The organism is Phenylobacterium sp. (genome assembly GCF_013822795.1).
Classification (GTDB): Bacteria; Pseudomonadota; Alphaproteobacteria; order Caulobacterales; family Caulobacteraceae; genus Phenylobacterium.
In genome coordinates this window covers 1-57233 of record NZ_PNLB01000024.1, presented here as the reverse complement: position 1 = coordinate 57233, position 57233 = coordinate 1, and the positions used below count along the sequence as shown (strand labels likewise).

At 68.6% G+C, this 57233-nt stretch carries 51 protein-coding genes (1 of these 51 running past the window's edge); 18 read left to right on the top strand and 33 right to left on the bottom strand.

Going from position 1 to position 57233, the window contains the following annotated elements; translation table 11 throughout:
- A protein-coding gene (ettA, locus tag C0481_RS19380) for an energy-dependent translational throttle protein EttA (protein WP_293406894.1) crosses the window boundary here: on the bottom strand, positions 1–73 show its beginning. 1595 nt of this gene lie to the left of the window's left edge; 73 of the gene's 1668 nt are visible here — the first part of the coding sequence; the start codon lies at positions 71–73; the stop codon falls past the left edge of the window.
- Between the two features lie 163 nt (positions 74–236).
- Positions 237–590, bottom strand: a complete 354-nt coding sequence (locus C0481_RS19375) for a hypothetical protein (protein ID WP_293406892.1) — start codon at positions 588–590, stop codon at positions 237–239.
- A gap of 93 nt (positions 591–683) precedes the next feature.
- On the opposite strand from C0481_RS19375, the gene C0481_RS19370 reads away from it, so the two are divergent.
- Complete coding sequence (locus tag C0481_RS19370) at positions 684–1271, top strand: TetR/AcrR family transcriptional regulator (RefSeq protein ID WP_293406889.1); 588 nt, start codon at positions 684–686, stop codon at positions 1269–1271.
- A 60-nt stretch (positions 1272–1331) separates the two neighbouring features.
- Positions 1332–1514: a CsbD family protein gene (locus tag C0481_RS19365; RefSeq protein ID WP_293406887.1), complete on the top strand. Its 183-nt coding sequence runs from the start codon at positions 1332–1334 to the stop codon at positions 1512–1514.
- A gap of 71 nt (positions 1515–1585) precedes the next feature.
- Here the strand turns inward: C0481_RS19365 and C0481_RS19360 are convergent, their stop codons facing one another.
- Entirely contained in the window at positions 1586–3754 is a 2169-nt protein-coding gene (locus C0481_RS19360) for a TonB-dependent receptor (protein WP_293406885.1), read from the bottom strand.
- 218 nt (positions 3755–3972) lie between these two features.
- Here C0481_RS19360 and C0481_RS19355 point away from each other — a divergent pair, with 218 nt between their 5' ends.
- Together C0481_RS19355 and C0481_RS19350 are read left to right on the top strand one after the other, a co-directional pair.
- Positions 3973–5763 carry a VWA domain-containing protein gene (locus tag C0481_RS19355; RefSeq protein WP_293406883.1) on the top strand — a complete coding sequence of 597 codons (1791 nt, stop codon included), beginning with the start codon at positions 3973–3975 and terminating at the stop codon, positions 5761–5763.
- Positions 5764–5976: 213 nt separating this feature from the next.
- The gene (locus tag C0481_RS19350) at positions 5977–7113 is read left to right on the top strand and encodes a glycosyltransferase (RefSeq protein ID WP_293406881.1); all 1137 of its coding nucleotides are present in this window, start codon (positions 5977–5979) and stop codon (positions 7111–7113) included.
- Between the two features lie 80 nt (positions 7114–7193).
- On the opposite strand, the gene C0481_RS19345 is transcribed toward C0481_RS19350, so the two are convergent.
- On the bottom strand, positions 7194–8423 hold the full coding sequence (locus C0481_RS19345; protein ID WP_293406879.1) for an acyl-CoA dehydrogenase family protein: 1230 nt from the start codon (positions 8421–8423) through the stop codon (positions 7194–7196).
- A gap of 14 nt (positions 8424–8437) precedes the next feature.
- The gene (locus C0481_RS19340; RefSeq protein WP_293406877.1) at positions 8438–9559 is read right to left on the bottom strand and encodes an acyl-CoA dehydrogenase family protein; all 1122 of its coding nucleotides are present in this window, start codon (positions 9557–9559) and stop codon (positions 8438–8440) included.
- A 143-nt stretch (positions 9560–9702) separates the two neighbouring features.
- Between C0481_RS19340 and C0481_RS19335 the strand changes: the two genes are divergently transcribed.
- Positions 9703–10272, top strand: a complete 570-nt coding sequence (locus C0481_RS19335; RefSeq protein WP_293406875.1) for a hypothetical protein — start codon at positions 9703–9705, stop codon at positions 10270–10272.
- 332 nt (positions 10273–10604) lie between these two features.
- Here the strand turns inward: C0481_RS19335 and C0481_RS19330 are convergent, their stop codons facing one another.
- Positions 10605–11252: an OmpW family outer membrane protein gene (locus C0481_RS19330; protein WP_293406873.1), complete on the bottom strand. Its 648-nt coding sequence runs from the start codon at positions 11250–11252 to the stop codon at positions 10605–10607.
- A 124-nt stretch (positions 11253–11376) separates the two neighbouring features.
- Between C0481_RS19330 and pepN the strand changes: the two genes are divergently transcribed.
- From pepN to C0481_RS19315, 3 genes are all read left to right on the top strand, one after another.
- Complete coding sequence (pepN, locus tag C0481_RS19325; RefSeq protein WP_293406871.1) at positions 11377–13995, top strand: aminopeptidase N; 2619 nt, start codon at positions 11377–11379, stop codon at positions 13993–13995.
- A gap of 83 nt (positions 13996–14078) precedes the next feature.
- The gene (locus C0481_RS19320; RefSeq protein ID WP_293406869.1) at positions 14079–14579 is read left to right on the top strand and encodes a response regulator; all 501 of its coding nucleotides are present in this window, start codon (positions 14079–14081) and stop codon (positions 14577–14579) included.
- Between the two features lie 89 nt (positions 14580–14668).
- Positions 14669–17203, top strand: coding sequence for an ATP-binding protein (locus tag C0481_RS19315; protein WP_363223819.1), 2535 nt, complete (start codon positions 14669–14671; stop codon positions 17201–17203).
- On the opposite strand, the gene C0481_RS19310 is transcribed toward C0481_RS19315, so the two are convergent.
- From C0481_RS19310 to C0481_RS19230, 17 genes are all read right to left on the bottom strand, one after another.
- On the bottom strand, positions 17200–17679 hold the full coding sequence (locus C0481_RS19310; protein ID WP_293406866.1) for a periplasmic heavy metal sensor: 480 nt from the start codon (positions 17677–17679) through the stop codon (positions 17200–17202). The two genes, C0481_RS19315 and C0481_RS19310, sit on opposite strands and share 4 nt — an antisense overlap.
- Positions 17680–18105 carry a hypothetical protein gene (locus C0481_RS19305; protein ID WP_293406864.1) on the bottom strand — a complete coding sequence of 142 codons (426 nt, stop codon included), beginning with the start codon at positions 18103–18105 and terminating at the stop codon, positions 17680–17682.
- Positions 18106–18109: 4 nt separating this feature from the next.
- Positions 18110–18652, bottom strand: coding sequence for an RNA polymerase sigma factor (locus tag C0481_RS19300; RefSeq protein ID WP_293406862.1), 543 nt, complete (start codon positions 18650–18652; stop codon positions 18110–18112).
- Between the two features lie 129 nt (positions 18653–18781).
- Positions 18782–21673 (bottom strand): bifunctional [glutamine synthetase] adenylyltransferase/[glutamine synthetase]-adenylyl-L-tyrosine phosphorylase, encoded by a 2892-nt coding sequence (locus C0481_RS19295; protein ID WP_293406860.1) that lies wholly within the window; start codon positions 21671–21673, stop codon positions 18782–18784.
- A 64-nt stretch (positions 21674–21737) separates the two neighbouring features.
- Entirely contained in the window at positions 21738–23150 is a 1413-nt protein-coding gene (locus C0481_RS19290) for a HAMP domain-containing sensor histidine kinase (protein WP_293406858.1), read from the bottom strand.
- A 15-nt stretch (positions 23151–23165) separates the two neighbouring features.
- Positions 23166–23837, bottom strand: coding sequence for a response regulator transcription factor (locus C0481_RS19285; RefSeq protein WP_293406856.1), 672 nt, complete (start codon positions 23835–23837; stop codon positions 23166–23168).
- Between the two features lie 27 nt (positions 23838–23864).
- Positions 23865–25472 (bottom strand): Do family serine endopeptidase, encoded by a 1608-nt coding sequence (locus C0481_RS19280; protein WP_293406854.1) that lies wholly within the window; start codon positions 25470–25472, stop codon positions 23865–23867.
- A gap of 160 nt (positions 25473–25632) precedes the next feature.
- The gene (locus C0481_RS19275) at positions 25633–26070 is read right to left on the bottom strand and encodes a cytochrome c-type biogenesis protein (RefSeq protein WP_293406853.1); all 438 of its coding nucleotides are present in this window, start codon (positions 26068–26070) and stop codon (positions 25633–25635) included.
- A complete protein-coding gene (locus C0481_RS19270) occupies positions 26067–28043 on the bottom strand; it encodes a heme lyase CcmF/NrfE family subunit (RefSeq protein ID WP_293406918.1) in 1977 nt (658 codons plus the stop codon). Before C0481_RS19270 ends, C0481_RS19275 begins: the two co-directional genes overlap by 4 nt.
- Positions 28040–28537 (bottom strand): cytochrome c maturation protein CcmE, encoded by a 498-nt coding sequence (gene ccmE / locus C0481_RS19265; RefSeq protein WP_293406851.1) that lies wholly within the window; start codon positions 28535–28537, stop codon positions 28040–28042. The genes C0481_RS19270 and ccmE overlap by 4 nt, the downstream gene beginning before the upstream one ends.
- Complete coding sequence (gene ccmI / locus C0481_RS19260; protein WP_293406849.1) at positions 28534–29610, bottom strand: c-type cytochrome biogenesis protein CcmI; 1077 nt, start codon at positions 29608–29610, stop codon at positions 28534–28536. Before ccmI ends, ccmE begins: the two co-directional genes overlap by 4 nt.
- 60 nt (positions 29611–29670) lie before the next feature.
- Entirely contained in the window at positions 29671–31065 is a 1395-nt protein-coding gene (locus C0481_RS19255; protein WP_293406847.1) for a hypothetical protein, read from the bottom strand.
- Between the two features lie 91 nt (positions 31066–31156).
- Complete coding sequence (locus C0481_RS19250; RefSeq protein WP_293406916.1) at positions 31157–32539, bottom strand: sensor histidine kinase; 1383 nt, start codon at positions 32537–32539, stop codon at positions 31157–31159.
- 2 nt (positions 32540–32541) lie between these two features.
- A complete protein-coding gene (locus tag C0481_RS19245) occupies positions 32542–33234 on the bottom strand; it encodes a response regulator transcription factor (RefSeq protein WP_056015905.1) in 693 nt (230 codons plus the stop codon).
- An 8-nt stretch (positions 33235–33242) separates the two neighbouring features.
- Positions 33243–33572: a PepSY domain-containing protein gene (locus tag C0481_RS19240; protein ID WP_293406844.1), complete on the bottom strand. Its 330-nt coding sequence runs from the start codon at positions 33570–33572 to the stop codon at positions 33243–33245.
- 92 nt (positions 33573–33664) lie between these two features.
- Positions 33665–34576 carry a J domain-containing protein gene (locus C0481_RS19235; RefSeq protein ID WP_293406843.1) on the bottom strand — a complete coding sequence of 304 codons (912 nt, stop codon included), beginning with the start codon at positions 34574–34576 and terminating at the stop codon, positions 33665–33667.
- 114 nt (positions 34577–34690) lie between these two features.
- Positions 34691–35155 carry a YcgN family cysteine cluster protein gene (locus C0481_RS19230; protein ID WP_293406842.1) on the bottom strand — a complete coding sequence of 155 codons (465 nt, stop codon included), beginning with the start codon at positions 35153–35155 and terminating at the stop codon, positions 34691–34693.
- Between the two features lie 47 nt (positions 35156–35202).
- On the opposite strand from C0481_RS19230, the gene C0481_RS19225 reads away from it, so the two are divergent.
- Together C0481_RS19225 and C0481_RS19220 are read left to right on the top strand one after the other, a co-directional pair.
- Complete coding sequence (locus C0481_RS19225; RefSeq protein WP_293406841.1) at positions 35203–37305, top strand: PBP1A family penicillin-binding protein; 2103 nt, start codon at positions 35203–35205, stop codon at positions 37303–37305.
- A 30-nt stretch (positions 37306–37335) separates the two neighbouring features.
- Positions 37336–39150 (top strand): ABC-F family ATP-binding cassette domain-containing protein, encoded by a 1815-nt coding sequence (locus C0481_RS19220; RefSeq protein ID WP_293406839.1) that lies wholly within the window; start codon positions 37336–37338, stop codon positions 39148–39150.
- On the opposite strand, the gene C0481_RS19215 is transcribed toward C0481_RS19220, so the two are convergent.
- Entirely contained in the window at positions 39147–40202 is a 1056-nt protein-coding gene (locus C0481_RS19215) for an SPOR domain-containing protein (protein ID WP_293406837.1), read from the bottom strand. The genes C0481_RS19220 and C0481_RS19215 overlap by 4 nt on opposite strands.
- Before the next feature lie 593 nt (positions 40203–40795).
- Between C0481_RS19215 and C0481_RS19210 the strand changes: the two genes are divergently transcribed.
- The 5 genes from C0481_RS19210 (at position 40796) to C0481_RS19190 (ending at position 46594) form a co-directional block, all read left to right on the top strand.
- Complete coding sequence (locus tag C0481_RS19210) at positions 40796–42865, top strand: ATP-binding protein (protein WP_293406835.1); 2070 nt, start codon at positions 40796–40798, stop codon at positions 42863–42865.
- Between the two features lie 73 nt (positions 42866–42938).
- Positions 42939–43949, top strand: coding sequence for an ABC transporter substrate-binding protein (locus C0481_RS19205; protein WP_293406833.1), 1011 nt, complete (start codon positions 42939–42941; stop codon positions 43947–43949).
- Entirely contained in the window at positions 43946–44692 is a 747-nt protein-coding gene (locus tag C0481_RS19200) for an ABC transporter ATP-binding protein (protein WP_293406830.1), read from the top strand. Before C0481_RS19205 ends, C0481_RS19200 begins: the two co-directional genes overlap by 4 nt.
- The gene (locus tag C0481_RS19195; RefSeq protein ID WP_293406828.1) at positions 44689–45447 is read left to right on the top strand and encodes an ABC transporter permease; all 759 of its coding nucleotides are present in this window, start codon (positions 44689–44691) and stop codon (positions 45445–45447) included. The genes C0481_RS19200 and C0481_RS19195 overlap by 4 nt, the downstream gene beginning before the upstream one ends.
- Before the next feature lie 49 nt (positions 45448–45496).
- Complete coding sequence (locus C0481_RS19190; RefSeq protein WP_293406825.1) at positions 45497–46594, top strand: DUF2336 domain-containing protein; 1098 nt, start codon at positions 45497–45499, stop codon at positions 46592–46594.
- Here the strand turns inward: C0481_RS19190 and C0481_RS19185 are convergent.
- The 5 genes from C0481_RS19185 to C0481_RS19165 form a co-directional block, all read right to left on the bottom strand.
- Complete coding sequence (locus tag C0481_RS19185) at positions 46591–47613, bottom strand: energy transducer TonB (protein ID WP_293406823.1); 1023 nt, start codon at positions 47611–47613, stop codon at positions 46591–46593. The two genes, C0481_RS19190 and C0481_RS19185, sit on opposite strands and share 4 nt — an antisense overlap.
- Positions 47614–47659: 46 nt before the next feature.
- Positions 47660–49039: a hypothetical protein gene (locus C0481_RS19180; RefSeq protein ID WP_293406821.1), complete on the bottom strand. Its 1380-nt coding sequence runs from the start codon at positions 49037–49039 to the stop codon at positions 47660–47662.
- 185 nt (positions 49040–49224) lie between these two features.
- On the bottom strand, positions 49225–50823 hold the full coding sequence (locus tag C0481_RS19175; RefSeq protein ID WP_293406819.1) for a peptide chain release factor 3: 1599 nt from the start codon (positions 50821–50823) through the stop codon (positions 49225–49227).
- 42 nt (positions 50824–50865) lie between these two features.
- Positions 50866–51162, bottom strand: coding sequence for a hypothetical protein (locus C0481_RS19170; protein ID WP_363223812.1), 297 nt, complete (start codon positions 51160–51162; stop codon positions 50866–50868).
- Between the two features lie 183 nt (positions 51163–51345).
- On the bottom strand, positions 51346–51678 hold the full coding sequence (locus C0481_RS19165; protein ID WP_293406817.1) for a DUF1491 family protein: 333 nt from the start codon (positions 51676–51678) through the stop codon (positions 51346–51348).
- A 138-nt stretch (positions 51679–51816) separates the two neighbouring features.
- On the opposite strand from C0481_RS19165, the gene C0481_RS19160 reads away from it, so the two are divergent.
- Positions 51817–52686 (top strand): hypothetical protein, encoded by an 870-nt coding sequence (locus C0481_RS19160; protein WP_293406815.1) that lies wholly within the window; start codon positions 51817–51819, stop codon positions 52684–52686.
- Positions 52687–52693: 7 nt separating this feature from the next.
- Here C0481_RS19160 and C0481_RS19155 read toward each other — a convergent pair whose 3' ends face one another.
- Complete coding sequence (locus C0481_RS19155; protein WP_293406813.1) at positions 52694–54169, bottom strand: HAMP domain-containing sensor histidine kinase; 1476 nt, start codon at positions 54167–54169, stop codon at positions 52694–52696.
- A gap of 222 nt (positions 54170–54391) precedes the next feature.
- On the opposite strand from C0481_RS19155, the gene C0481_RS19150 reads away from it, so the two are divergent.
- Positions 54392–55180 carry a HAMP domain-containing sensor histidine kinase gene (locus C0481_RS19150; RefSeq protein WP_293406811.1) on the top strand — a complete coding sequence of 263 codons (789 nt, stop codon included), beginning with the start codon at positions 54392–54394 and terminating at the stop codon, positions 55178–55180.
- 58 nt (positions 55181–55238) lie between these two features.
- The gene (locus tag C0481_RS19145; RefSeq protein WP_293406809.1) at positions 55239–55664 is read left to right on the top strand and encodes a SufE family protein; all 426 of its coding nucleotides are present in this window, start codon (positions 55239–55241) and stop codon (positions 55662–55664) included.
- 4 nt (positions 55665–55668) lie between these two features.
- Here C0481_RS19145 and C0481_RS19140 read toward each other — a convergent pair whose 3' ends face one another.
- The 3 genes from C0481_RS19140 to C0481_RS19130 form a co-directional block, all read right to left on the bottom strand.
- Positions 55669–56160, bottom strand: coding sequence for a PAS domain-containing protein (locus C0481_RS19140; protein ID WP_293406807.1), 492 nt, complete (start codon positions 56158–56160; stop codon positions 55669–55671).
- A 136-nt stretch (positions 56161–56296) separates the two neighbouring features.
- Positions 56297–56629 carry a hypothetical protein gene (locus C0481_RS19135; RefSeq protein WP_293406805.1) on the bottom strand — a complete coding sequence of 111 codons (333 nt, stop codon included), beginning with the start codon at positions 56627–56629 and terminating at the stop codon, positions 56297–56299.
- A gap of 99 nt (positions 56630–56728) precedes the next feature.
- On the bottom strand, positions 56729–57151 hold the full coding sequence (locus tag C0481_RS19130; protein WP_056015959.1) for a MucR family transcriptional regulator: 423 nt from the start codon (positions 57149–57151) through the stop codon (positions 56729–56731).
- Between the last annotated feature and the right edge of the window lie 82 nt (positions 57152–57233).

Genomic DNA, 57233 nt, shown 5'->3' with positions numbered 1-57233 from the left:
TCTCGAACACCTTCTTGCCGCCGGGATAGGCCTTGGTCAGGCCCTGCATCTGGAAAATATATTGCTGCGCCATGAGGCGTCCGCGCTCGCTCTGCCGAAAAGATCAGGGAATTCGGTGAGGGAGATAGCCGCCGCGGGCGCTAGGCGCAATGAGCGGGACTCTCGCCGCACTCGAGCGCCGTGAGAAATACGCCGCCCGCCCCGAGCAGGAAAAGAGGCGGGCGGCGGAGCCGCGGCTATTTCGCGGCGAGTTCTCCGTCGGCCCGGCTGTCGTCAGCCAGGCGATTGCAGGCGGCGACGTTGCGCTCGGTCATCACGCGGCCGCGGCTGTTGTAGGCGGCCAGCGGACCGATGGCGGTGGAAACCTTGCGGCACTCCTTCATCAGCGAATCGAGGCCGGCGCGGCGTTCGGAAACGCCCTTGCAGGTGTCGCCTTCGCAGGTCCACTCGATGTCGCCGACCACGGTCTTGGTCGGGGTCGAGACCGGGCTCTGGAGCTTGGCGTTGGCCGCGTAGCCGGCGGCGGAGGCCGGGGCGGCGATCAGCAGGGCCGCTGCGGCGGCCAGGATGGGGAGGGCTTGAAATTGCATGTTGCGTCCTGACGACGTAGAAAAGGCACGATCGGTCACTAACGCCAAAAGAGCACGATCGGTCACTTTTTGTCAAGCGGCGGGAGGCCGGACTTGCGCAAGGGCGACGCCACACGGGCGAGGATCCTGGATGAGACGGCGCGCCAGGCTGCGCTCAAAGGCTTTGGCGCGGTCAGCCTGAACGACGTGGCCGAGGCCGTCGGCCTTTCGAAGAGCGGCCTCTTCAAGCATTTCGAATCCAAGGAGGCGATGGAGCTGGTCGCCCTGGAGCAGGAGTTCGACCGCTTCGTCGAGTTCGTCTGGACACCGGCCGAGGCGCTGCCGCCGGGTCGAGCCCGGCTAGAGAAGATCTTCGAGGGCTGGCTGGACTGGTCCGAGGTGGAGCGCGCGGCCGGCGGTTGCCTGATCATGGCCGCCAGCATCGAGCTCGACGACCAGCCCGGGCCGCTGCGCGACCTGCTGCAGAAGCGGGTCCGGCAATGGCGGCGCACCCTGGCCCGCGAGATGCAGGCGTTACGCGACCCTCCCCTGCCCGACGACGAGGTCGCCATGGCCGTGTTCCAGATGAAGAGTTACGTGCTCGGCCACAACGACGCGCGGCGGATGCTGGAAGACGCCAGCGCTCGCAAGGCCGCGCGGGCGGCTTTCGGCGCCCTCCTCGACCGCCTCGGCCACGGCTAAGGTCGGGAACCCTCGCGGCCGCCCCGCGTAGTCCTTCGCACGCGTTGTAAGGAGTACGTGATGCACAAGGACCAGATCAAAGGCTCCGCCAAGGAAGCCGCCGGCTCCATCAAGCAGGCCGCCGGCAAGGCGACCGGGAACCGCAAACTCGAGGCCGAGGGCGCCGTTGAGAAGACTGAAGGCAAGATTCAGAAGGGTGTCGGCGACATCAAGGACGCCGCGCGCGACGCGCTGAAGCACTAGCAGCGCCCGACAACGAAAGGAGGCCGCGCCCGACGGGCGCGGCCTTTCTCATGCGTGGCGGGAGCGTCTGGCTAGAAGTCGACCTTCACCGACAGCCACAGGCGCCGTGGCTCCTGGTTGTTGGTGTACTCGGCGCCATAGGCGACCGGCGAGCCATAGGGCAGCAGGCGCACGAAGTCCTTGTCGAGCAGGTTGTAGATCGTGGCGTTAACCGTCACGCGCTCGGTCACCTGGAACGATCCGCCGACGTGGAACAGGCTGTAGGCCTTGAAGTCGCCGAGCGCGGCTCGCGCCGGGGCGTCGCTGCGGAACCGCTCGCTGCGGTACTCGCCGCGCAGCCAGGCGGTCAGCCGGCCGGTAGCGTTCCAGCGCAGGTCGGCGTTGGCCATGTGCTCGGGCGTGTCGGTCAGCTTCTGGCCGGCCGAGGCCCCGCTTTTCTGCTCGCTGTCGGTGTAGGTGTAGTTGGCGTTGAGGGTCCAGGCGTCCAGGAACCGCAGACGCATGGCGGTCTCGACGCCGCGGGTGATCGCCTCGTCGATGTTCACGCTCTGACCGAAGGTCGGATAGCCGGGGAAGAAGCCGACATCGACGCAGCCCGCCGGGCGACCCGCTCCCGAATTGTACTGGGCCTGGGTCATCCCAGCACTGCAGTTGCTGACCGGGACGCCGGTGGCGATCTTGTCCTTGAACTGGTTGTCGAAGACCGTGAGGTTCGCCGAGAAGCCCTGCAGATTGTCGTAGTAGACGCCGATCTCGCTGCTGGTGCTGGTCTCCGGCGTCAGGGTCGGGGTGCCCAGCAGCGGCAGACGACCCTGTGCGCCGAAGCCGTTAATGCCGCTGGCCAACTGCTCGAGGCGCGGGGTCTTGAAGCCCTGGCTGACGCCGCCCTTCAGCGTCCAGTGCTCATTGGGGTTCCAGACCAGATAGGCGCGCGGACTGAAGTGCCCGCCGAACTTGCTGTGGTCGTCATGTCGCGCGCCGACGGTCAGGGCGAGGGTCTCGGTGAAGCGCCACTCGTCTTCCGCGTAGATCGCCCATTGCTGGTGCTCGAAGGCGCCGGGAGCGACGCCGTCGATCATCTCGGCGTCCCAGTACTGGCCGCCCACGGTGAAGGTGTGGTTGCGCCATTGCGAGTAGAACTTGGTGTCGAAAATGGTGTTGGTCGACTCCAGCGTCCGGGGGCCGCCGGCGCCGCGGACGCCGTTGGGAATGATCCGCCCCTTGGTCTCGGTGATGCCGCGCGAGAGGTTGCTTTCCAGCACCCCGAACGGCAGGCGCCAATTGTGCGCCAGGGCGTACTGCTGGCGATTGAACTCCAGGGCGTCGCCGTAGCCGCCGGCCACGGTATTGGTGCCCATCTGGCCCTTGGAGTTGTCGTACCACTGGGTTCCGACGTCGGCGTCCAGCCAGAAGTCCATGTCGTCGGTCGGCGTCCAGCTCAGCCGCGCGCCGTAGCCGCGGATCTCGCTCTTGGTCGGGCTGCGGCCGAAACCGGCGACCGGCAGGTCCTGGCCGTTCACGCTGGTGAAGGTCAGGCTCGAGGCCTGACGGTCGACGAACGAGCCGCGTAGCGTCAGGCCGAGCATGCCCGGGACCAGCGGGCCGCTGGCGTAGACGTTGCCGCCATAGAGATCGCCGAACTCGTCGTCGCTCTGGATCGTGCCGTCCAGGGTGACCGAGCCGCCCCAGGTCTCGCCGACCTTGCGGGTGATGATGTTGACGACGCCGCCCATGGCGTCCGAGCCGTAGAGCGTCGAGACCGGCCCGCGCACCACCTCGATGCGCTCGATTGCGCTGACCGGCGGCAGGAAGCTGGTCGAGGTCTCGCCAAAGCCGTTCGGCGTCACGCTGCCGGCGGTGTTTTGACGGCGACCGTCGACGAGGATCAGCGTGTAATCGCTGCCCATGCCGCGGATGTTGATGTTGAGGCCCCCGGTCTTGCCGACCGCACCCCCAACGTCGACGCCTTCCACGGTCGAAAGCACTTCGGCCAGATTGGTCGCCCGCATCTGCTGAAGCTCGGTGCGGGAGATGACGGTCACGCTCGCCGGCGCATCGACAATCTTTTGCTCGAAGCCGGCGGCGGTGACGACAACGCCTTCGACGTCATTGGCGTCGCTGGCCGCACTCTCAACGCTGACTGCACGGGCGGCTGGGGCCTTGCGCCGATCTTCGGTCTCGACCTCCGCAAAAGCGGCTCCGCCCGAAAAGGCGAGGCAAACGCCCGCGCTGGTCCTCATCAGGGCACGGGTAATCGGCGCTAACAAAGCTATCCCCTACACTTAAGCTACATGCGATTTAGTCGCACTAACACGCTCAAGCTCAGATGCAATCGCTCCTGCGACCCATTCGCATCAATCTGACGCGGTTGTGATGCCTCGCCTGCGTCGTGATGACGCCGACATTTCGCCGCAGCCAGCGCGCCAAGCTGGGCCATGGAGCTATCGAGAGGTTCGCCATGACAGTGCAGAAGATGTTGCGTAGCGCCTCCGTCACCAGTCTGGCGGCGCTGACCGCGCTCTCCGCCCCCACCGCGCCGCTGGCCCAGCCGGCCGTCCGCGACGGCGCGCCAACGGCGGCCGCCTGCGAGGCGCTGGGCTTTTCACCACAGCCGACGGGGTATGGCGGCGGGCTCCCTCGCCATGCCTATCGCGCCGCGCCGATGCCCGCCCCGCCGCCTATGCCCTCGCCTCGCGCGGCCGAGGCGCTTCCGCAGATCCCGCCGCTGCCGGTTCCACCGGTCCAACACCGGATCGCGCCGCCCGAGTCCCCGCCAAGCCGCCCGCTCGTCGTCACCGGATCGGCGGTCCGCCCGCACGTCGACACCGAGCGCTATCCCGGCGCCCAGTCCAATCCGATCAAGCGCGTGGCCGAGGAGCCGGTCTCCACCTTCTCGGTCGACGTGGACACCGCCTCCTACGCCAATGTGCGGCGGTTCCTGAACGACGGCTCGCGGCCGCCGAGCGACGCTGTCCGCGTCGAGGAGATGATCAACTACTTCGACTACGGCTACGCACAGCCGGCCGACCGCGCCACGCCGTTCCGGCCCTATGTGGCCGTCACCCCCTCGCCCTGGGCGAAGGAGCGGCGGATCGTCCACATCGGACTGCAGGGCTATGATCTGCCGCGCAAGGCCGAGCCGCCGCTTAACCTGGTGTTCCTGGTCGACACCTCCGGCTCGATGTGGAGCGAGGACCGGCTGCCATTGGCGATCAAGTCGCTGAACCTGCTGGTCGACCAGTTGCGGCCGCAGGATCGCGTGGCCATCGTCGCCTACGCCGGTTCGGCCGGCGCGGTGCTTTCCCCAACCGACGGTCGCAACAAGCTGAAGGTGCGCTGCGCGCTCGGCGCCATGCGGGCCGGCGGCTCCACGGCCGGCGGCGAGGGCCTGAAGCTCGCCTATGATCTCGCCCGTCAGAACTTCGATCCGAAATCGGTCAACCGTGTGATCCTGATGACCGACGGCGACTTCAACGTCGGGGTCGCCGACCCGACCAAGCTCAAGGATCTGGTCGCCGCCAAGCGCAAGGAAGGGACTTATCTCTCGGTCTACGGCTTCGGTCGCGGCAACTACAACGACGTGATGATGCAGACCCTGGCCCAGAACGGAAACGGCACGGCGGCCTACATCGACACCCTCAACGAGGCGCGCAAGCTGCTGCGCGACGACTTCGCCCGTTCCCTGTTCCCGATCGCCGACGACGTGAAGATCCAGGTCGAGTTCAATCCGGCCGCCGTCAGCGAGTACCGGCTGATCGGCTATGAGACGCGGATGCTGCAGCGAGAGGACTTCAACAATGATCAGGTCGACGCTGGCGAGGTCGGGTCCCGCGCCTCGGTGACGGCGCTCTACGAGATCACACCGGCCGGCGCGCGCGGCTCGAGCGATCCCCTGCGCTACAGTTCGGCGCGGCCGTCGGCGGCGCCGAGCGCAGCGAGCGAGCTGGCGTTCTTGAAGGTCCGCTACAAGCTGCCCGGAGGCGCGGTCTCAAACCTGATCGAGCGGCCGATCGGGGCCCGCGACGCCTATCCGACCGTTCAGGCCGCGCCCGAGGCGACCCGCTGGGCGCTGGCCGTCGCCGCCTTCGGGCAGATGCTCAAGGCTGACCCGCGCGTCGACGCTGCCTACGGTTGGAGCGACGTCAGCGCCCTGGCGCAGGGCGCCCGCGGGGATGACCCCTATGGGATCCGAGCCGAGTTCGTGCAGCTGGTCCGCGCCGCTGGGGAGAGCCAACCGCGCGCTGACTGACCTGCCGCGCGCAGGCCCGCCGCCAGATGGCGCGGGTCTGCGCCAGTTCGCCTGACGCGCGAAAACTGTAAGAAACCAAATCCCTCGCCCGTTCGTTAGCCCTGGGTCCAAACAAGAGGGAGGCGGCGAGTGTTCGACGTCACCGACTCGCGCTCTGAGAATCTGATACGACTAGACCCGATTGAAGCTCCGCATTTTGGTGCTCCGGGTCGCATGGGTTTCCACCTTATCGACACCACCATGATGTACGCGCCGCGTTCGGGCGGCGTGAAACGCTACCTGCATCAAAAGCGCGACTGGCTGGGCAAACGTCGCCCCGACATCAGCCACACCCTGGTCGTGCCTGGTCCGACCACGGGCCTGGCGGCCCACGGCATCGTCAGCGTCGCGGCCGCCCGACTACCGTTCGGCGACGGCTACCGGATGCCCGCCTCGACCACGAAGTGGGAAACCGTGATCCGGATGCTGGAGCCCGATATCATCGAAGCCGGCGACATGTTCGTCCCCGGTCATGCGGCGCTGGACGCCGGCGAGGCCCTGGGCGTGCCGGTGGTCGGCTTCTGCCATACGGACGCCGCCGCCCTGGCCGCCCTGCACTTCGGCGAATGGGCCGAGGCCCCGGCGATGAAGCACTGGGCGGCGACCTTCCAACGCTTCGACCGCGTCGTCGCCCCCAGCCGCCACATCGCCCAGCGGCTGTCTGAGGCCGGGGTCGAGAAGGTCAGCGTGCAGATGCTGGGCGTCGACACCGATCTGTTCCACCCCGGCCGGGCCGACAGCGACCGTCTGAAGAAGCGCCTCGGCTTGCCGGCGGATGCGCGGCTACTGGTGTTCGCCGGACGTCCGGCGCGCGAGAAGAACATCGAGAGCCTGATCTGCGCGGTCGAGCGCCTCGGCGCGCCCTACTACCTGCTGCTGGTCGGCGCCGCCAAGGACGCCCACTATTCGCCGCGGGTGATCCCGATGGGCTATGAGCGCGACCCGGTGAAACTGGCCGGGGTGATCGCCAGCTGCGACGCCCTGGTGCACGCCAACGAGAACGAACCCTTCGGCCTGGTGGTGCTGGAGGCTCTGGCCGCCGGCCTGCCGGTGGTCGGCCCCTCGCGCGGCGGCATCTCCGAACTGATTGACGAACACGTCGGCCAGCGCGCCGCCAGCGTCGATCCGGCCGGCATGGCCGAGGCGATCGAGGCGCTGTTCGCCCGCGACCTCGGCCACGTGAAGCGCGCCGCGCGACGCCGCGCCGAGCAGCGCCACCGCTGGGACAACACTTTCGAGGGCCTGACCAGGCTCTATGGCGAGCTGGTCGCGCAGCGCAGCGCCGTCGAGATCGTCCCCATGCGGGCCTGATCGCCGGCCCAAAAAGAAAGGCTCCCCTCGCGGGGAGCCTTCAAGGCCGGAACGCCTCCCAACTCGTCGGCGTCCAGTTCCTAGCGACCGGTGGGCATGTCCTTGAACGGCACGTCCTTGTCGACGCGGATGTCCCCGGGCAGGCCCAGCACCCGCTCGGCGATGATGTTGCGCAGGATCTCGTCGGTGCCGCCGGCGATCCGCAAGCCCGGCGCGAACATCAGCGACCAGTGGAACGCGGCGTCCAGCGGAGCCAGTTCGCCGTCATTGATGATCCCGTACTGGTCGAGCATCTCGACCGCGGTGTTGGCGAGTTCCTGCATCTGCACGGCCGAGATGATCTTACCGATCGAGCTTTCCGGCCCCGGGGTCTGACCGCGCGACAGAGCGGTCATGGTTCGGTTGCGGGTGTGCTTCAGACCCTCCGCCTGGACGTACCAGTCGGCCAGCTTCTCACGCAGCGACTGATCCTGCAGCGCCGAGGCGCCGTCCAGGCCCGGCGTCTTGCGCGCCGTTTCCATGAACTGGCTCCAGCCCGCGCCAGTGGCGCCGCCGACCGCCAGGCGCTCGTTCATCAGGGTGACCAGGCTGACCTTCCAGCCGTCGCCCTCGGCGCCGAGCCGCTGGCTGTCCTTGACCCGCACGTTGGTGAAGAACACCTCGTTGAAGCCCGACCCGCCCGACATCTGGTGGATTGGCTTGACCTCGACCCCCGGATCCTTGAGGTCGAGCCAGAACATCGTCAGGCCCTTGTGCTTCGGCACGTCCGGATTTGTCCGAACGATTACAATGCCGTAGTCGGAAAACTGGGCGCCGGTCGTCCACACCTTCTGGCCGTTTATCACCCAGTCGCCCGAGCCGTCGTCGACCCGTTCGGCCTTGGTGCGCGAGGCCGCGACGTCCGAACCGCCGGACGGCTCGGAGAAGAGCTGGCTCCAGATTTCCTCGCCGCGCAGGGCCGGCCCGACGAAGCGCTTCTTGGTCGCCTCGTCGGCGAAGGTCATCACCGTGGGCACGCACATGCCCAGGCCGATCTGGAACGGGTTGCCCGGAATCGGGTGCTTGGCTTCTTCCTGGTTGAAGATCACCTGCTGCACCGGCGTCCCGCCCTGCCCGCCCCATTCCTTGGGCCAGGTGATGCAGGCATAGCCGGCCGCAGCCTTCTTGGCCTGCCAGGCCTTGGAAGCGGCCATGCCGTCACCGGCCTCGGGATCGGCAGAACCTTCGCGCGCCTTGGGGGCGTTGGCCTCGAGCCAATCGCGGACCTGCTTGCGGTAGGCGGCTTCTTCGGGAGTGTCGTTGAAATCCATGATCCTGCTCTCCCTTAGGCGGCTTCGACGTTGCGGCGTTCAAGGTGGCTGACGAGACGCTCTTTCCAAACGCGCGGGGCGCCGGCCACGAGCGAGAGCTGGCGCGAGCGCCGGTAGTGCAGATGGCAGTCCATTTCCCAGGTGAAGCCGATCCCGCCGTGAGTCTGGATGTTCTCCTTGGAGCCGAACCAGTAGGCCTCGCTGGCGGCGATGCGGGCGGCGCTGGCGGCGACCGGCAGCTCCTGCGCGTTCGTGTTCAGCGCCCAGGCGCCGTAGTAGGCGTTCGAACGCGAAAGCTCGTTCTTGACGTACATGTCGGCAAGCTTGTGCTTGATCGCCTGGTAGGAGGCGATGAGGCGGCCGAAGGCGTAGCGCTCCATCGCATACTCCTTGGCCATCTCCAGGCAGCGGTCGGCGCCGCCGGTCTGTTCAAAGGCCAGCAGCACGGCCGCACGGTCAAAGATCTGTTCGACCAGCTCGAAGCCCTCGCCGGCGGCGCCCAGACGCCGGGCCGGCGCGCCCTTGAAGGTCAGCTTGGCCGCATCGCGGGTCGGATCGAGCGTCTTGACCGCTTCGCGCACCACCGCCGCATCGCTCAGATCGACGAGGAACAGGCCGGCCTTGCCATTCTCCTTGGCCAGCACCAGGGCGACGTCGGCGATGTCGCCGTCGGTCACCGGCACCTTCACGCCGCTCAGCTTGCCGTCGACGACGCTGGCCTGGAGGTTGGAGGCGGTGACGACGCCGGGCCCCTCGGACGTGGCGATCGCGCCGATCAGTTCGCCGGCGGCGATCTTCGGCAGAAGCTCGGCCTTCTGTTGGTCGTCGCCGGCCAACATGATCGCCTCAGCCAAGAAGTAGACCGTCGAGGCGAACGGGATCGGCGCCACCGCCCGACCCAATTCCTCGGCGATGACGCAAAGCTCAAGATGGCCCAGGCCCAGGCCGCCGTGCGCCTCCGGGATCGCAGCCCCGAGCCAGCCCTGCCCGGCCACCGCCTTCCAGAGGTCGGCGTCATAGGCCTTGGCGTCGTCGTCGAGCACCTTGCGCACCCGCGTGGTCGGGCAGTTGGCGTCGAGGAACTTGCGCGCCTCGTTCTTCAGGAACTTCTGGTCGTCCGAAAAGTCGAAATTCATTTCCGCCCATTCCGCCGTCTATGCGGCCGGTTGATGCTTGCTGGCGGCCACCATACGCACCGTGCGCGCCTTGGAAAGATTGACCTCGCGTCAAGAAATTCAGGGTTTTATGGCCGGCTGAACAAGAGCTCCGGAAGGCGCGCATGGCCAAGGCGATCTACCAACGTAACCAGAAAGTCTGGGTCGAGAGCGTCGGCGTCTGGGCGATGATCGAGCAGATCGTGCCGGTCTGGGCCAAGGGCTTCGATGAGCCGGTGCGGGTGTCCTACGACGTCGGTCTGGGTCGCGAGTTCCAGGCACATGAACTGCGGCCCGAACAGGAAAGCGGCGCCGAAGCGCTGGGCGCCGGGACCCCGCCGTGGCGGCTGATGCGCGCCCGCAACAAGTGGCAGACCGAGGAAGACGCCAGCCACCACCCCTATCCCGGGACCTATCCGGTGGTCGTGACCGATGCGGCCGACTGGGGCGGATGGCGGGTGCCCGGGGCTGAGTACGACCGTGACCCGCACAAGATCGAGTTCCAGGCGCGGCTGATCGCCCGCGCGCCGCATCTGCTGGCGCTGGCCCGCGAGGTGGTGCGCCTAGTCGACGAGAGCGCCGGCGATGCGCCGCCTGAACTGCAGCGCATCGCCGAGGAGATCGCCAAGCTGGACCGGCACTTCCGGGAAGCACCGACGGCGAGTCCGACTCCCGCCAGGGCGGCCGTGGCCTAAGCGCAAATCCTCGGGGACAGGCAGTGCGCCAGGACGACGTCCCTGAAATTCGGGAGGGGCCGCGTCCCCCGACACGACCCCATCCCTGTCGGTGATCCGGCGCGACGCCAACCCGCGTCGTCTGAGACGCCGCGTCCGAATTCCGCAAACCAGCAACTGACCCTGCCTGAGCAAGTAAGCACATTGCTTGTTCGCAAACAGTATTGCCGGCCGCCTGCGCGCCCCTCAATAGTGCAAATGCCCTATGCCCGACTGAAAAGCGGCGGCGCGCGACGATCGCAAGCCCGACATCCCTTCGAAGGCCGAGCTTGCGCAATCCCGTCGCTAGACGACTAGAACTTGTAGCCAATCCCGGCCGAGACGACCCAGGGGGCGAGCTTCACCTTGCTCTTGAGCGCGCCGCCGTTGACCGTCGCGTCGGTCTCGAAAAACACCTTCTTGACGTCCAGGTTGGCGCTCCACGGCCCCTGCAGCGCGACGTCGACGCCAGCCTGCAACGCGTAGCCGAAGCCGTCGTCGATATCGACCTTGAAGCCGTTCTGGTCCTCGCCGCCGTAGAAGATCATGTAGTTGATCCCGGCGCCGACATAGGGGCTGACCTTGGCCTGCGGCGCGAAGTGGTACTGCAGCGAGACGACCGGCGGCAGCACCCAGGTCTCGTGCACCGTGACGTCGGTGCCCGGGCCGACCGCCTTGACCTCGTGCTGGGTGGTCCCGGCGATGGCTTCGATGGCCAGGTTATCAGTCAGGAAGTAGGTCAGGCCGAGCGTCGGCATCACGTCGTCCCCGACCTTCGCCTTCAGGCCGCTGTCGACGCCGCCGGCGGTCAGGATCGGATCCTCCGCATCGGTCAGCACGCCGCTGATGCGGGCGTTCAGCATCAACAGCCCCTTTTCCTTCGGACGGAAGTCTTGAGCGGCGGCGGGTGCGGCGATGGCGAGGGCGGCGCCCAGGACCAGGGCGAAGCGAGCGGTCGTCATGAATATCCCCATTTCTCTTATGGCTATTACAGATGGAGACATCCCGCCGATCAGACGGCTGCGCCTTGACCGACCTCAAATCGGCACACTGGCGGACCGCGCGGGGCATGGCTAAATGCGCCTCATGCGCACAGAAACGCCTCAGGCGATCCGGCTCGCCGACTACACCCCGCCCGCCTTCCTCATCGACGAGGTCCGCCTCGATTTCGACCTCGCGCCGAACACGACGCGCGTGAAGGCCCGCCTGAGCATCCGGCGCAACGGCGATCACGCCGACCCGCTGGTGCTGAACGGCGAGCGGCTGAAGCCGGTCTCGGTGGCGCTGGATGGCCGTGTCCTGGCCGAGGGCGAGCGCACGATCGACGCCGAGTTCCTGACTGTTCCGAACGTGCCCGACGCGTTCGTGCTAGAGACCGAGGTCGAGATCGATCCGGAGAACAACAAGGCCCTCGAGGGCCTCTACATGTCCGGCGGCCGCTTCTGCACCCAATGCGAGGCCGAGGGCTTCCGCAAGATCACCTGGTATCCCGATCGGCCTGACGTGCTGTCGCGCTTCACCGTGCGCATCGTGGCCGACAAGTCGTTCCGCCACCTGCTGTCGAACGGCAACCTGCTGGAGGCCGGCGAGCTGCCGGGCGAGCGGCACTTCGCGGTCTGGAACGACCCGTTCCCCAAGCCGGCCTATCTGTTCGCCCTGGTCGGCGGCGAGCTGGACGTGCTGGAAGACAAGCTGGTCACCATGACGGGCCGCACCGTCGACCTGCGCATCTTCGTCGACACCGGCATGGCGCCGCGCGCCGCTTACGCCATGGACGCGCTCAAGCGCTCGATGAAGTGGGACGAGGAAGCCTTCGGCCGCGAGTACGACCTGGACCTCTTCATGATCGTCGCCGTGCGCGACTTCAACTTCGGGGCCATGGAGAACAAGGGGTTGAACATCTTCAACTCCTCGCTGCTTCTGGCTGACCCGGCGACCGCCACCGACCTCGACTACGAGCGCATCGAGAGCGTCGTCGCCCACGAGTACTTCCACAACTGGACGGGCGACCGGATCACCTGCCGCGACTGGTTCCAGCTCTGCCTGAAAGAAGGCCTGACCGTCTTCCGCGACCAGAGCTTCTCGGCCGACATGCGCGGCCACGCGGTCCAACGGATCAAGGACGTCAAGGCGCTGCGCGCGCGCCAGTTCCCCGAGGACCAGGGACCGCTGGCCCACCCCGTGCGGCCGTCCAGCTACATGAAGATCGACAACTTCTACACCGCGACGATCTACGAGAAGGGCGCCGAGGTCATCCGGATGCTCAAGACCCTGATCGGGGCCGAGGCCTTCCGGCAAGGCATGGATCTCTACTTCGAGCGCTGGGACGGTCACGCCACCACGGTCGAGGAGTTTATCCGCTGCTTCGCCGAGGTCAGCGGCCAGGACCTCACCGACTTCTTCGCCTGGTACGAACAGGCGGGCACGCCGAAGGTGTCGCTGGCCCACAGCTACGACGCCGAGGCCCGGACGCTGACCCTCGATCTGTCGCAGACCACTCCGCCCACGCCCGGGCAGCCGGACAAGCGGCCGCTGCCAGTGCCGGTGATCATCGGCCTGCTCGACGCCGAGGGCCGCACGCTGGCTTTCGAACGCGACGGCCGCGCGGTGGACGAGACGCTGGTCGTGCTCGACGGCGCCGCCAAGTCCGTCACCCTGACCGGCGTCGACGCCGCGCCGGTGGTCTCAGCCTTGCGCGGGTTCTCATCGCCAGTAACCCTGCGGACCGACGCGCGCGCGGCCGACCGTTACGTGCAGCTCGCTGGCGATCCCGACCTATTCAATCGCTGGGAGTCCGGTCAGGAACTGGCCCGCGCCCTCATCATAGCCCGGGCTAAGGGCGCGCCGGACGAAGTTGGCGAGGAACGCTTCGCCGAGGCGCTCGGCCGGGCGCTGTCCGACCAAGCCTCGGACCCAGCCTTCAAGGCGCTGCTGCTTTCGCTGCCGAGCGAATCCGACCTGGCCCTGGCCATCCAACCGGCCGACCCGGCCGCCATCCACGAGGCGCGCGAAGCCCTACGGACACGCCTGGCCCTGCACCTGACTGACGACCTCAAGCGGCTGCACATCGGGCTGCAGGAGCTCGCCGAGTTCTCGCCGGATGCAGCGAGCGCCGGACGCCGGGCGCTGCGCAACGCGGCCCTCGACCTAATGGCGGCCAATCCTCGCGCCGAGATCGGCGAGCTGGCGGACGGCCACTACCGCGCGGCCGCCAACATGACCGATGCGATCGGCGGCCTGTCGGCGCTGATGCTGGTCGGCGGCGAACCCTACGAGAGCGCCCTCGCCGACTTCTTCGAGCGCTGGAAGTCCGAGCCGCTGGTGATCGACAAGTGGTTCGCCCTCCAGGCCCGAGACCCGGACGAATCCGCCCTCGGCCGCGTCATGGGGCTGACCGCGCATCCGGCCTTCGACCAGAAGAATCCCAACCGCCTGCGGGCGCTGGTCTCGACCTTCGCCAACTTCAACCCGGCCCGGTTCCACGATCCGAGCGGGGCGGGATACCGGTTCCTGGCCGACCAGATTTTGGCCGTCGACGGCTTCAATCCGATGACCGCCGCGCGTCTGGTCGAGCCGCTCGGCGGCTGGCGGCGCTACAAGCCCGAGTTGGGCGCGCTGATGAAGGAGCAACTGGCGCGCATCGCCGCGACCGAGGGACTATCAAAGAACGTCTACGAGCTGGCGAGCAAGGCCCTGGCCGACTAGCGCCCAGCTGTCCCCGGCGCACGCGGCGCACGGAATGTTTACGTTAGTTCCGGAACGTCGGGGACAAGCCTGGAGCGCGCGGCATGTCCATGCCCCTTCACCGACTGCGGTTCCTGGTCGTTGACGACAGCACCCACGCCGTCAACCTGGTGAAGGCGATGCTTCGCGGCTTCGGCGCCAGCCGGCTCGACGACGCCCAAACCATCGCCGCGGCCAAGGCTCAGATGCGCGCTGCGCCCAGCGACATCGTCATCCTCGACTACATGCTGGGCGCCGAGGAAGGCGTGGACTTCGCGCGTTGGCTACGGACCGCGCCCGAGAGCCCAGCGCCCTACACCCCGATCATCCTGCTGACCGGCCATGCGGATCGCTCCCGCATCATGGCGGCCCGCGACGCCGGCGTGAACGAGTTCTGCGTCAAGCCGATTACGCCGGCGGACCTGCTCAAGCGGATCGCCTGGGTGATCGACAAAAGCCGCCCCTTCGTCCGCAGCGAGACCTATTTCGGTCCGGATCGCCGACGGCACGATGACCCGAAATACACAGGTCTCGAACGTCGATCCGATCGGCGCGCAAAACCCTAGTTGTTAAGCTAGACGGCCCGTGACGCGACCTGCCTGCTTGCGTAGACTCGTCGCCAAGGTGAATCGGCGCGCAGAGGAGCGGCTGGGCTTTGGCCAAACGCGGGGGCAAGGACAAGGCCGAAGGTCGGCCCGGCCGCCTGCGCGAAGCCCCGGCGCCAGGATCGCGGCTGCTCGCGCACCAGGGCTTCGTGCGTGTCGCCATCCTGTCGACCCTGTTGCTGCTGGCGGTCTATACGGCCGTGGCGGTCGTGCGGATCAGCCGCGAGCCCCAGGCCCAGGCGCTTGAAAACGCCGCCCTCCCCGGCCGCGCCGAGGCGTTGGCAGGGCGCATCGAGACCGAAGGCGCATCCCTACGCGGCGGCCTGCTGGCCGCACGCGAAATTCTGCAGCGCGAGGCGGCCCCGCCGCTGGACGCCGCCGAGACCGGCCTGACCGCCGCTGCGGGCGCGGCGACCGCGGTCGCGGTCCTCGACGACCAGGGTGTGATCGCCCTGGCCGGCAAGGCCCCGGGGGTCGACTGGCGTGCGCTCCTTAGCGAGATCGAGCGCGGCAAGGATGCGATCTGGTTCGGCGGCTCGGCCCAACCCGCTCCGGCGCTGGCCGCCTCGATCGAGGCGATGACTCCAAAGGGCCGGCGCCGCGTCGTCGTGATCGGCGACCCCACGCGGCTGGGCGCGGCCCTGGCGCCGGATCAGGCGCTCGCCGCCTCCAGCGGGCGGATCATCGCCGCGCTCGGCGGAGGCGGACTGTCGCAGGCCTTGGACGTCAGCCAGGGCTTTGGCGTGTCGGCCGCGGATCTGAGCCGCGCCGGCAGCCTGCTGAAGGGCGCTAAGCCCGACGGCGCGCCCCTCGACATCGTGGCCCGCCCGGCGATGGGCGGAGCGCTGTTGACCATTGCGGCGACCTCTTCCAGCGCTCAGGAGGGCCTGTCGGCCGGCCGCGAACTTGCCTGGCTGACCGCCCCGCTGGTGGTGGCCTTCGCCCTTGGCCTGCTGCTCCTCAACCAGAGCCGCCGCATCGAGAACGCCCAGCAGGCCTTCATCGATTCCGAACAACGCTTCCGCCTTGCGGTCGAGGCCGCCCGCTGCGGGATCTGGGAATGGGACCTGACCACCGACCAGATGTTCATGTCCGACGTGACCGGCGCAATCTTCGGCTGGGGCGGCGGCGGCGTGGCCAGCGGCCAGGAGGTGCTGGACCGCGTCTCGCCCGACCATCGCGAGCGCGTGCGCCAGGCGCTGTCGACCGCAGCGACGTACGGCGGTTTCGACGTGTCGTTCCGCGTGCCGTCGTTGCAGGGCGGCCGGCCGATCTGGATCGACGCTCGCGGCCAAGCTTTCGGCCGCCCAGAGCATGAGGGTTATTCGCGGATCATCGGCGTGGCGCTTGACGTCACCGAGGAGCGGATGGCCCAGGCCCGCGCCCAGGCCGCCGAGGGGCGGCTGCGCGACGCCATCGAGAGCGTCTCCGAGGCCTTCGTGTTGTGGGACCGCAACGGACGCCTGCTGCTGTGCAACCAGAACTTCCGCAATGTCTTTTCGCTGGAGCCGCGTCTGCTCAAGCCTGGGGCCCTGCGCGAGGAGGTCAGCCGCTTCGCCCAACTGGCGATCCAGCAAGAGGGCCCGAGCCCCGACGGCCGCAAAGGCGTGCGCGAGGCCGAGCTGGCCGACGGCCGTTGGATCCAGATCTCCGAACGCCGTACGGCCGAAGGCGGCTTGGTCATGACCGCGGCGGACATCACCGCGATCAAGACCCAGGAAGCGGCCCGCCGCCAGAACGAGGAGCAGTTGCAGCGGGTGGTGGAGAACCTGGAGCGCAGCCAGGAGCAGCTCTCTGAACTGGCGCGCAAGTACGAGATGGAGAAGGTCCGCGCCGAGGGCGCCAACAAGGCCAAGAGCGAGTTCCTGGCCAATATGAGCCACGAGCTGCGTACTCCGCTGAACGCGATCAACGGCTTCTCCGAGATCATGGTCGGCGAGATGTTTGGGACGCTTGGCGACCCCCGCTACAAGGGCTATGCGCAAGACATCTTGTCATCGGGCCAGCACCTGCTGGCGCTGATCAACGACATCCTCGACATGTCGAAGATCGAGGCCGGCAAGATGAACCTGAAACTCGAGCCGCTGGCGCTCGAAGAGGTGGCTGAAGACGCCGCGCGGCTGGTGCGCAATCGCGCCGAGGCCGCCGGCCTGACGCTCACCATCGATTTTCCGCATTTGCCGGAGGTCGAGGCCGACTATCGGGCGGTCAAGCAGGTGCTGCTGAACCTGCTCTCCAACGCCATCAAGTTCACCCCTCGCGGCGGCCGGGTGACGGTACGCGGCGAGGGCCGGCGCGATCCGACCGGCGAGAGCATCCGCGTCAGCGTTCAGGACACCGGCATCGGCATCGCCCAGGACGACCTGGCGCGCCTGGCGCGGCCGTTCGAGCAAGTCGAAAGCCAGCATTCCAAGACCACCCAGGGCACCGGCTTGGGCTTGGCGCTCACCAAATCGCTGGTCGAGATGCACGGCGGCATGCTCGACATGCAGAGCGCGCCTGGAGAAGGCACGATGGTGTCGTTCACTATTCCACTCCGCCGAGGCGAAATCGGCCGGCCGGTCGACGGCTTCGCGGCCGCCTAGCGGGGCCTCTCCATCGACGGCCGCGGCCCGCCCGGACGCTGAGTAAGGCCCTGGGCCAGGACCTTCCGCTCCTCAGGCGAAAGTCCGGCGGCGAAATCGATCATGTCCTCTTCGATCTGACCACGAGCGTCGGCCTCCTGGGCGCGAATGCCGGCCAGCCGGCGCTTTGTGGCGACGGGATCGAACGGCTCCTGCCCGATCGAGCGCCAGGCTTCCATTCGCGCGGCGCGGGCCGCGCGCATCGCCTCGCGCACCTCAGGACTCTGATCACGCAGGGCGCGGCGATAGGCCTGCGCTCGGTCGGGCGGCAAGGCGTCGCCGGCCCGCCACAGCGGCGGGTTCGGACGCTGGCCCGGGTGCGGACGTTCGGCCCGCACCTTCTGACCGACGACCAGGCCGCCGGCCACCGCGCCGACCAGAAACAGGTTCAGCGACAACGAGGCGAAGAGCGCGATCAGCAGGGTCTTGCGGCTCATCTATGCGCCCTCCAACGTCACCAGCCCCGACAAGTCGTCATAGTTGCTGATCGCGGCGCTGACCGTGTCGTCCATCGTCGGCGCCTGGGGCGCGTCGGACAGCATCACCCCGACCACCAGGCCAGCCGCGCAGGCTGCGGCCAGGCCGGCGCCGACGCCCGCGCGCATGAACCACGCGTTCAGGCTCCACCGTCGCCGGGGTGTCGGGGCCGAGGCCGCCACCGCGTCGCGCAGCGCCGGAGAGACCGCCACCGGCGCCCAGAGATCGAGCGCGGCGTCGAGCTCGCCCGCGTCGCTCAGCACGATGCGCGCAAACTCCGGCTCGGCCGCCATCAGCAGCGTCGCGGCGTCACGCTCCGCGGTCGGCCAGCGGGCGATGTCGCCACCATAGGCCTGCGCCAGGATTTCGAAACGTTCGTGGGTCATCCGATTAACCTCCCACCATGTCCGCCAACGCCGCGCGCAAGGCGCGCCTCCCCCGCCCCAGTAAACTCTCCAGAGCCTCGACGCTGACGCCCATCAAGCCGGCCGCCTCGATGTTCGAGAGCTCCTGGTAGTGACACAGCACGATCGCCTCCCGCTGCCTGTCCGGCAGGCGCTGCATGGCCGCCGAGACGCGGTCGCCGACATCTCTGGCCTCCAGGCCGCGATCGGGAGCCGGGCCCTCGTCCGCCTGTTCGGGCGGGTTGTCGGTGACCACCTCGCGGCGTCGGCGCAGCCGATCGTAGCAGAGGTTCAGCGCCACGCGGTGTAGCCAGGTGTCGAACCGCGCGCCGCCGGGACGCCAGCTGGGCGCCTGCTTCCATGCCCGCACAAACGTCTCCTGGGCCACGTCCTCGGCCTCGGCAGGATCGCTCAGCATCCGGCCCGCCAGGGCGAGCAGCCGCGGCAGCTTGCGAGCGACGAGCGCACGAACCGCCGCCGGGTCGCCTTCGCCCACGCGCGTCAGCAGCTCCTCGTCCGGATCGCTCAAACGTCACCTCGCCTGCGAGGGATGGGAGCCTGCAATGTCGTTCAATCGCCGTCACGGCCTCTGTTCTGGCGCATAGCGTCTCTTACGCCTTGCCGCCTGTTCAACGCACCGCACCGCCTGATCCGTCGCTCATGCCCCGACAATCGTCTCATAAGCGCTCCGCGCGACGGTGCGCGCGGTCGCCAGCTTGGCGCGCAGTGCGCGGAAGTCGCGCACGTCCCCGGCCCGGGCCAGAAGCGTGCGGAACGCCTTCGGCTCCTCGGACGGATCGGCGTTGTCGCCCAGCGCCACCTTCAAGAGCTGGGTGAGGTTCTGCTGCAGCGCCCAGGCCTTGCGCAGCGCTGCGAGCGCATCGGCGGGAGCCAGCCCGTCGAAGGCGGCAAGCGCCTCGGCGGTGTTCTGACGCAAGGGCCCGCCATCGGCGGCGTGGGCCAGCTGCAGGTACTGAGCCGCGAACTCGATATCAACCAAGCCGCCCGGCGACAGCTTCAGGTCCCACTCCCCCTTCGGCGGTCGCTCCCGCTCCAGCAGCCCGCGCATGTCGCGGACATCGGCCGCGGTGCGCGCGCCGTCGCGCGGACGACGTAGGGCGGATTCGACCGCGGCCGTGGCCGCCTCCGCAAAGTCGGGCGAGCTGGCCCAGACCACGCGAGCCCGTGTCAGAGCCAACAGCTCCCAGGTCTCGGCCTCACGCTCGTAATAGTCCTCGAAGGCCGTGAAGCTGACTGCGACCGGTCCCTTGGTGCCGGAGGGCCGCAGCTGCATGTCGACTTCGTAGAGTTCGCCTTCGCCAGTCGGGGTCGAGAGCGCTGCGATCAGGCGTTGGGTGAAACGGCCGTAGAAGACGTCGGCGCTCCACTCCTTGATCGACGACGTCGCGCCCGGCTCCGAGGCCCGGTAGAGCGTCATCAGGTCCAGATCCGAACCGGCGCTCATCTCGCGCGAACCGCACTTGCCGAGCGCAATGACGGCCACCTCTCCAGGGAACTGGCCGCCCAGCCGCTCGGCCTCGGCCAGCGCCGCGGGGGCGAGCGCCTCCATGCAGATGTCGGCGAGATCGGCGAACGCACGGCCGGCCAGCTCGGCGCTGGCCGCGCCGCTCATCACCTGCACGCCGACACGGAACGCCTGCTCGCGGTGGATGCGGCGGACCGCGTCCATAACCTCTTCGAACCCATCTGCGCGGCTGACCGCGTGGGCCATGACGCTGCGATCCTCGTCGCTGTCGATGCTGGCGAAGAAGGCCCCGTCCAGCAGCGCGTCGAGCGCCGCGGGTCGCCGCGCCAGCGTGCTCGCCAGCCGCGGGGCGAAGGCCATGACCTGCACCATCAACTCGAACAGCTTCGGCTGCGCCAGGAACAGCGACTGCAGCTGGACCCCAGACGAGAGCTTGGAGAAGAACGCCTCAAAGCGGGTGAAGGCCACGTCCGGCGCGCCGCTGGCCTGGGCCGCATCGAGCAGTCGCGGCGCCAGCCGAGTGAAGAGCTCCCGCCCACGCGCCGTGCGGGTCGCCTGGATATGGCCGTGGTGCCAGCTGCGGATCGTCTGCGAGATCGTCGCTGGATGCGAGAAGCCCATGCGAGCCAGCGTCGCCAGGGTCTCCGGATCGTCCTCGACGCCGGTGAAGATCAGGCTGCCGAACCGCGAGGACAGCTGCTCCTCGTCAGGAAACAGCTCGCCATAGCGCCGGTTAACGGTCTTCAGGATGCGCTCGACGGCGGCGTCGAAGCTGCGCACGCGATCGAACCCCGACAGTGCGGCCACGCGCTTGCGCTCGCCGTCGGATTCAGAGAGCCGATGCGTCTGCTCGTCGGCTAACATCTGTACGCGATGCTCGGCGGCGCGCAGCTGACGATAGGCTTCGCTCAGTTCGTCGGCCGCCTGGGCCGAGACGTGGCCCGCCGCCTCCAGGGCGCGCAGCGCGTCGAGCGTGCGCGGCGAGCGCAGCTCGGGATGGCGGCCGCCCAGGATCAGTTGCTGCGTCTGGACGTAGAATTCGATCTCGCGGATCCCGCCGCGACCGAGCTTGAGGTCGACGCCCTTTGCGGTCAGGCGATCGTCGACCTTGTGCACGTGGATCTGGCGCTTGATCGAATGGATGTCGGCGATGGCCGCGAAATCGAGGTTCTTGCGCCAGATGAACGGGGCCAGCTCGTCGAGGAACGCCTCGCCACGACCAATGTCGCCGGCCGCCGCGCGGGCCTTGATGAAGGCTGCACGCTCCCAGTTCTGGCCGACGCTCTCGTAATAGTCGAAGGCCGCGGGCGCCGGCACCGCCGGCGGGGTCGAAGACGGGTCGGGCCGCAGCCGCAGGTCGACGCGGAAGACATACCCGTCGCCGGTCTTGTCCTGCATCATGTCCGCTAGCCGATGGGTCAGGCGGACCGCGAAGGCCTGGGTCTCGACCCCGTCGGCCAGCGGCAGGACCTCGGGCTCGTAGAAGACCGAGATGTCGATGTCGCTGGAATAGTTCAGCTCATAGGCGCCGTGCTTGCCCATCGCGATGCAGAACCAGCCGGGAACGGGCCCCTCCTCGCCCTCTCCCATGCGGGTCAGACGGCCAGCCTCAAATTCGCCGCGGGCGGCGACGGTCAGGGCCGAGGCCAGCGCCGCGTCGGCGAAGCGGGTCAGCGAGCCCGTCACCTGGTCGAGGTTCCAGACCCCGCCGAGGTCGGCCAGGGCGATCAGCAGGTGCGCCTCCGCCTTCAACTTGCGCAGTCCGGCCTTGGCGCTGTCCCAGTCAGCTAGGGCCAGCGCCGTGGTCCGCGCCAGCAGGTCGTCGAACCGCGCGCCCGGCTCGCTATCGAGCAGGTCGCGCAACCGCGCCGGATCACGACGCGCCAGGCCGGTCAGGTAGGGTGAGGCGCCGAACACCGGCGCCAACGCCGGCCATGCCCTCTCGAGCTGGGCGGTCCAGCTGTCGCGCGCCGCCGCCTCCATGAGCACGTTTCGGGCGCGGTCGGCGGCCTTCTCGTCGGCGATGGGACCGCAGGGGCGGATGGCGTCAATCAATCGAGTCATCGTGGAACGACATTAGCCGGGCGACGATGGACATTTCACTAGGACGTGTGCCCAGGGGCGACGATCAGGCCGCGCGCGGCAGGATCAGCGCCACCCGCAATCCAGGGCCCATCTCACCGACCTTGCCGGGGCCTTCCGAAAGCTCGAGCCGCCCGCCGTGCGCCTCGGCGACAGCGGCGACCAGCGAGAGCCCTAGGCCCGAGCCCGGCTCGCTGCGGCTGTTCTCCAGGCGCACGAAGCGTTCGACTACCCGGGCGCGATCTTCGTCGGGTACCCCTGGTCCAGTGTCGGTGACGGAAAACTCGATCTCGCCCGACGAACGCCGACGCACGCGCAGCATGATCGCCCCGCCCGAAGGCGTGTACTTCACGGCGTTGTCCAAAAGGTTGGCCAGCGCCTGCGCCAAGAACTCGCGATTGCCGCGGACCTGCAGGTTCTTGGCGAACTCGGCTCCGAACTCCAGGCCCTTGTCCTCGCACGTCGGCTCATAGAGCTCGGCAAGGTCGGCCGCCAGCTCGGCCGGATCGAACAGGGCCTGGTCAGGCGCCTGGCCGGCGGCCTGCAGCCGGGCGATGGCCAGCACCGCGCTGAAGGTCTTGAGGACGCCGTCGGTGTCGTCGAGCGCCTGGGCCAAGGCTTCCTCGGCGTCACCTTTGCCAGCCTCGACGTCGAGATAGGCGGTTTCCAGCCGCGCACGCAGACGGGTGAGCGGCGAGCGCAGGTCATGGGCGATCGCGTCGCCGGCGTGGCGGTGTCCCGCCATCGAGCGCTGCAACCGGTCGAGCATCTCGTTGATGCCCTCGGACAGCTCATCGAACTCATCGCGGGCGCCGCGCACGGCGGCGCGGGCGTCGAAATCGCCATTGCGGACCGCTGCCACTACGTCGTTCAGCGCGCCCATGCTGCGCGAGACATTGCGGCTGACCAGCAGGCCGCCGGCCAGGCCGAGCACGACGACCAGCGCCCCGGCCCCCCAGAGCGCGCGGGTGATCTTGACCACATAGGCCTGGTCCTCGCTGATGTCAGCGCCGACAAACAGGATCTCGCCGCCGCTCAGCCGCTCCTGAATGCCGCGGGCCGGATGCTTCACCAGCCGCCCCTGGCCGTCGTCGTCGGTGACCGAGAAGCTGGCGCGGGTCGATACACCGACCGCCGCGCCGGCGTCCTCGATCGGCGTCTCGGCGATCGAGCCGGAAATCCGCGAGCCGTCCGGCTTCATCAGCAGATAGAGGAAGGGCCGCTCGCTCGCGGCCCTCTCGATCAGCGACTGGTTCACCGCGTCGACGCCGGCGCGGTCGTAGGCCGCCACCAGCGAGCGCATTTCCCGCGTGATGTTCTGGTCGGTGCGCCGCGTCGCCTCGCCTGCGGTCGCCAGATAGATGTAGGCCAGGAAGGCGCTGGCGGCCGCAGCGAACAGCGCCAGGAACAGCAGCGTCAGCCGGAACGGCGTGGTGCGAAAGAGCCTCGGCAGGCGCATGGCGCGCGCCCGGCCTTACGGGTCGAGGCGGTAGCCCGCCCCGCGGACAGTCTGCAGCATCGCCCGGTCGAAACCCTTGTCGATTTTCGAACGCAGCCGCGAGACATGCACGTCGATGACGTTGGTCTGGGGATCGAAGTGGTACTCCCAGACCTTCTCGAGCAGCATGGTGCGCGTCACCGACTGGCCGGCGTGGCGCATCATGAACTCCAGCAGCTGGAACTCACGCGGTTGCAGGTCGATCTCCTTGCCCTGGCGGTGCACCGTCCGGGCGATGAGATCCATCTCCAGTTCACCGACCCGCAGCAAGGTCTGAACCGAGCCGGTCTCCCGACGCCGCGACAGCGCCTCGACCCGGGCGATCAACTCGACGAAGGCGTAGGGCTTGACCAGATAATCGTCGCCGCCGGCCTTGAGGCCTTCGACGCGGTCGTTGATCTCACCGAGCGCGGACAGGAACAGCACCGGGGTCTGATCGCCCTCGCGCCGCAGCGCCTGGACCATCGAAACCCCGTCCATGCGCGGCATCATGCGGTCGACGATCATCACATCGAACTCGCCGGCCTGGGCGGCGGAGAGGCCCGCCTCCCCGTCGCTGGCCCGAACGCACTGGTGGCCGGCCTCGGTAAGGCCGCGGTCCATGACCTCGGCTGCTTCGAGGTCGTCTTCGACAATCAGAATCCGCATCGCTCGTCCCCCCAGGCTTGCTTCAACCTAGCCGGAAATCTTCAGCGGCAGGAAGGACGTGCGACCGCCGCGATGCACCCCGACGAGAATGCTCTGGCGACCGGCCTTCTTGGCCGCCGTCACCGCCGCCGAGAATTCCGCCGCCGTCGTCACCGCCTCGCCGTTGGCCTGGACGATGATGTCGTCCTTGCGCAGACCGCGCAGGGCCGCATCCGACGACTGGTCGATGCTGGCGATCAGCACGCCCTTGAAGCCGGGGTCCAGGTTCAGGCGGCGACGCGAGGCCTCGTCGATCGGAGCCAGGGCCAGGCCGAGCACGACCGGACGCTGCGCCTGGGCTTCGGGCTTGTCGCCGCCGCCGCGGCTCTGACCGCCCTGCTGATTGTCATTGGCCGCAAGCTCGCGCTCCGTCGGGCGCACGCCCGAGCGGATCTCAACGTTCTTGCGCTTGCCGGCCCGCAGCACGTCCAGACGCAGCACGTCGCCCGGCTTGGCCTTGGCCACCTCGCGGGTCAGTTCGGACGAAGTCTTGACGTTGACGCCGTTCACCGAGGTGACGATGTCGCCCGACTGCAGGCCGCCGCGCTCGGACGGACCGCCGGGGGTGACGTTGGCGACAATGGCGCCGCGCTGGGCGCCCATGCCCTGGGCCTCTGCCATCTCGGCGGTGAAGTTCTGAATCGAGGCGCCGATGTAGCCGCGGGTGATCTTGCCGCCGGCGATCAGTTGCTTGGTGATCGAGTCGGCGACATCCGCCGGGATCGCGAAGCCAATGCCGACCGAACCGCCCGACGGTGAGAAGATCGCCGTGTTCACGCCGATCACGCGGCCATAGACGTCGAAGGTCGGACCGCCGGAGTTGCCCCGATTGATCGGCGCGTCGATCTGGATGTAGTCGACAAAGGTCTCGCCGATGTCACGGCCATAGGCCGAGATGATGCCGGCGGTCGCGGTGCCGCCCAGGCCGAACGGGTTGCCGACCGTGATGACCCAATCGCCGACGCGCGGCTTGCCGGCGTTTTCGAAGTTCACATATGGGAAGCCGCTGCCCTTGACCTTGAGCACGGCCAGGTCAGTGCCCTCGTCGCGCCCGACGACCACCGCATCCAACTCGCGCTCGTCTTTGAGCACGACTTTGATTTCCTTGGCGTTCTCGACGACGTGATTGTTGGTGACGATGTAGCCGTCGCCCGAGATGAAGAAGCCTGAGCCCGAGGACTGCTGGCTGGGCAGGCGCGGCTGGCCGCGACCCTGGCCTTGCTGGCCCTGCTGGCCCTGCTGGCCGCCTTGCTGACCCTCCTCGTCATCACCGCCGCCCGGCGGTTGGCGCGGAACGATGTCGAACGGGAAGTTCTCGAAGCCCGGCACCCGGCGCAGGGCCGACGGATCGACGTCGGAGGTGACGTTGATCGACACGACGGCCGGCGAAACCTTCTCGAAGATGTCGGCGAAGGAGAGCGGCGCACCCGGCGGCGGCGCGAAGATCGGCGCGGTCGAGGTCCGCATCAGCAGGCCGCGATCAACGCTGGACTCCGCTCGCGGCTGGTCCGCGAGGTTAGCGCCGGCGAGGGCCGCAGTCGCGACGCCGACACCCGCCAGGGCGCCGAGGAGATAACCGGTCTTCTTCGAGGTCATAAGCCTTCAATTTCCCTGTGGGCGCCCAGTGCCAGATAACACGAGCACGTCCCCGACAACCTATGTTCGATGCCAAAGAGCGCAATGTCTCTCAAGTTACGTTTAGGTCACGCTCGGCTCTTCATAGCGTTCAATGTTTGGCGCAATCTTGTCACGCCGCTCAATCGCGCGACAGGTCGTCCAGGCGCGCGGCTTCCTCGGGCGATAGCGCCTCGTCGACCGGGCGGTTCCTCAGGGATCGAAGCAGCAGCCACAGCCCCAACAGCACGACGATCACCGGCGCGCCCCAGAGCGCGGCGTTGCCCAGCGAGAAGGCCGGCTTGAGCAGCACGAACTCGCCATAGCGGTCGGTCAGATGCTTGCGGACTTCGGCGTCGGTCTTGCCGGCCTTGACCTCGTCGCGGACCAGACGACGCAGGTCCGCGGCCAGTTCGGCATTGGAGTCGTCGATCGACTCGTTCTGGCAGACCAGGCAGCGGACTTCGCGGAAGAGTTCGCGGGCACGCGCCTCCTGGGCTGGGTCAGGCAGCCGCTCGGCCGGATCGGAGGCCGCGGCGATGCAGAGCACCGCTCCGAGAATCGCCGCCAGACGCTTCATGCTTCCGCCGCCTGCAGCTTGCGGCCGGCCGCCAGGCGCAGCCGGCGATCCGACAGCGAGACCACGCCGCCCAGCGCCATGATCGCCGGGCCGATGAAGATCAGCAGCGCCCAGGGGTTCCAGTAGGCCCGCACCAGCCACACCGGCGCGCCTGCCGAGCCCCGGCGCTCGCCGAGCACGACATAGAGATGGTCGAGGCCGCGCGTGCAGATGAACACCTCGGTCGTGGTTTGGCCGCCGGCCGGGTAGAAGCGGCGCTCCGGCTTGGGCGCGCAAACCTGAGTATCGCCCTTGAACGCCCGCAGCAGGCCGCGTTCGGCCTCGTAGTTCGGCCCCTCGACGGCGCGGATGTCGTCGAGCACCAGGCTGTACTCGCCAAGGTTCAGTCGCCCGCCGACCGGCAGGGTTTCGGCCGCCTCGAGCTTCCAGCCGGTCTCAAAGCAGGCGCCGAGCACGAACACACCCAGGCCCAGGTGCGCCAGGGTCATGCCCCAGGCGCCGCGCGGCAAGCCTGCCAGGCGCCGCCATGTCTCGGCCGCTGAGACGCGGAACATCCGGGTGCGCTCAACCAGTTCGACCAGCGCCCCGATCACCAGCCAGGCGCCCATCGCCACCCCGGCGGCCGAGAACGCCTTGCGCGGACTGATCAGGGCATAGGCGGCCAGGCCGCAGGCAAGCGCGATCAGCGCCGCCAGCCACAGGCGCTGGATGACGCCGTTCAGGTCGCCGCGCTTCCAGGCCAGCAGCGGGCCGGCCGGGAGCAGGATGGCCAGCGCGGCCATCAGGGGCGTGAAGGTCAGGTTGAAGAACGGCGGGCCGACGGAGATGGCCTCGCCCGTCGCCGCCTCGCGCATCAGCGGATAGAGCGTGCCGAGCAGGACCGTGGCGGTGGCCGCCGCCAGCAGGATGTTGTTGAGCACCAGCGCGCTCTCGCGACTGACCGGCGCGAAGACGCCGCCGCGCGCGAACAGCGGAGCGCGCCAGGCGAACAGCGCAAAACCGGCGCCGGCCGTGACCCCGAGAATGGTCAGCAGCAGCACGCCGCGCGTGGGGTCGACCGCAAACGCGTGCACCGAGGTCAGCACGCCCGAGCGCACCAGGAAGGCGCCCAGCATCGAGAAGGTGAAGGCCGCCAGCGCCAGGAACACGGTCCAGCCAGCCAGCGCGCCGCGCTTTTCGGTGACGACGGCCGAGTGAAGCAACGCCGCGGCGATCAGCCAGGGCATGAAGCTGGCGTTTTCGACCGGGTCCCAGAACCACCAGCCGCCCCAGCCGAGTTCGTAGTAGGCCCAGAACGAACCGAGCGTGATGCCGACGGTCAGGGCGCTCCAGGCGGCCAGGGTCCAGGGACGCACCCAGCGGGCCCAGGCCGCGTCGACGCGGCCCTCGATCAGGGCGGCGACCGCGAACGAGAACACCACCGACATGCCGACATAGCCGACGTAGAGCGCCGGCGGGTGGAAGGCCAACGCCGGGTCCTGCAGCAGCGGATTGAGTGAGCGGCCCTCGACCGGCGCATTGAGCACCCGGTTGAAGGGATTGGAGGCGAAGACCGTGTAGGCCAGGAACACCACGCCCAGCAGCCCCTGCACGGCTATGGTCAGGGTCTTGAGCCCGGCCGGCAGGTCGCGGCCGTACAGCGCCACCGCCGCGCCGCAGCCGGTCAGCGCCAGGCACCACAGCAGCATCGAGCCCTCGTGGCTGCCCCAGGTCCCGGCCACGCGGTAGAGCAACGGCTTGGCCGTATGCGAGTTGGCCGCGACGTTAGCGACGGAGAAATCCGACGTCACGAACGCGTACATCAGCGCCGCAAAGGCGACGAGCAACGCGACGAAGGCGCCGATCGCCGCGCCCGCACCGGCGCCCGCCATCACAGGCGAACGACGCCAACGCGCCAGGCCGCCGACAAGCGCTTGAGCGACGGACAGCGCCAGGGCCAGCGCCAGGGAGAACGCCCCGATTTCGACGATCATCGCGCGGTCGGTTCCGCCGAATAGCTCGGCGTCGGCGCGCCTTCGCCGCGCCACTCGCCCTGCTCTTTGATGGCCTTGGCGACCTCGCGCGGCATGTACTTCTCGTCGTGCTTGGCCAGCACCTGCTTGGCCTTGAAATCACCGTCGGCCTGGAACGCGCCGGTGGCGACGATCCCCTGTCCTTCGCGGAACAGGTCCGGCAGATCGCCGGAATAGTTGACCTTGGTCGAGGCCAACTGATCGGAGACCACGAACTCGACGCGACCGTCCGGGTGCTTGACCACGCTGCCCGGCTGCACGAGCCCGCCGAGTTGGATTGAGCGGCCGACCGGCGGCTTGGCCTCGGCGGCCTGAGCCGGGGTGTAGAAGAACGAGATCGAGTCCGAGAGACCCCACAGGGTCAGGCCGACGGCGAGCGCCAGGACGGGCGCGATGGCCGCGACCAGATAGAGACGCCGGCGCGCCTTCGGGGATTTGGGCAGCCAGCCGCTCATCGCATCGGTTCCGTCTTCGCCGCCAAGTCCAGCGCCTTGAGAACATCGGCCTGATGGGCGTAACGCGCCTTGGCTTCCGTCAAAGTCGCGTCGCGTTTGGCCGCATCGCCCAACACCGCATAGGAACGAACCAACCGCACCCAGCCCTCGGGATCGTTAGGTTCAGCCTCCAACCGAGCGGCGAGGCCAGCGACCATGCCTTCCACGGCGGCCATCTGGGTGTTGTCGAACTTCGGCGCCGGGGCGCCTTCGGCCTCGGCGATGACCTGCAGCACCGAGGCGCGGCGCGGATCGTCGGCGGGCAGGTCAGCGGCCAGGGCCCGCCATGCCGCCAAGCCCTCGGCGCGCTGGCCGCCAGCGACTTGGCCACGAGCCAGATGGAAGCGCGCGCTGACCGACTTCGGATCGCGCTTCAGCGCCTCCTGGAACGCGCGCTGCGCCTGCGGCGTCACCTCGCCCTGGGCCTGGACGACCAGCACCTCGCCCAGCCCTTCCCAGAGATCGGGGCGGTTCGGCGCCAGCTCGATCGCCCGGCGCAGTGCGCGCGCCGCCGCGTCGGGATTGTCCGACGCCATCTCCGCCTGGGCTAGGAAGCCGTAGGCCTCCGGGTCCCCGCCCCGCTCGGCGATCAGCGACTTCAGCACCACCGCCATTTCCGGCGGGGTCAGGGCCGAGGGGTCGGCGCCACGCCAGGCGGCGACACGCGCCTTGAACGGCTGGTCGCCCATGCCGGGCGAGCCGACGGCGAAGTAAATGCCCAGCGCCAGCAGCGGCGTCAGGGCCGCGAAGACCAAGACCGGCTTGCGCTGCGAAAGATCGATCGTCCAGGGCGCGTCCTTGGCGTCGGACGCTCCAAGCAACCGGCGCGCGGCCTCGGCATGGGCGATGCTGCGTTCGGAGGGCGGAATGAGCCCGCGCTCCGCCAAGTCGTCGATTTCGCGAAGCTGGCGGCGGTAGACCGCCGCGGTCGGATCATCAGCGCCGGCGAGCGCCGCCGCGCGGGCCGATTTCCAGAGGACGAGACCAGCGCAGAGCGCAGAAAGCACGCCCGCAACCACCCAGAACGCGATCATGGCGCGGCTTTAGCCGAAACGCTGCGCCAGTTCCACCGGTCCGATCGGCGCAGGCCGAGATTAGAGCTGTCGGGCCGGGTCTTCCCAGGCGGGCCGTGGGGCGGTCACTGCCCCGAACGCGCTGGCTGCGCGGCGTCGGACGATCTCGCAGGCGCGCGGTTCGTGGATCAGGCCGGCGAACTCGGCCGCGACCTGCAGCATGAGGGCGGCGATCTCGCGGTCGGGCGCCTCGCCTTCGCGGACGCGCGCCAGTACGTCCTCGACATACTGATCGAGCGCTTCGCCAGCCGCCTCCATCACCTTGGTGCGGGTGGAGGCGAACCCCCCGTAGTTGGCGCTGGCGCGGATGCCCTCGGCGAAGGTGAGCAAGCTTCGGCAGCGCGTAACGTGACCCTGGTCGGGCGGTAGCGACAGGCTTGGCTCGGTGACCAGGGCGCGCGCGATTCGCACCTTCTGGGTGGGCAGCGCGGTCGCCTGCAGCCGCGGCAGCTCACGCAGGCGCTTCTCCACGACCGAAGCCAGGGCCTGCTTCTGCTTCTGGATCCGCCCGCCCCAGCCGCCTTCGCGCGCCAGGTCGATGGCGTCCTCCAGCTCCGTGATCTGCAAGGTCAGCACCTCGACCGCGGCGGCGGCGGCCTCGCCGGCTGGCGCGCCGCCGTTCAGGTCGAAGCCGGCCACGATCTTGAGGTTGGCGTCGACGCCGTCCATCAGCCGAGTGGCGAACGGCGAGAGCTCCGATCCCGAGAGATAGCTCTCGGTCGGGTGGTCCATCACCGCAGAGACAATTCGGAGGATGGTCCAGGGTTCGGCGAGCTGTGCACCCAACATTTCGAAGAACCGCGGACCGGCGTCATCGCCCACCCGGCAGGCGTCACGATAGGCGAGCCGCGCCGCGGCGGCCCGCTCCTGGGTGGTGCGGCCGATCCATTCCGGCAGCTTTTCAGTCGCCCGGCGAACAACCGGCGAGATGGCCAGGCAAGTTCGCAGCACCGCCTCGCCGCCCTGCCGATCAGCCTCAATGAAGTCCAGGGCCCCGACGATGTCGCGCTGAGTTCGCGCCTCGACCTCCTCGACCAACCGCTCCGTCAGCCGGTCGAAGGCCTCGGTCGAGGTCACGCCCTGTTCGAAGTCGGCCATCACCAGGGCCGCGGTCGCGACGTCTTCAGCCGCGACCTCGCGCAGGCCACGCCAGAGCATCGGCAGCGCACGCGGCGGGAACGCCAGGCGCCCCGGATCACCGCCTCGGTCGACGAACAGCGGCGCTATGGGTTGCAGCGCCTTGTTGCGCAGCTTCCGCTCGGCCACCTCGGCTTCCACGACCCGGCGCACTCCAGCCAAAGCCGTGTCGCCATCGGCCGCCGCCAGCGCATTGCGCAGGCCGCTCACCACCTTGTCGGGCGCGCTGGCCACCAGGGTGCGGACGATGTCAATCTTGGCGTCGGGCAAGCCGGCCATACGGGTAGACGCTCCACTGCGGGACGTACTCCTCCCGCACGGTCCAAGCATCGCGCCGGCGAGTTAAGGCTTTACGAAAAGTCCTGCAAAATCAGGCTTCAGCCCGGGGCAAGTCGAGTTCAACCAGAAGCCCGCCGAGCCGCGCCTCGCCCAGCTTCAGCGAACCGCCATAGGCCCGCGCCAGCTCGTCGACGATCGACAGCCCCAAACCCGAGCCCGGCGCGCTTTCGTCCAGTCGTGCGCCGCGGCGCACGACAGTCTCACGCTCCTGAGGCGTCAGCCCCTCGCCGTCGTCCTCGATAGTCAGGTGCAGGCGTTCGCCGGACGCGGCGACGGCGCGGACCCGGACGCGGCCTTTGCACCACTTGCCTGCGTTCTCCATCGCATTGCCGGCCAGCTCCAACAGGTCCTGACGCTCGCCGAGGAAGAACAGGTCCTCATCCGCGTCCCAGTCGATCTCGACGCCCTTGTCGAGGAAGATGCGCTCCAGCGTGCGCGACAGTTCATCGAGCACATCGGCCACCGAGGTGCGCTCGCCCGGGCCCTGGGTGCGCGCCGCAGCGCGAGCGCGGCGCAGGTGGTGGTCGACCTGCATGCGCATCGCCTCGGCCTGACTCTCGACGACGCTGGCCAGCGGCCCTCCGGTTTGGCGCGCTTCGGTCAACATCACCGACAGCGGCGTCTTCAACGCGTGGGCGAGATTGCCGACATGGGTGCGCTGGCGCTCGACGACCTCTTGGTTGTGAGCCATCAGCGCGTTCAACTCGTCGGCCAGCGGCGACAGCTCGCTGGGATAGGCGCGCTGCACCCGTTCGGCCTTGCCGCGACGCACCGAGGCGACCTCGCGGCGCAGGGCGAACAGCGGGTTGAGACCGACCCGGACCTGAATGACGACCGCCGCAATCATACCGACTGCGAGCAGCGCGAAGGCGATGGCCGTGGCGGTGACGAAACCCCTCACGTCGCGGTCGACGGGGCTGCGGTCCTCGGCGGCCATAAACACCACCGGCGCAGCCCGGCCCGGCAGCTTGGCCTGGGTCGCCATCGCGCGCAGCGGTTCGTTGAGCGGGCCGAACGTATCGTACGAAACCGGCTGGCCGGGCTTGGCGTCGAGGCGGCCGACGATGTCCGGCGGCGACTTCAATTCGCTGTCCCAGAGCGAGCGCGAACGCACCAGAACGCGCAGCTTGCCGCCCTCGCCTGGCTCGGCGATCTGCCAGTACTTGCCGGAGAACGCCCGCAGCGCCCGCAGGTCGGTCAGGGCTGGCGCGACGACCTGGCCCTTCTCGGCGATGGTGGTGCCGGCGGTCAGGTTGTCGATCAGTTCGGACAGGCCCTGGTCGAACCGGCGCAGCGCCGCCTGCTGGAAAAGCAGCGCCAGGACCAGCGCGCAGACCACTAGGACAGCCAGGCTCCAGCCCGCCGCCAGGATCACCAGCCGCCGGACAAGCGAGGGCTGGCCGAGGGTCGGCATGCTCACGAGCCGGCCGCCCCGCCCCCCAGTTCCTCGGCCGGAGCGGTCAGCCGGTAGCCAAGGCCGCGGACGGTCTCGATACGGTCGGCCCCGATCTTCTTGCGCAGCCGGCCGATGAACACCTCGATGGTGTTGGAGTCGCGGTCGAAGTCTTGGTCGTAGAGATGCTCGACCAGCTCGGTCCGGCTGATGACCCGGCCCTGGTGCATCATCAGATAGTGCAGCAGGCGGTACTCCAGCGAGGTCAGCCGCAGCGGCTCGCCGTTGACGCTGGCGCGCGCGGCGCGCGGATCGAGGCGCAGGCCGCCCAGCGACAGGCTCGGCGCCGCATGGCCGGCCGAGCGGCGCAGCAGCGCCCGCAGTCGCGCCAGCAATTCCTCGGTGTGGAACGGCTTGGTCAGGTAGTCGTCGGCGCCGGCGTCGAAGCCGGCGACCTTCTCGCTCCAGGCGCCGCGGGCGGTCAGGATCAGCACCGGAACAGCCATGCTTTCGCGCCGCCAGCGCTCCAGCACCGACACGCCGTCGACCTTGGGCAAGCCCAGGTCCAGGATCACCGCGTCATAGGGTTCGGTCTCGCCCAGGAACTGGGCCTCTTCGCCGTCGGCGGCGTGATCCACCGCATAGCCGGCGTCGCCGAGCGCCGCCTTCAGTTGGCGCGACAGGTCCGGATCGTCCTCGACCAGTAGAATACGCATGGAACTCCTTAGCCGCCCTGGCGCGAGATGATCTGGCCGCTCTGCGCGTCGACCACAAAGATGATCACGCGGCCATCGTTGGTCTGCCACTGCACGAAGTAGGCTGGACGCCCGCCGGCCTCGCCCTGCGTCGTGTTGAGCTGACGCCCAGGCGTCCGCGCTGCGATGTTGGCGATCACCTGCGACAGCGGCACCTGGCGGCCGCCGCGGACGGCGTCGCGCGCCGCATCCTGGTCATGCCTGCCGCCATAGGACGGTCGGCCATAGTCAGGGTACGGCTGGGCGACCGCTGCAGGAGCGGCCGCCAGCAACGCGGCGATGACAAGGAGGCGTTTCATGAACCGCAGCATTAGATCCAGATCGCTGAACCGAGCCTGAATACGGGGTTTATGAAGGCCCGCGCAGACGCTGTCACTGGCGGCGGCGAAAACTACTTCTTCCTGGGCGTGTACGGCCGCTCTTTTCGCCAGCGTTCGGCGAAGCTTTCCAGATCCTGATCAGGCTTGTCGGGCAACATCAGCACGATCCGCGCCAGCAGGTCGCCGCGCTTGCCGCGGCCGTCCGACAGCCCCTTGCCCTTCAGTCGCAACGACTGGCCGCTGTTGGCGCCCTTCGGAATGGTGAGGGTGACAGCGCCGTCGGGCGTGCGCGCCTCGACCTTGCCGCCCAGCACCGCGTCAGGAATCGAGACCGGGAGGTCCATCACCAGCGCCTCGCCCTCACGGCGAAAGATCGGATGCGGCCGCATGACCAGCTCGATGAAGGCGTCGCCCGGGCCGCCGCGTCCAGGCGAGCCCTGGCCCTTCAGGCGCAGAGTCTGGCCCTCTTCCGCGCCCTTGGGAATGGTGACGTCGATCGTGCGGCCGTCCGAGAACGCGATGCGCTTCTTGGCGCCGTGGATCGCCTCCTCAAGATCGATTTCGAGCTTGGCGCGCACGTCTGAGCCGCGCTGCGAAAAGCCGCCGAACCCGCCGCCGCCGCCGCGGCGTCCGAGGATTTCGCTGAACAGGTCGCCTAGGTCGCCGCCCTCCATTGTCTCGGAGTACCGGCCCTGCCCGCCCCACGGACCACCCTGCTGGCCGAACGGCCCGCCGCCGCCGAAGCCGCGCATGGTCTCACGGCCATCGGCGTCGATCTCGCCGGCGTCGAACTTCTTGCGTTTTTCGGCGTCGCCCAGGATGTCGAAGGCGGCGCTCACCTGCTTGAAGCGCTCCTCGGCGGCCTTGTCGCCCGGATTGGTGTCAGGGTGGTGCTGCTTGGCGAGCTTGCGGAACGCCTTGCGGATCTCGTCAGCGCTCGCGCTGCGTGAGACGCCCAGCTCCTGATAGGGGTCGCGCGCCAAAGAAAGGACCTCTCAAAACCTTCGGGGAGAAACTACGGGTCACTCAATTAGGCCGTTTGGCGGACGGCGCAAGCCTCATTGTGACAAATTTGCCACAACCACAACCGCACCCCACTAATCTCCGCCGCGCTCCTCCAGAAGATCCCAGGCCGCATACTGGATGGCGTCCTCGGGATCGTCCAATTCCTCTTCACTGATGGTCTCGCCTCGGATCGAGACCCCGGCCTTGTGAACGCTTTCGGGGTCGCCTGAGATCAACGGGTGCCAGTCCGCCAGGCCTCGCCCCTCGTTGATGCGACGATAGGCGCAGCTCAGCGGCATCCACTGCAGAGCGTCGATATTCTGCGGCGTCAGCTTGATGCAGTCGGGGACGTGCTTCTTGCGCTCGGGATAGTTCGTGCAGGTGCAGCGCTCGGAGTCGAACAGCTTGCAGTGCACCCGGGTCGGAAAGACCTCGCCGGTGTCCTCGTCCTCGAAACGCACCAGACAGCAGAGCCCGCAGCCGTCGCACAGGCTCTCCCACTCGCGCACCGTCATCTGCTCGAGCGACTTCGTTTCCCAGAAAGGCCTCGAAGGCATGCTACAGGCGCCCTACACAATCCAAGTTCAGCCGCCCCAGATTACTCGTGACCGACGACAACAACGACCCCAACAGCGCCAAAACGCCTTTCGGCCAGCGCCGGGAGCTTCCGGAGGCTGACCTGACCGGTTCGCCGCCCAAAGGCAAGCGTGGCGGGCGGTCGCTGCTGTGGGCGCTGCTCAAGTGGACCGGCATTACGATGCTGGTCCTGGTCGTGGCCGGCCTGATCGCGGCGGGCGTGGCCTGGAACCACATCAGCAAGACCTACCTGCAGGATCTGCCGCAGGTGCCGACGCGCCAGGAGATCTACGCCTCCACTCGCGCCCCGGCGATCAAGTTCTACGACATGAACGGTCAATTCATCGCCTCGCGCGGACCGCAGTATGGCGAGAACGTACGGCTGGCCGCCTTGCCCGACTACGTGCCTAAGGCCTTCCTGGCCGCCGAGGACCGCCGCTTCTATCACCACGGCGCAGTCGATCCGTGGGCCATTGCGCGGGCCGCGCGCGCCAACCAGAAGGCTGGCCGCGTCGTCGAAGGCGGCTCGACCATCACCCAGCAGCTCGCCAAGGGGATGTTCCTCAGCCCCGAGCAGAACCTGAAACGCAAGATCCAGGAGGCGGCGCTCGCCTACAAGCTCGAGCAGATGCTGACCAAGGACGAGGTCCTCGAGCTCTATCTCGATCGCATCTATTTCGGCGCCAACACCTTCGGCCTGGATGGCGCCTCGCGGACCTATTTCGGCAAACCGGCCACCCAGCTGAACCTCTCCGAAGCCGCGCTGCTGGCCTCGCTGCCCAAGGCCCCATCGCGGATGGCGCTTCACCGCAACATGGACAAGGCGCTGCAACGCCAGCGTCTGGTCCTCGAGCGGATGCGCGGCGAGAACTGGATCAGCGACGCCGAGATGCGCGCCGCCCTGGCCGCCCCGCCCAGGCTGGCTGCAACCGCCTTGGCCAACGAGGGCGACAACGGCTACCTCATCGACTACGCCCAGGCTGAGGTCCTGCGGATGGTCGGCCAGAACTCGCCCGACCTCAACGTCACGCTGACGATCGACCCGCGCCTGCAATCGGCCGGGGCCCAGGTTCTGCGGCGGATCATCGAGGTCGACGGCAAGGCCAGCGGCGCCAGCCAAGGCGCGATGATCGCCCTGGATTCGACCGGGGCCATCCGCACTATGGTCGGCGGCGTCGACTACACCAAGAGCGTCTTCAATCGTGCGGTCCAGGCCAAGCGCCAGCCCGGCTCCAGCTTCAAGCCGTTCATCTACGCTGCGGCCCTGGAAAAGGGCGTGCTGCCCACCGACACCCGGGTCGACGAGCCGGTGAAGATCGGCGACTGGGAGCCCAAGAACTACGGCGGCAAGTACGCCGGGACGGTGACTGTCGAATCCGCCCTGGCCCGCTCGCTCAACACTGTCGCCGTCAGGCTGGGCGAGGAAGTCGGCCCTGCCGCGATCGCCAACCTGGCTGGCCGGTTCGGCATCACCACCCTCCCGCCGAACCCGAACCTGTCGGTCTCCCTAGGCGCCTACGAAGTCCCGCTGATCGAGATGACCTCGGCCTACCAGGTGTTCCAGCAAGCCGGGAACCGGCTGCGCCCCTACATCGTCGCCCAGATCCAGACCGCCGACGGCCAGATGATCTACACGCACCAGACCGCCTCGCCCCTGCCGGCCTACGACATCCACTGGGCCAGCATGATGGTGAAGATGATGCAGAAGGTGGTGACCGAGGGGACCGGGACGCGAGCGAACTTCGGACGGCCGGCGGCGGGCAAGACCGGGACAAGCCAGAACTTCCGTGACGCCTGGTTCATCGGCTTCACGCCGGACTATGTCGCTGGGGTGTGGGTCGGCAACGACGACGACAAACCCATGAACCAGGTGACGGGAGGCCAGGTCGCCGCCGCCATCTGGAAGGATTACATGGTCACGGCCCACATGAACCTGCCGAGCCGCGAGTTCGAGTGGCTGCTGCCGGACCCCGAGCCGGTCTACGAGGACGACCCGCGCAACGGCTTCTACGAGGGCCTGGCCTACGAGTTCGAGCAGACCGAGCGCGACGCGGCCCCGCCGCCGCAGCCGCTTCCGCGGCCGCCGATGCCGGACCTCGTCGAGCCCGAGACCGAGCCTGCGCCGAACTGAGGGGTCGCCTCGGCGCGCGGCTCCCTATATGTGCAGGCGCCCATGAAGCCCCCCGTTCTCGCCCTCAAGGACGTCCGCCTCGCCGACGGCCCCAAGATGCTGTTCGACGGCGTCGACCTGGCCGTCGAGCCGCGCTCGCGCGCCTGCCTGGTCGGCCGCAACGGCGCGGGCAAGTCGACCCTGCTGAAGATCCTCGCCGGCCAGATCGCCGCCGACGAGGGCGAGCGCACGGTCCAGCCCTCGATCCGCATCGCCTATGTGCCGCAGGAGCCGGACATCGCCGGCGAAACGCTGCTGGATTACGTGATCGCCGGCGGGGCCGAACCGCACCGCGGCGAAGCGGCGCTCGAACTGTTCGGCATCGATCCGGCCAAACCTGCCAAGGGCCTGTCTGGCGGCGAGATCCGCCGCACCGCCCTCGCCCGCGCCTTCGCCGAGGAGCCGGACGTCATCCTGCTGGACGAGCCGACCAACCACTTGGACATCCTGGCGATCGAGACCCTGGAAGCGGAACTCGCCGCATCTCGCTCGGCGCTCGTCATCGTCAGCCACGACCGCGCGTTCCTGGAACGCGTCACGAACCGCTGCTTCTGGCTGGAGCATCGCCGGGTTCGCCGCCTCGAAAAGGGCTTCGCCGCCTTCGACGAGTGGGTGGAGCGCATTCTCGCCGCCGAGGCCGAGGAAGGCCGCCGGCTCGATAAGCAGCTGGAGAAGGAAGAATACTGGCTGCGCCGCGGCGTCACCGGTCGCCGCGCCCGCAACGAGGGCCGCCGCCGGGCGCTGATGGAGCTGCGCAAGACCAAGGTCGAGCGCATGCGCGAGGTCCGTGGCGACCTGTCCATGGGCCTGGCCTCGTCGGGCCTCTCGGGCCAGCGCGTCGCCGAGGTCAAGAACATCGCCAAGGCGTTCGGCGACCGCTCCCTGGTCAAGGACTTCTCGACCCGCATCCTGCGCGGCGACCGCGTCGCCATCGTCGGGCCGAACGGCGCGGGCAAGACCACCCTGGTCAAGCTGCTGCTGGGCGAACTGCCGCCCGACAGCGGCTCGGTGAATCTCGGGGTCAACCTGGAGATCGCCTACATCGACCAAGGCCGCGTCGACCTGAAGCCGGAGATGACGCTGCGCGACGTGCTGACCCCGCTCGGCGGCGACCAGGTGATGGTGCGCGGCCAGCCCAAGCACGTAGCGGCCTACGCCAAGGAATTCCTGTTCACCGACAATCAGCTGCGTCAGCCGGTCCGCAGCCTGTCGGGGGGCGAACGCAACCGCCTGCTGCTGGCCCGCGCCCTGGCGACGCCGGCGAACCTGCTGGTGCTCGACGAACCAACCAACGACCTGGACATGGACACGCTGGACCTGCTCGAGGACCTGCTGGCCGACTACGAGGGCACCCTGATCCTGGTCAGTCACGACCGCGACTTCGTCGACCGTCTGGCCACCTCGACCATCGCACTCGACGGCCACGGCAAGGTGGTCGAAACGCCAGGCGGCTGGCAGGACTTCCTGTCGCAGAACCCGGGCTTCTTCAAATCCGTCGCGGACGGCGCGGCCCCGGCGCCCGCCGCACCGAAGGCGGCGCCCGCCCCGCGCGCCGAGCCGCCCAAGCCGAACAAGCTGTCCTACAAGGACCAGCGCCGCTTGCAGGAGCTGGACACGGCGATCGCCGCCCTGCCCGGCAAGATCGCCAAGCTCGAAGCCGACATGGCCGATCCGAACCTCTACACGCGCGATCCGGCCGGGTTCGCCAAGCTCAACGCCGCGCTTGAAGCGGCCCGCCACGAACTCTCCGCGTCCGAGGAGGAGTGGTTGGAGCTCGAAGAGCGCCGCGAGGCGCTCGCCCGCTAGCGTACGAAGCAATCGCCCTTGAGGCCGTTGCAGAACGCCTGGGCCTCGGCCCGGGTCTGGAAGCCGGTCACCAGGGCCCGGTGGAAGGTCTTGCCGTCCACCACGACGCTGCGCACGTCGCTGGAGAGCGGCGGCGTCACCTTGCCCTTGATCTTGGCCAAGGCCTCGCGGGCCTGCCGCTCGCTGGCGGCCGCAGCGATCTGAACGGCGATCTTGCCGGCGGTCTTCGGCCTCGGCGCCGGGGCCGCCGCAGGCCGGGCGGTCGCCTCGCGCACGGCCGACGGCGTCAAAGGCCGTAGGGCCAGCGCCGGCCGCGAAGCCATCTCGACCGAAGGCGCGACGGTGGGCGCGGGGTCGGCAGCCATCGCCGCGCTCGGCGAGGTCGATCGCGTCAACCGCGCCTCGACCGCCGTGGGCATCGGCGCTTCCTCGCTGGGAACCGGCGGTCCGGCCGGCGCAGGGGGCAACGTCGGTTTGGCGACCTTCGCCGCGGCGCCCTTTGCGGGCTTAGCGGGTTTGAGCGGGGCGGTCTTCGCCGGCGACACTTTCGGCGCGGGCCGGACGGCTTCGGGCGGCGGTGAGGCGGCCAGTTGCGGCGCTGGACCACAAACCGCCCGTATCACTTGCGCCAGATAGGCGTCCGGCGAAGGCTGCACCCAGCCGCCGGGGACATGGCGATTGATCGCCACGCCCTTGGCCTGCGGCTCGGCGAACACGGTCATCTTGACCACGATATCCCGCCGGCGAGCGCAGTCGACGTTCACAGTCGAGCGCATCGAGCGGTAGCCGATCATGCGCTCGGCCTCGTCCGAGATCACCTCCCCCTGCAGGACGACGCCCTCGATCAGCCCGCCGGGCCTCGGTGTCCCGCGGCCGCGGATCGCCACCACTAGGTCCGATCTCACGTACACCACCGAGGCGGCCGGCAGGCCGCTGGCGACGACGGCGCGGCGTTCGCGCGCATTGAGCGATCCGTCGTCCAGGTCGGCGTGAGCGCCATGGGCCAGCGTCAAGGCGGCCAGCGTCACCCCCCATCCGAACCGCGCGCGCACCGAACCGCCCCCTGCTTCGCAACCACGACCAGAAGGAGGTCGCATAGTTCGGCGGCGGGCGACAGGGTTAGCGCGATCACGGCTCATGCCGTGCCATTCCTGTAGATGATCGTGCAACCGCCGCCTGCGCTGGGCCTGGAGCGCGTCCACCCCCAGGTTGCGCACAGCTTGTTAACTATTTCACCAAGAGCTGCACACATCACCACAACTCGCAAAAGTTGCGTTAGCGACAGCCCAATGAGACCGTCATGGGGCCGAGAGGGACCGCGGCGCAGGCGCATGGGGGAATGGGTGCGCCCAGCGGGCGGCCGCGAGGATCGGGACCAGGGCGACCTGCAACCTGTCCTCCGGAGGACTTCGGACGGTGTCGGAACCCGCTGGGGACCCCCACATACGGCGTCTCCGAGCCGAACCTCAAGGCGTGGATCCGCGAGGGTCTGGATGAGGGGGCGACGCTGCGGGAGGCCGCGGCGCCGCCCTCTTGCTATGGTCACGGTCAGCCGCGAGCCTGCGACATACCGTCCCGCCGTCCCGGCCCTTAAGCGTTTGGTCGCCAACCCAAGCGCAGCATCGTCCGGACTCGCGGGATATCCATGACGGCTCGGACCTGGTTCTACAATCTGGCGCTCGCCAGCGGCGTGGCTGTGGCCTACGGCGCCAGCATGGCGTTCAGCCTGAGCCTGACTCGCGAAGGCGCCGGCATCGCCACCATCTGGTTCGCCGGCGGCATCCTGGCGGCCGGCTTCCTCCTGCTTCCTCGGCGCTGGGGCCTGGCCGCCGCGGTCGCCTGCTTCGCCGTGCAGTTCGCCTACAACCTTATGGTCGGCAATCCGCCGATCGCAGCGGCGACGTTTCCGGCCCTGACCATCGGCGAGGCTGCGGCTACCGCCTGGCTGGCGCGGAAGGTCTGCGGCGAAACCATGCGCCTGACCAGCATGCCCCGCGTGTCGCGCCTTTTGCTGCTGGCCGTTGCGCCGGCCACAGCCCTGACTGCGATCCTGGCCGCCGATATCTTCACCCTCTACGGTCGCAGCTTCAACACGGTCCTTTCGGGGTGGTTCTACGGGCACGCCCTAGGCATGGCGATCATGCTGCCGGCCTGCCTGATGGTCGTCCGTCCCGACATGATCCGCGACTTCCGTCGTTCGCCGGTCGAGCAGCTTTGCCTCTACGGCCTCATCGCGGCGATGAGTTTCGTCAGCGTCCTGCCGGTGCGCTTCCCGATGCCATTGCTGCTGTTCCCGCTCATGGCTCTGCTCGCCTTCCGGCTGGGCCCGCGGGGCGCGGCGGTGGGCGCGATGATCATGGCGGTGGTGCTCTCCAGCCTTATCGTCGCGCTCCCGCCGGCTCCGAACGGGGCGACCTGGAGCCTGGCCGAGCGGACCAGCAGCCTGCAGTTCCTGATCGCCATCAACTTCTTCACCAGCCTGGCGACCGCCATGGTGATCGCCAACCAGAAGCGAACGAAGCGGCTTTGGGCCAGCCGCACGCGCATCGCCCGCGCCGCCCAGACCCGGGCGATGGCCGCGGGCCAGGCCAAGACCGAATTCCTGGCCACCATGAGCCACGAGATCCGCACTCCGATGAGCTCGATCGTCGGCTTCACCGAGGTGCTGCTCAAGCGTGATGATCTGCCCGAACCCGCCCGCCGCCAGTTGGCGCTGATCGATCGCGCCGGCGCCTCGCTGCTGACCGTGGTCAACGACATCCTCGACTTCTCCAAGGTCGAGGCCGGCGAAGTCGAACTCTCGCCCGCGCCGGTCAATCCGCGCAGCGTCGCCCAGGACGCCCTTGCCATCGTCGCCGAGGCCGCCCGCCGCAAGGGCCTGGATCTTCAGCTTGGCTTCATCGGGCCGGTCGAGACGCCGGTGATGCTCGACGACCTGCGGGTCCGTCAGATCCTGCTCAACCTGCTGTCCAACGCCATCAAGTTCACCGAACAGGGCCGTGTGCGACTGGACCTCCAGGCTATCGAAACCGGCGACGGCGTGCTGCTGCGCTTCCGGGTCACCGACACCGGTCCGGGCGTGCCGTCCGAACAGGCCGCGCGGCTGTTCAAGCGGTTCAGCCAGGGCGACTCATCGGTCAGCCGCACCCATGGCGGCACCGGCCTGGGCCTGGCCATCTGCCGGGGCCTGACCGAACTGATGGGCGGCAAGATCGGGGTCGAGAGCAAGCCGGGCGCCGGCGCGACCTTCTGGTTCGAAATCCCCGCACGCCGCGCCGCGGGCCCCGTTCGCGAGGTCATCGAGGCTTCGACCGCGGCCCCGCTCGCCGCCCGAGTGCTGCTGGTGGACGATCATGAGATGAACCGCGAGCTCGGGGCCACGGTCCTTGGCCTGCTCGGCTGCGCAGTCATCCTCGCCGAGAACGGCGAAGAGGCGGTCGCCGCGGCCCAGACCAGCGCCTGCGACCTGATCCTGATGGACGTGCACATGCCACGGATGGACGGGCTGGAGGCGACGCGGGCGATCCGCGCCCTGGGCGGCGCGTGCGCCACGATGCCGATCATCGCCATGAGCGCCGACGTGATGCCGGAAATGGAGGCCGCCTGCCTGCGCGCCGGCATGAACGCGGCGGTCGGCAAGCCCATCCAGATCCAGGCCCTGCATGATGTCCTGACCCGCTGGCTGGGCGAAGGCGGGGGCGCGGCCGCGGCCTGAATTTAGCGTTCGGCGGCCTTGGAACGGCGCGCGCCTGCGCTTAGGCTCGCCGCGCTGAAAGTTGGGGAAGTCAATGAAGCTCCTGCGTCTCGCCGCCGTCGCGCTCGCGGCCCTCGCCTGCGCCTGCTCTCCGAGCCAGAAGGACCAGGCCGCGAAGGCCCCTGACGGACGCACCACCATCCGCTTCGCCACCGACTGGCGCGCCCAGGCCGAACAGGGCGGTTTCTACCAGGCCGTGGCGACCGGTGAGTACGCCAAGCGCGGTCTGGACGTGCAGATCGTGCAGGGCGGTCCTGGGGTGAACGTCCCGCAGTTGCTGGCCTCCGGCGCGGTCGAAGCGGGCATGGGCTCCAACAGCTTCATCGTCATGAACCTCGCCAAGGAGAAAATTCCGGTGAAGGCGGTGGCGGCGATGATGCAGAAGGACCCGCAGGTCCTGATCGCCCACCCGGACCAGGGCCTGGAGAAAATCGCCGATCTCAAAGGCCGCCCGATCCTGCTCTCGGACGCTTCGGTCACCGCCTTCTGGGTGTGGCTCAGGTCGAAGTACGGCTTCACTGACGATCAAGTGCGCAAGTACACCTTCAACGCCGCGCCGTTCCTTGCCGACAAGCGCGTCATCCAACAGGGCTACGTCACCTCCGAGCCCTACACCATCGAGAAGCAGGCAGGCCTGAAGCCGAAGGTGTTCCTGCTCGCCGATGAAGGCTATCCCGGCTACGCGACCATGGTGATGGTCCCCGACAGCCTGATCGCCAAGAACCCGACCGCCGTGAAAGCCTTCGTCGAGGCCTCGGCGGCCGGCTGGAAGAGCTATCTCTACGGCGACGCCGCGCCCGGCGACGCGCTGATCCGCAAGGACAACCCGGAAATGACCCAGGACGTCCTCAACCAGGCGCGCGAGAAGCTGAAGTCGTACGGCATCGTCGACTCCGGCGACGCCCAGGCCGGCGGCATCGGGGTGATGACCAACGCCCGCTGGGCCGAGTTCTTCAACGTCGCCTCCAGCCAAGGCGTCTACCCCAAGGACATGGACTACAAGAGCGCCTACACGCTGCAGTTCGTGACGCCGGCCGCCAAGTGACCCTCGCGGCGCTGAAGGACGTCGAGGTCGACTACGACGGACGTGGGCGGGCGCTGGGGCCGATCGACCTCAGCGTCGAGGCCGGTGAGATCCTGGCGCTGGTCGGACCGTCGGGTTGCGGCAAGTCCACCGCGCTGCGACTGCTGGCCGGGCTAGAGGGCCCGACGCGCGGGACGCTCGAACGCACGCCCGGGCGCGGCGAGACCGCGGTGGTGTTCCAGGCGCCGACTCTCGCCCCTTGGCTGACCGCGCAAGCCAACGTCGCCCTACCGCTCGAGCTGGGCGGCATGCCGGCCGACGAAGCTCGGCGGCGCGCCCGCGAGGCGCTGGTGCGCGTCGGCCTCTCCGGGGCGGAGACCGCCCGGCCGGCGACACTGTCGGGCGGCATGGCGATGCGCGCCTCGCTGGCCCGCGCCATGGTCACCGAGCCGCGCCTGCTGCTGCTGGACGAACCCTTCGCGGCGCTGGACGAAATCACCCGCCGCACGCTGGCCGACGACGTCCTGAACCTCTGGGACGCCTCGCGACCGGCGATCGTCTTCGTGACGCATAATGTCGAGGAAGCCGTCTACATGGCCGACCGCGTGGCGGTGCTGACCCGCGGCCCCGGGCGACTGGCCGGCGTCGCCAGGATCGAGGCGCCGCTGCCGCGGCCGACAGGCTTCCGCACCTCGGAAGTGTTCCGCGCCGCGGTGGAGCGGGTGTCTGGCCTCCTCGCTGAGGGAATGGAGGCGGTCCGATGAGCCGCCTCCTCGCCCCCTTGGCGCTCGTCGCCTTGCTGCTGGCGGCCTGGGAGATCGCCGTCCGGGCGATGGGGATCCCGGCCTACTTCCTGCCGCCGCCGTCCGGCGTCGCGGTCGCCCTGGTCGAGAACCTGCCCAGTCTGGCGGCCGCGGCATGGGTCACGCTGTCGACCGCACTGATCGCCCTGGTCGTCGCCAGCCTGATCGCTGTCGGCCTGGCGGTGATCGTGGGCCTGAATCCGCTCTTGGAGGCCGCCGTCCGGCCGCTGGCCTCGGTGCTGCAGGTCACGCCCGTCGTGGCGATCGCGCCGCTGGTGCTGATCTGGGCCGGCATCGACCATCCCGAGCGGGCGATCATCGCCCTGGCGGTGCTGGTGGCGTTCTTCCCGATCTTCTCGGGCGCGGTCACAGGCCTGCGGGCGGCCGATCCGGACCTTGAGCGCTTGTTCGACCTCTATGGGGCCGGCCGCTGGCAACGGGTGATGCGGCTGCGCCTGCCGTCGGCCGTACCGTTTCTGCTCGAAGGCCACAAGGTCGGCGCGGGTCTGGCGATCATCGGCGCTGTAGTCGCGGAGTTCGGCGCCGGCTCTGGCGGCGTACGCGGCCTCGCCTGGCAGATCCTCGACGCCGGCAACAAGCTGCAGACGGCGCGGATGATCGCCGCCCTCGTGGTGCTGGGACTGATGGGCGTGGCGCTGCACGCCCTGCTGGACCGCGCCGAGCGCGTCGGCCTGACATGGTGGCGGGGGCGTTAATCTCAGCCGTTAGGCGAGCTTTAAGCCGATTGCGGTTAACGCTGGCGGTATGGCCCGCAGCAAGCTTCACGACCTGATCGAGATGGCCAAAGAGCCGTCCAGCGAGCGCCGCCGCGAGCTGCTGCGCGGGGTCACCGACCTGTTCTTCTCCAGCGACGACGTCCGCGGCGGCGAGGAGATGGAGCTGTTCGACGACGTCCTCAGCCAACTCGCCGGCGAGATGGAAGAGGCTGTGCGCGGCGAACTGGCGCTGCGCATGTCGACCGCCGCCAGCCCGCCGCGCAGCCTGCTGCGCGACCTGGCCCGCGACGTCTCGATCGACGTCGCCCGCCCGGTCCTGGAAAACTCACGCGCCTTGACCGACGACGACCTGTTGTCGGTGGCCCGCACCCGCGGCCAGGACCACCTGCGCGCCATTTCGCAGCGGCCGACCGTGTCTGAGGCGGTGTCCGAGGCGATTGTCGAGCGCGGCGACGACGCCACCCTCGGCGTGCTGCTGGCCAACGAGGGCGCGGCGATGTCGCGCGAGGTGCAGGAAATGGTGGTCGACCGCGCGGTCGAGAACCCCGCGCTGCACGAGGCGGTGGTCACCCGCAAGTCGCTGCCCGTCGACCTGCTGAACGAGATGTACTTCGTGGTCGAGGCCCGGCTGCGCGGCGAGATCCTGGCCCGCAACGAGGCGGTCGACCCGGCCCAGCTGGACGCGGCCCTGGCCGCCGGCCGCAAGAAATTGGCGTTCCGCGACGGCGCTCTGCCCTCCGACTACGCCGATGCCGAAAAGCAGATTCGCGTGCTGCGGCTGCGCGGGGCGATCACGCCCCAGGTGCTGGCCGGCTTCCTGCGTGCGCGCGAGACCACCAAGTTCCTGGTGGCGCTGAGCGAACTCGCCGACATCGACTTCCACACCGCCCGCCGGATCCTGGAGCGGCGCGAACTCGACGCCCTGTCGATCGTCTGCAAGGCGGCCGGGTTCGAGCGCTCGCTCTACCTGACCTTCGCGGTGCTGATCCTCGACCGCGACGCCAACGCCATGGGCCGCGCGCGCGAATACGGCGAGCTCTACGAGAACCTGCCCCGTGAAGCCGCCCAGCGCACGATCCGCTTCTGGCGCATGCGTCGCAAGGCCGGCGACATGGCCGCAGCCTAGGGCGCGGGCTTTTCGGTTGGGAACTCGTAGCGGATCGGGATCCTGACCCGCCCGCCGATGGTTGGCAGCCCCTCGGCTGTCCATGGCTTGGCCTGGAACGATCCGGCCAACGCCAGGGCGGCCTGAGCAAAGCCAAGTCCCGCCGGCTCCTCGCTTTGGGCCGAGCAATCCGTCAACTTGCCGCCGTCGGCGATCTCGCAAGCAATGACGACGCGGGCCGCGCCGACCCCAGCCTTCGCCGCGGCCGACGGATATCCAGCGATGATTTCGTCGCCCGTCGGCAAGGCCGCCCATTGTGGTCGGCCGATCACCCGCTTGCTCTGATCGAGCATGTCCAGGTCGAAGGCGAACGGGATCATGGTCCAGATCCCATCGGTCGGCGTGCCATCGACGAGGTTCGTCGGACCAACGAAGGTCTCCGACAATCGCCGGGCGGCCGTAGCAAAGCCCTGTCCCTTGGGCTCCTCGGCAGTCGTCTGGCAGTCCGTCAGCCTGCCTTCCGCCTTGAAGCGGCAAGTCAGCGTCGCCCGCCCCTCGGTCAGCTTTTCACGAGCCTTCTGCGGGTACGCCGCAGCGACCTGCGCATAGCTGGGGGCCACCACCCAAGAAACGTTGCTGAGAATCTGACGGGTGACGTCATTCGGCTCAGGCAAACGGCCGCCCGATGTGGACATCCTGAAATTGATCGGAATTCGGACCGTGCTCGCCACCGGCTTGCCGTCCTTCATCGCCGGCTTCATCAGGAACTGCGGCGTGAGCGCCAGCGCGGCTAGTCCGAAGCCCGCGTCTTCAGGCGTCTCGCTCTCGATCGCGCATCCGAACAACGCGCCTTGCTCACTGACGCGGCACTCCACCAACGCCTTGCCGCTGATGCCCTTCTTCCAGGCTTCTCGGGGAAAAACGCTCAGGACCTGATCTGCCGAGGGCCTCTTCAGCCAATCGGCGCGCGCGTCCTCAGCAAGCGCTCCGCTCATGGAAAACAGCGAGATCGCGCCCGCTGCTGCAACGATTTTCGACACGCGCCCCCCAGAACCGCTCGATCTCCTGGGGTTGTACCACACAACCTCAGAAGGTTGGGCGAACAGTCGCACCGGCGTTCGCCACGCGCTCGAGGGCATCGGCGGCGATAATGCTCAGCGAACGGAGGCCAAGCTCGCCGAACACGTCGAGAGCGGCGTTGAGCGACATCGCCGCGCTCGCCCGCTCGCCGCGATCGAGGCCCGTGATGTCCATGCGCGCTTCGTAGAGACGAGCCAGATTGACCTGCAGCAGCGCCCAAGCCGCCGGCTCGCGCTTGGCCGAGATCGCCGCCAGTTCGATCTTGAAGGCAGATTCGGCCGCGTCCAGCACCGTCAGGTCGCCCGACAGCTCCGCCGAACGCGCCAGGCAGAGCGCCCGATTCGAAGCGCCGAACGCCCGCAGCGACAGGCCCGGCGTGCTCTTCAGGACGTGGGCGGCGCGATCATAACAGGTGACGGCCTGTTCATAGGCGCGCTCCGAGGCCCCGGCCTCGCCCAGCGCCTGCAGGCCTTGGGCCAGGGCCGTCTGCACACGGGCCCAGTCGAGCGGACTGTGCTCGCGCGACAGCTCGCCGACCACGTCGGCCAGGGAGCTGACCGCCTGGGCCAGCGTCTCGACCTCGCCGGCCGCTTCGCCCTGCAGGGCCATCGCCTGGCCACGCAACGCCGCGGCGCGGGCCCAGCTCAGCGGCTCATAGGCGGGATCCAGCCCCTCGGCCGCGCGTTCGGCCTCCTGCCGGCCGAGCGTCAGGATGTCATCGTCGCGCAGCCGCGCGCCCCAACCGATCAGGATGTCAGCCAGCACCAGGCGCGCCTCCACCGCCAGCAACCGGGCGGCCCGGCAACGCTTGGTCAGGCTCTGCAGGCCGGTGATCGGCACGGCGAAGCGCAGGGCCACGGCCCGCGCGGCCCGGGCGTCGCCGGTCGCCATCTGCTCGCGCGCCTCGATGGCGGCGATGCCGATGTCGGCCAGCGACAGCGAGAGGCCGCCACGGGCGGCGGCGCGGGCCTCGCGGAAGGCGACATCGGCCGCTGCGTTCAGTCCGTCGTCGCCGAACAGCTCGGCGCCCAGCATGGCGCAGAACGCCTGCTCGCAGCGGGCGCGGGCCCAGCCGTCAGGCCGCCGCTCGCGGTCAAAGGCCTCGGCCGCCGACTCAGCTGTCGCCGCGGCCTTGCGCAGGATGGCGGCGTCACCGGAGCGGCGCGCGACCTCGCGCCAGACGATCGCGCTCTCCAGGCGTCGCTGAGCCTTGTCCTTGGCGCCGACCCGGCCGGCGGCGATGTCCGCAGCACGGCCCTCCTGAGCGATCATCTGCAGGTCGAGCAGCTCCAGCAGCGAAGCGTCGCCGCCGGTCAATCCGTCGCGGGGGGCGTTCACTGCATCTGCGCCGAACAGACGCTTCAGCTCTCGACCGAACTCGAACATGCGAAGGCTCCGATCACCTCGCGGCGTCTCAACACGGGACGCCTACGGAAGGTTCAGACCAGAGACAGCAAAGCCGGAGCCGAGTTCGTAAACAAGTGGTTAACACTCGGGCTATGGTTAACAATAACTAAACAAATTGTGTACGACGCTAGGCCCGCTCTGGCGCCGAATTTGCTTAACGCGGGTTAAGCACGTTCCTTCGAACGCTCGAAGCCGATCTTGGGGAAGCGCTCGGCGACATAGCCGATTTCCCAGGCGGACTTGGCCAGGAACACCGGCTGGTCGTCGATGTCGCTGCCCATCGCGCCCTTATGCTTGCCCGCGAAGTCCTCGACATCGGCCTTGGCGCCCGACAACCACCGCGCCTCGGCATACGGCGAGGCCTCGAAGATCACCTCCAGCTGGTACTCGTTGGCCAGCCGGTCGGCCATGACCTCGAACTGCAGCTGACCGACGGCGCCGACGATGAAGTCCGAGCCGATCACCGGGCGGAACAGCTGGGTCACCCCCTCCTCGGCCAGGCCTTCCAGCGCCTTCTTCAGGTGCTTGGCCTTGAGCGGATCCTTGACCCGGACCCGTTGCAGGATTTCCGGCGCGAAGTTCGGCAAGCCGGCGAAGCGCAGGGTCCCGGTCTCCGACAGGCTGTCGCCGACTCGCAGGACGCCGTGGTTGGGAATGCCGATGACGTCGCCGGCATAGGCCTCTTCGGCCAGTTCGCGATCGGAGGCGAAGAACATGATCGGCGCGTTGACCGACAGCTGCCGGCCAGTGTTCTGCACCTTCAGCTTCATGCCGCGCTGGAACTTGCCCGAGGTCAGCCGCAGGAAGGCGATCCGGTCGCGGTGGTTGGGGTCCATGTTCGCCTGGACCTTGAACACAAAGCCGGTGACCTCCTTGTCCCCCGGCGCGACGTGGGTCGACTCCCCGCCGCGCACCGCGGCGACCGCCTTCGGCGGCGGCGCATAGGCGCCCAGCCCGGCTAGAAGCTGGTCGACGCCGAAGTGGCGCAGGGCCGATCCGAAGAACACCGGGGTCATGTGGCCTTCGAGGAAGGACTTGGGATCGAACGGCTTGGAGGCCTCCTGCACGAGCATGGCGTTCTCTTCCAGCTCGGCCTGCTCGTCCGGATCGAGATAACTGACGATCGCATTGCCCTTGAAGGCTATCGGCGCGGGGTGCCCCTCATCGGAATCCGAGCCCTTCTTGGCGAATGGGACGAACATCTCGTTGCGCAGGTCCAGCATGCCCTTGAAGCGCCCGCCCGATCCAGCCGGCCAGAACAGCGGCGCCGGATCGAGCGCCAGCTTGGAGGCGATCTCGTCAAGCAGCTCGATCGGGTCCTGGGCTTCGCGGTCCATCTTGTTGATGAAGGTCACGATCGGGATGTCGCGCAGGCGGCAGACTTCGAACAACTTCAAGGTCTGCGGCTCGATGCCCTTGGCCGCATCCAGAACCATGACCGCGGCGTCAGCCGCCGTCAGCGTTCGGTAGGTGTCTTCCGAGAAGTCCTCGTGGCCCGGGGTGTCCAGCAAATTGAACATCAATCCTTCGTGGTCGAAGGTCATGACGCTGGCCGAGACCGAGATCCCGCGCTCGCGCTCGATCTTCATCCAGTCGGACCGGGTGCGGCGGTTCTCGCCGCGGGCGCGCACGGCGCCGGCCGCCCGGATCGCCCCGCCGGCCAGCAGCAGGTTCTCGGTCAGGGTCGTCTTACCGGCGTCCGGGTGGGAGATGATGGCGAAGGTGCGCCGGCGCGCGGCCTCGGCGGCGGGAGAGGTGCTCATGGACGGCGCTTAGCGCAGCCGGGCCCGGCGCGAAAGCCCGCGTTACGCCGCCAGGCGGCGCCAGACCTGCCGATCGGTCGACACGGTATCCAGGAGGCCCTGGTCCTGGGCGCTGGAAAGCCGGGCCATGACTTCGAAGTCCACATTGGCGTAGCGCAGCGTCACGTCCTCGGGCGCGCAGCCATAGGCCGGGGCCACGAACAGGGCCGCATTGATCGACGGCGCCTTGGCGATGATCAGGGTCGCCAGCCGCCGGGCCCGCTCGGGCTTATCGAAATGCAGCAGCGGATCCTCGGCGTAGAGCTCCTGGCCCAGCTTGCTGACCACATTGAACGGCAACGCCCGAAACCTGCGCCCTGCCACTTTCGGCGAAAGCTTCGCTCCACTCAGGTTCAAAACAACGTCGTTCAGCAGGAAGAGCATACCAAGCAAGCGCTCGCGTTCGTGGAACGCCGCTGTGTGCCACAAGCGTGCTTTCGCCCCCGTTGAGAAAGGCGGTGAATCGCGCGGTAACCGCGTCCGTCAGCCCTGTTCGACCGGCTCGATCAGGAAGTGGCGACCTTCCTTATCTTCGATCTCCACGACCCAGATGTCGGGGTCGATGCGGATCGCCCGCTCGATGTAGCGGTCAAGGTCGGCCTCCTGGTCGGAAAGCGCTGGCCGCATCCAGACCCGCTCGCCGTCGCCGCGCGTCGCCTCGGCATAGAGCCTGCTGGTGCCGTCGCCGCGGTTCAACACCTTGACCAGCACGCTGCCGGCCCGTGCGTCGCCCTTGCGCGCCACCACGGCGAACCCGCCGCCCAGCTCCACGCGGCGGATCAGGGCCGCGACCCAGATGTCAGAGGAAAGCAGCATGGTCGTCGAACGGCGTCTCGATAACGGAACGGAAAGACCGGGCCACTAGGCTCGGCCGCAAGATCTCGAACCTATACGAGAAAAACCAAAGGCATGACGAGTACGCGCAGAACCGCGCGGCGCGTCGTGTGTGGATGGATGGGGCTGGCCGCGGCGGGGGCGCTTCTCGCCGCGCCCGGAGTCTCGGCTGCGGCCGCGGCCGCCGACCTCTTCTACGAACGCACGGTGATGACCGCCGCCGACGCCAGGTGCGGCCTGTTCGCGCCCCCGGTCGGCGCGGCGCTGGCGGCTGGGCGCATGCAGGCGCACGGCGCGGCCATCCGCTCGGGCGCCGACAAGGCCGAGCTGGCCCAGCTGGAACGCCGTGCGCGGGCCAAGGCCGCGTCGACCCCCTGCAAGTCGGCGGACATGACGCTGGCCGCCGGCCGCGTGCGCGAGGCGTTCGAAGGCTATGCGCAGATCTCACGCATGACCTATCCGGGCGAGGTCTCCGAGTGGCGGGCCGACCGGTCCGGCGGCGTGCGCTGGCGTCTGCAGCAGACCGCCAGCTTCGGCTGGAACAAGATGGTCTTCGGCCTGGCCGGCCGCGAGGGCGCCAATGCGCTGATGGCGGTGGCCAATTTCGCCGACGGCAAGACGCCGTATGGCGCCAGGCTGGTCCTTCGCGACACGGACGCGACGCTGGGGCCGTATCTCGACGCCCGCGGCCAGCCCTTGAACAAGCTGCCGCTGGCCCGGCGCCTGCCGCCGCAGACGGCGCGCAACGCCTACACGGCCGAGGCCCGCAGCCCGGCAGGCCAGGACCTGCTGCCCAAGGCGTTCAAGACCGGGTGGGCCTTCCGCTTCCCGGCCGCGGCCGCCCATGCCCTGGCCGAGCTGGACCCACGCGAAGCGGTGGCGGTGGAGTTCCTGTTCGCCGGCCCCGACGGCGAGGTCGTGCGCCGCGCCTATGTCGAGGTCGGAGACTTCGCGGCCGGCCGCGCCTTCCTGCAGGTCGCCGCCCGCTGATCGGCGATCAGGGCGTGTTCGCCGCCGACGGCTGATCGATGACCGGCAGGCGCACGGTGATCGTGGTCCCCTCTCCCAGCCGGCTTTCGATGATCATCTCGCCGCCGTGCAGCTCGGCGAACGCGCGCACCAGCGACAGGCCAAGGCCGGTGCCGGCCGCACGCTGGGCCACGCCGCCGGCCTGCTCGAACGGCCGTCCCAGTCGCTGAACGTCCTCGGGACCGATGCCCACGCCGGTGTCGGCGACCAACAGCTCCATCACCGAGTCGTCGGCCTGCAGCGTCACCGTCACGGCCCCGCCGCGCGGCGTGAACTTCAGCGCGTTGGAGACCAGGTTGAGCGCGATCTGCTTGAGCGCCCGCCGGTCAGCGAACACGTCGAGCGGTTCACGCGGCAGCAGACCGCGCAGCTGTACGCCCGCCCGGTCGGCCTGGCCGCGCATCAGCCGCAGGACGCCCGACACCGACTCCCGGCCGTCGAACGCCTCGCGCGCCAGTTCGTACCGCTCAGCCTCGATCTTGGACATGTCGAGCACGTCGTTGATGAGGTCCAGCAGATGCCCGCCCGACTCGTGCACCAGCTCGGCATACTCGGCGTAGCGGTCCGACAGCGGCCCGAACAAGCCCTGCCGCATGATGTCGGAAAAGCCCATGATCGCGTTGAGCGGTGTGCGCAGCTCATGGCTCATATTGGCCAGGAAGCGCGACTTTCCGGCGTTCTGGGCCTCGGCCTCGCTGCGGGCCTGCTCGAGCTCGAGCTCGCGGGCGTGGGCGGCGGCGGCGTCGCGCAGCACCCCGATCAGCCGGCCCGACGTCGTGCGTCGCAGGCTGACGGCGAGCCAGGCCTGCGGCTCGGCGGCCGGGGCGAACGCGACCTCCGCAGCGCCTTCCGTCCGCGCAATCGTCAGCGCCTGGCGCAGCTTGGGACGATCGGCCTCGCTCGCCAGATCGACGATGGTCAGCCCGGTGCTGGAAATGCCGCGCGCGCCGGCCGGCTCGCGGCCCCATGTGCGGGCGATCAGGCCGTTGTGGTCCAAGGTGGCGACCATGAAAGGCTGTTCGTCCAGCACCTGCCGAAGCTGCGCCAGGGCCAGGCGCTGGCGGCGGTCCTCGCGCCCCATGTTCCGCTGCAGGAGCACGAGCGCGGCCGCCAGGCCAAGCACTGTCGAGGTCAGGGCGAAGGCGCTGACCACCGCTGCGGCGGCCGGGATCAGCACGTAGCCGGGCAGCGTCAGACCGCCGATCGCCGCCACCCCGACCGCGGCCAGCGAGACCGCGGCCCCAAGCGCCAATCGCTCGCCGCGCCCGACGCCCACCGCCGCCACCAGCGGCGCCAGGCACCAGACCGCCAGCGGACTGCCCACCCCGCCGGTGAACGCAGCCGCGCCCGCCGCCGCCGCGCCGAGGCCGGCGATCGCAAGGATCGACGCCCGGCCCGCGGGCCTGGTCCTCGTCAGTGTCCTGGCGGGCGGGTTCTCGATCACGGGCGGGCTCGCTGCTCCTTTGGCGGGCGACTCGACAGAGGATTCTTGCCCTTAACTCTAACGATGCAGGCGAGTCGCTGCGAGACCGCTCGCGCCCTGGGCGACCCGACTTGGGTACATAGCTGGAACGGCCGTGCGCCGGCCTGCTGATCGAAACCAATTCGTAAGCGGGCGAGCGCTAGGGTCTGGGCAGTACCAGACCGCGAGGCTCGTAAGTTGCACATGGCCCATGCGGCTCACTTCCCGCCCGGCACGCCAAGGGCTTCAGCGTCAGAGCCCGACGCCAGGACGGCCGCGCGTCAGCGCCGGGACGTCATCGCGGACGAGGCCAAGCGTTCGTTCCTGCGTATGGCCAGCCACGAGTTGCGCACGCCGCTGAACTCGATCCTGGGCTTCTCCGAGATTCTGCAATCGGAGCTCTACGGCCCACTCGGCGCGCCGCAGTACAAGGAATATGCGAGCATCATCCACACCAGCGGCGCACGGCTGCTGCGGCTGGTGAACCAGGTGCTCGAGATCGCCCGCCTGGAAGGCGGCGCCATGGACTTCGATCTCGGCCCTGAATCGCTCGACCACGCGCTCGACGATGTCCTGGACGGCCTGCGCGAGGAGACCGCGCCCCGCGGGGTCGAGGTGATCGTCCTCCAGCGCGGCCGCCTGCCGGCGGTGACCGCCGACGCCCGCGGGCTGCGCAACCTGCTCGGCAATCTGATCCAGAACGCGGTCATCTTCTCCCCCGACCGCGCCGTCGTGCGGGTGCACGCTAACCGCGTGGGCGACCAGGTCGAAATCGCCGTGGTCGACGACGGTCCAGGTGTCGACCCGCAGGACATTCCCCGCCTGTTGCAGCCGTTCGAACAGGGCGAAAACGCGCTGACCCGGCGCAGCGAGGGCGCGGGGCTGGGCCTGCCGATCGTCGAGCTGCTATGCACAGCCATGGGCGGGCGCCTCAAGTTGAGTTCGGCTCCTGGCCAGGGCCTGACCGCCCGCGTCCGGCTGCCCGCCGCCTAGGCGAGTTGCGGCGAAAGCCGTTGCACAAGGCGGTCCCGGCGCCTAAGTCGCCATTGATATGAACACGATCGACAACGCCCTGGCCGACCTGGTCGAAGAGTTCGACCTCCTTGGCGATTGGGAGGAACGCTATCGCTACGTCATCGAGCTGGGCCGCGAACTGGCGCCGCTCTCCGACAGCGAACGCAGCGAGGCCAACAAGGTGCGCGGCTGCGCCAGCCAGGTGTGGCTGGTGACCGAGCCGCAGGCCGATGGGGTGGTGAACTTCCGCGGCGATTCCGACGCCCACATCGTGCGCGGCCTGATCGCGGTGCTGCTGCGGCTGTTCTCTGGGCGCCAGCCTGACGAGATTGTCGCCTTCGACGTGAAGTCAGCCTTCGATCGGCTCGGCTTGGCCGGACACCTGTCGGCCCAGCGTTCCAACGGCCTGGCCTCGATGGCGGCCCGGATCCGGCGCGACGCCGAGGCCCTGGCCACGGCCTAACGGCTCAGGCGGCGCGGATGCCGCTGGCGACAGTGTCGCCCTGGACGCCGACCACCGCGTCGTAGCCAAGGATCATGTCGACATCGGCGCCGTTCGAGGCCAGCGGCAAGCGCAGCCAGAGGATCGAGATGTGCGCCGCCCCGCGCCAGGCCAGGCTGTGGACCCCCACCGACGGGCGGCGCTCTTGCACCACCTTGGTCAGCTCGCGCCGCCAGTAGTCGGCGGCGTTGGCGTTATAGGCCTCGGTCAAGGTGCGGCCGGTGATCTCGCGGCCGTAGACGCCATAGAGCCCGGTGCCAGCGAGCCGCAGGCGGAATTCGAGCGGATCGCGGCGCACGTCGATCAGGCTGATCGTCGGCAGCAGGCGCTTGAAGTCGTCGGGGTGGATGTCGTCGCGCCCAGGTAGCCGCCCGCTACGCCGCAATCCGGCCCAATAGGCATACAGTTCCTCGTGTGCGCGCGCGGCCGCCGCCGAAGCCCCCATTTGTGCGGCCATATTCAGATTCCTTAACAACCCCTTGGAATCACGACGAATCACTTATCGCCCAGAGGGTGATTCTCCGGCAAGGGAAATCCTAATTGCCCGGAAAGAAATCGGGCCGAAAGGTGGCGTAGCTTGACCGTAAGGCGGCTCAGCCGGCCACGCGGGCCGCCTCCGCGCGGCAGTCGACGACTGGCGACTGGCGGGAGCAGAAATCCGGCCAGCGGTCTCTTAGGCGCCAGTAGCGGACGGCTTTAAAAGCAGCGATCGCCCGCTTGGCGTCTTCGGCCGCGCCGGACCTCCGCGCCTTCAGCAACTGCTCGAACACCGCCGCCACGGCGCTGTCCGTCAGGGGCGGCGCCGTAGCGGGATCCTGCAGGAGCGCCGCCGCCGCGTCGGGCGCGCCCGTGAACGCCTCCATCTCGAAGCGGACTCGCCGGACACTGACGTGATCGGGATGGAAGCGGGCGAAACGCGCTAGCATGGTCGCTTCAGCATCCCCGCAGAACTGAGCTTTGCGGGACAACAAAAAACGCCCGCCTATTCAGGCGGGCGTTTTCAAATCTCAATCTGTCAGCAAGCTCTACTTAGAGCGCTTGCGCGGAGCCTGACGGCCGCCCTGCCCCAGGCCCATCTGCTTGGCCAGGTCCGAGCGCGCCTTGGCGTAGTTCGGCGCGACCATCGGGTAGTCTTTCGGAAGACCCCACTTCGCGCGGTATTCTTCCGGACTCATATTGTACTTCGTGCGCAGGTGACGCTTCAGCGACTTGAACTTGCGACCGTCTTCCAGGCAGACCAGATGATCGGGCGTGATCGACCGACGCACGGGCACGGCCGGCTCTTTCGGCGCGACTTCCTGGACGTCAGAACCGGTGGAAATACCCGCCAGCGCCCGATGGACGCTCTGGATAAGGTTGGGAAGGTCGGCCGCAGCCACCGAATTGTTCCCGACATAAGCGGAAACAATATCCGCCGTCATCTCAATGACTTCCGACTTCTCGTCCATATTTCTCGGTTCCGTGAGTGCGGGTGCACCAAGTTGGGGGATGACTGATTCACGACATCAGTGGACGCGTTAATATCTGGAA

Excerpts from the sequence above, each read along its gene's own strand:
- C0481_RS19275 (WP_293406853.1), bottom strand. The coding sequence starts at position 26,070 with ATGAAGCGTCTGGCGGCGATTCTCGGAGCGGTGCTCTGCATCGCCGCG.
- C0481_RS19245 (WP_056015905.1), bottom strand. The coding sequence starts at position 33,234 with ATGCGTATTCTACTGGTCGAGGACGATCCGGACCTGTCGCGCCAACTG.
- C0481_RS19350 (WP_293406881.1), top strand. The coding sequence starts at position 5,977 with ATGGGTTTCCACCTTATCGACACCACCATGATGTACGCGCCGCGTTCG.
- C0481_RS19365 (WP_293406887.1), top strand. The coding sequence starts at position 1,332 with ATGCACAAGGACCAGATCAAAGGCTCCGCCAAGGAAGCCGCCGGCTCC.
- C0481_RS19145 (WP_293406809.1), top strand. The coding sequence starts at position 55,239 with ATGAACACGATCGACAACGCCCTGGCCGACCTGGTCGAAGAGTTCGAC.
- C0481_RS19250 (WP_293406916.1), bottom strand. The coding sequence starts at position 32,539 with ATGCCGACCCTCGGCCAGCCCTCGCTTGTCCGGCGGCTGGTGATCCTG.
- C0481_RS19190 (WP_293406825.1), top strand. The coding sequence starts at position 45,497 with ATGGCCCGCAGCAAGCTTCACGACCTGATCGAGATGGCCAAAGAGCCG.
- C0481_RS19345 (WP_293406879.1), bottom strand. The coding sequence starts at position 8,423 with ATGGATTTCAACGACACTCCCGAAGAAGCCGCCTACCGCAAGCAGGTC.
- C0481_RS19195 (WP_293406828.1), top strand. The coding sequence starts at position 44,689 with ATGAGCCGCCTCCTCGCCCCCTTGGCGCTCGTCGCCTTGCTGCTGGCG.
- C0481_RS19330 (WP_293406873.1), bottom strand. The coding sequence starts at position 11,252 with ATGACGACCGCTCGCTTCGCCCTGGTCCTGGGCGCCGCCCTCGCCATC.
- ccmI (WP_293406849.1), bottom strand. The coding sequence starts at position 29,610 with ATGATCGCGTTCTGGGTGGTTGCGGGCGTGCTTTCTGCGCTCTGCGCT.
- pepN (WP_293406871.1), top strand. The coding sequence starts at position 11,377 with ATGCGCACAGAAACGCCTCAGGCGATCCGGCTCGCCGACTACACCCCG.
- C0481_RS19280 (WP_293406854.1), bottom strand. The coding sequence starts at position 25,472 with ATGACCTCGAAGAAGACCGGTTATCTCCTCGGCGCCCTGGCGGGTGTC.
- C0481_RS19305 (WP_293406864.1), bottom strand. The coding sequence starts at position 18,105 with ATGACCCACGAACGTTTCGAAATCCTGGCGCAGGCCTATGGTGGCGAC.
- C0481_RS19175 (WP_293406819.1), bottom strand. The coding sequence starts at position 50,823 with ATGAGCACCTCTCCCGCCGCCGAGGCCGCGCGCCGGCGCACCTTCGCC.
- C0481_RS19360 (WP_293406885.1), bottom strand. The coding sequence starts at position 3,754 with ATGAGGACCAGCGCGGGCGTTTGCCTCGCCTTTTCGGGCGGAGCCGCT.
- C0481_RS19255 (WP_293406847.1), bottom strand. The coding sequence starts at position 31,065 with ATGGCCGGCTTGCCCGACGCCAAGATTGACATCGTCCGCACCCTGGTG.
- C0481_RS19180 (WP_293406821.1), bottom strand. The coding sequence starts at position 49,039 with ATGTTCGAGTTCGGTCGAGAGCTGAAGCGTCTGTTCGGCGCAGATGCA.
- C0481_RS19150 (WP_293406811.1), top strand. The coding sequence starts at position 54,392 with ATGGCCCATGCGGCTCACTTCCCGCCCGGCACGCCAAGGGCTTCAGCG.
- C0481_RS19270 (WP_293406918.1), bottom strand. The coding sequence starts at position 28,043 with ATGATCGTCGAAATCGGGGCGTTCTCCCTGGCGCTGGCCCTGGCGCTG.
- C0481_RS19240 (WP_293406844.1), bottom strand. The coding sequence starts at position 33,572 with ATGAAACGCCTCCTTGTCATCGCCGCGTTGCTGGCGGCCGCTCCTGCA.
- C0481_RS19295 (WP_293406860.1), bottom strand. The coding sequence starts at position 21,673 with ATGACTCGATTGATTGACGCCATCCGCCCCTGCGGTCCCATCGCCGAC.
- C0481_RS19340 (WP_293406877.1), bottom strand. The coding sequence starts at position 9,559 with ATGAATTTCGACTTTTCGGACGACCAGAAGTTCCTGAAGAACGAGGCG.
- C0481_RS19140 (WP_293406807.1), bottom strand. The coding sequence starts at position 56,160 with ATGGCCGCACAAATGGGGGCTTCGGCGGCGGCCGCGCGCGCACACGAG.
- C0481_RS19285 (WP_293406856.1), bottom strand. The coding sequence starts at position 23,837 with ATGCGGATTCTGATTGTCGAAGACGACCTCGAAGCAGCCGAGGTCATG.
- C0481_RS19355 (WP_293406883.1), top strand. The coding sequence starts at position 3,973 with ATGACAGTGCAGAAGATGTTGCGTAGCGCCTCCGTCACCAGTCTGGCG.
- ccmE (WP_293406851.1), bottom strand. The coding sequence starts at position 28,537 with ATGAGCGGCTGGCTGCCCAAATCCCCGAAGGCGCGCCGGCGTCTCTAT.
- C0481_RS19160 (WP_293406815.1), top strand. The coding sequence starts at position 51,817 with ATGGGGCTGGCCGCGGCGGGGGCGCTTCTCGCCGCGCCCGGAGTCTCG.
- C0481_RS19335 (WP_293406875.1), top strand. The coding sequence starts at position 9,703 with ATGGCCAAGGCGATCTACCAACGTAACCAGAAAGTCTGGGTCGAGAGC.
- C0481_RS19205 (WP_293406833.1), top strand. The coding sequence starts at position 42,939 with ATGAAGCTCCTGCGTCTCGCCGCCGTCGCGCTCGCGGCCCTCGCCTGC.
- C0481_RS19135 (WP_293406805.1), bottom strand. The coding sequence starts at position 56,629 with ATGCTAGCGCGTTTCGCCCGCTTCCATCCCGATCACGTCAGTGTCCGG.
- C0481_RS19230 (WP_293406842.1), bottom strand. The coding sequence starts at position 35,155 with ATGCCTTCGAGGCCTTTCTGGGAAACGAAGTCGCTCGAGCAGATGACG.
- C0481_RS19310 (WP_293406866.1), bottom strand. The coding sequence starts at position 17,679 with ATGAGCCGCAAGACCCTGCTGATCGCGCTCTTCGCCTCGTTGTCGCTG.
- C0481_RS19290 (WP_293406858.1), bottom strand. The coding sequence starts at position 23,150 with ATGCGCCTGCCGAGGCTCTTTCGCACCACGCCGTTCCGGCTGACGCTG.
- C0481_RS19210 (WP_293406835.1), top strand. The coding sequence starts at position 40,796 with ATGACGGCTCGGACCTGGTTCTACAATCTGGCGCTCGCCAGCGGCGTG.
- C0481_RS19130 (WP_056015959.1), bottom strand. The coding sequence starts at position 57,151 with ATGGACGAGAAGTCGGAAGTCATTGAGATGACGGCGGATATTGTTTCC.
- C0481_RS19375 (WP_293406892.1), bottom strand. The coding sequence starts at position 590 with ATGCAATTTCAAGCCCTCCCCATCCTGGCCGCCGCAGCGGCCCTGCTG.
- C0481_RS19320 (WP_293406869.1), top strand. The coding sequence starts at position 14,079 with ATGTCCATGCCCCTTCACCGACTGCGGTTCCTGGTCGTTGACGACAGC.
- C0481_RS19165 (WP_293406817.1), bottom strand. The coding sequence starts at position 51,678 with ATGCTGCTTTCCTCTGACATCTGGGTCGCGGCCCTGATCCGCCGCGTG.